60 protein-coding genes are annotated in these 54,426 nt (G+C 61.6%); 33 read left to right on the forward strand and 27 right to left on the reverse strand.

All coding sequences use genetic code 11. The features are described from left to right. Positions 1 to 163: 163 nt before the first annotated feature. From C5J26_RS26215 to C5J26_RS26255, 9 genes are all read right to left on the reverse strand, one after another. On the reverse strand, positions 164 to 1,222 hold the full coding sequence (locus C5J26_RS26215) for a dienelactone hydrolase family protein (RefSeq protein WP_105404441.1): 1,059 nt from the start codon (positions 1,220 to 1,222) through the stop codon (positions 164 to 166). After that, a complete protein-coding gene (locus C5J26_RS26220; protein WP_105404442.1) occupies positions 1,219 to 1,953 on the reverse strand; it encodes a FadR/GntR family transcriptional regulator in 735 nt (244 codons plus the stop codon). Before C5J26_RS26220 ends, C5J26_RS26215 begins: the two co-directional genes overlap by 4 nt. 31 nt (positions 1,954 to 1,984) lie before the next feature. Further along, positions 1,985 to 2,743 carry an ABC transporter ATP-binding protein gene (locus tag C5J26_RS26225; RefSeq protein ID WP_105404443.1) on the reverse strand — a complete coding sequence of 253 codons (759 nt, stop codon included), beginning with the start codon at positions 2,741 to 2,743 and terminating at the stop codon, positions 1,985 to 1,987. Next, positions 2,740 to 3,597, reverse strand: coding sequence for an ABC transporter ATP-binding protein (locus C5J26_RS26230; protein WP_105404444.1), 858 nt, complete (start codon positions 3,595 to 3,597; stop codon positions 2,740 to 2,742). Before C5J26_RS26230 ends, C5J26_RS26225 begins: the two co-directional genes overlap by 4 nt. A gap of 9 nt (positions 3,598 to 3,606) precedes the next feature. Beyond that, positions 3,607 to 4,491 (reverse strand): ABC transporter permease, encoded by an 885-nt coding sequence (locus tag C5J26_RS26235; RefSeq protein WP_371674862.1) that lies wholly within the window; start codon positions 4,489 to 4,491, stop codon positions 3,607 to 3,609. 22 nt (positions 4,492 to 4,513) lie between these two features. After that, entirely contained in the window at positions 4,514 to 5,530 is a 1,017-nt protein-coding gene (locus C5J26_RS26240; RefSeq protein WP_046634007.1) for an ABC transporter permease, read from the reverse strand. Positions 5,531 to 5,603: 73 nt separating this feature from the next. Further along, positions 5,604 to 7,208 carry an ABC transporter substrate-binding protein gene (locus C5J26_RS26245; RefSeq protein WP_172746083.1) on the reverse strand — a complete coding sequence of 535 codons (1,605 nt, stop codon included), beginning with the start codon at positions 7,206 to 7,208 and terminating at the stop codon, positions 5,604 to 5,606. 286 nt (positions 7,209 to 7,494) lie between these two features. Further along, positions 7,495 to 8,178, reverse strand: coding sequence for a GntR family transcriptional regulator (locus tag C5J26_RS26250; protein ID WP_105404446.1), 684 nt, complete (start codon positions 8,176 to 8,178; stop codon positions 7,495 to 7,497). A gap of 31 nt (positions 8,179 to 8,209) precedes the next feature. Beyond that, a complete protein-coding gene (locus C5J26_RS26255) occupies positions 8,210 to 9,109 on the reverse strand; it encodes a dihydrodipicolinate synthase family protein (protein WP_172746086.1) in 900 nt (299 codons plus the stop codon). Between the two features lie 252 nt (positions 9,110 to 9,361). On the opposite strand from C5J26_RS26255, the gene C5J26_RS26260 reads away from it, so the two are divergent. The 13 genes from C5J26_RS26260 (at position 9,362) to C5J26_RS26320 (ending at position 21,274) form a co-directional block, all read left to right on the forward strand. Further along, complete coding sequence (locus C5J26_RS26260; RefSeq protein WP_105404448.1) at positions 9,362 to 10,111, forward strand: hypothetical protein; 750 nt, start codon at positions 9,362 to 9,364, stop codon at positions 10,109 to 10,111. 160 nt (positions 10,112 to 10,271) lie between these two features. Further along, complete coding sequence (locus C5J26_RS26265; RefSeq protein ID WP_105404449.1) at positions 10,272 to 11,150, forward strand: dihydrodipicolinate synthase family protein; 879 nt, start codon at positions 10,272 to 10,274, stop codon at positions 11,148 to 11,150. 5 nt (positions 11,151 to 11,155) lie between these two features. Beyond that, entirely contained in the window at positions 11,156 to 11,836 is a 681-nt protein-coding gene (locus C5J26_RS26270; protein WP_105404450.1) for a GntR family transcriptional regulator, read from the forward strand. A gap of 51 nt (positions 11,837 to 11,887) precedes the next feature. Continuing rightward, positions 11,888 to 13,219, forward strand: a complete 1,332-nt coding sequence (locus C5J26_RS26275; protein ID WP_046666286.1) for an ABC transporter substrate-binding protein — start codon at positions 11,888 to 11,890, stop codon at positions 13,217 to 13,219. Then, on the forward strand, positions 13,219 to 14,154 hold the full coding sequence (locus C5J26_RS26280; protein WP_105404451.1) for a carbohydrate ABC transporter permease: 936 nt from the start codon (positions 13,219 to 13,221) through the stop codon (positions 14,152 to 14,154). The genes C5J26_RS26275 and C5J26_RS26280 overlap by 1 nt, the downstream gene beginning before the upstream one ends. 29 nt (positions 14,155 to 14,183) lie before the next feature. Further along, the gene (locus C5J26_RS26285; RefSeq protein ID WP_172746103.1) at positions 14,184 to 15,005 is read left to right on the forward strand and encodes a carbohydrate ABC transporter permease; all 822 of its coding nucleotides are present in this window, start codon (positions 14,184 to 14,186) and stop codon (positions 15,003 to 15,005) included. Positions 15,006 to 15,032: 27 nt separating this feature from the next. Beyond that, positions 15,033 to 16,091: an ABC transporter ATP-binding protein gene (locus C5J26_RS26290; RefSeq protein WP_105404453.1), complete on the forward strand. Its 1,059-nt coding sequence runs from the start codon at positions 15,033 to 15,035 to the stop codon at positions 16,089 to 16,091. 72 nt (positions 16,092 to 16,163) lie between these two features. Then, the gene (locus C5J26_RS26295) at positions 16,164 to 17,675 is read left to right on the forward strand and encodes a UbiD family decarboxylase (protein ID WP_105404454.1); all 1,512 of its coding nucleotides are present in this window, start codon (positions 16,164 to 16,166) and stop codon (positions 17,673 to 17,675) included. Positions 17,676 to 17,756: 81 nt separating this feature from the next. Next, the gene (gene ric / locus C5J26_RS26300) at positions 17,757 to 18,419 is read left to right on the forward strand and encodes an iron-sulfur cluster repair di-iron protein (RefSeq protein WP_105404455.1); all 663 of its coding nucleotides are present in this window, start codon (positions 17,757 to 17,759) and stop codon (positions 18,417 to 18,419) included. Positions 18,420 to 18,473: 54 nt separating this feature from the next. Then, a complete protein-coding gene (locus C5J26_RS26305; RefSeq protein WP_038546230.1) occupies positions 18,474 to 18,749 on the forward strand; it encodes a DUF6522 family protein in 276 nt (91 codons plus the stop codon). Positions 18,750 to 18,858: 109 nt separating this feature from the next. Then, the gene (locus C5J26_RS26310) at positions 18,859 to 19,368 is read left to right on the forward strand and encodes an SCP2 domain-containing protein (protein WP_105404527.1); all 510 of its coding nucleotides are present in this window, start codon (positions 18,859 to 18,861) and stop codon (positions 19,366 to 19,368) included. Next, on the forward strand, positions 19,359 to 20,336 hold the full coding sequence (locus tag C5J26_RS26315; RefSeq protein ID WP_105404456.1) for a peptidase U32 family protein: 978 nt from the start codon (positions 19,359 to 19,361) through the stop codon (positions 20,334 to 20,336). Before C5J26_RS26310 ends, C5J26_RS26315 begins: the two co-directional genes overlap by 10 nt. Before the next feature lie 2 nt (positions 20,337 to 20,338). Next, complete coding sequence (locus tag C5J26_RS26320) at positions 20,339 to 21,274, forward strand: U32 family peptidase (RefSeq protein WP_371681953.1); 936 nt, start codon at positions 20,339 to 20,341, stop codon at positions 21,272 to 21,274. A 20-nt stretch (positions 21,275 to 21,294) separates the two neighbouring features. Here C5J26_RS26320 and C5J26_RS26325 read toward each other — a convergent pair whose 3' ends face one another. Together C5J26_RS26325 and C5J26_RS26330 are read right to left on the reverse strand one after the other, a co-directional pair. Next, positions 21,295 to 21,978: an NnrU family protein gene (locus C5J26_RS26325; RefSeq protein ID WP_105404458.1), complete on the reverse strand. Its 684-nt coding sequence runs from the start codon at positions 21,976 to 21,978 to the stop codon at positions 21,295 to 21,297. 10 nt (positions 21,979 to 21,988) lie between these two features. After that, on the reverse strand, positions 21,989 to 22,144 hold the full coding sequence (locus C5J26_RS26330; protein ID WP_167551678.1) for a hypothetical protein: 156 nt from the start codon (positions 22,142 to 22,144) through the stop codon (positions 21,989 to 21,991). Between the two features lie 121 nt (positions 22,145 to 22,265). Between C5J26_RS26330 and C5J26_RS26335 the strand changes: the two genes are divergently transcribed. The 6 genes from C5J26_RS26335 (at position 22,266) to C5J26_RS26360 (ending at position 27,958) form a co-directional block, all read left to right on the forward strand. Continuing rightward, the gene (locus C5J26_RS26335) at positions 22,266 to 22,811 is read left to right on the forward strand and encodes a cytochrome c oxidase subunit 3 (protein ID WP_105404459.1); all 546 of its coding nucleotides are present in this window, start codon (positions 22,266 to 22,268) and stop codon (positions 22,809 to 22,811) included. Positions 22,812 to 22,820: 9 nt separating this feature from the next. Then, positions 22,821 to 23,093 carry a cytochrome C oxidase subunit IV family protein gene (locus C5J26_RS26340; RefSeq protein ID WP_105404460.1) on the forward strand — a complete coding sequence of 91 codons (273 nt, stop codon included), beginning with the start codon at positions 22,821 to 22,823 and terminating at the stop codon, positions 23,091 to 23,093. Positions 23,094 to 23,346: 253 nt separating this feature from the next. Beyond that, entirely contained in the window at positions 23,347 to 23,799 is a 453-nt protein-coding gene (locus C5J26_RS26345; protein ID WP_105404461.1) for a c-type cytochrome, read from the forward strand. A 22-nt stretch (positions 23,800 to 23,821) separates the two neighbouring features. Beyond that, positions 23,822 to 25,168, forward strand: coding sequence for a cbb3-type cytochrome c oxidase subunit I (locus tag C5J26_RS26350; RefSeq protein WP_105404462.1), 1,347 nt, complete (start codon positions 23,822 to 23,824; stop codon positions 25,166 to 25,168). A gap of 75 nt (positions 25,169 to 25,243) precedes the next feature. Continuing rightward, complete coding sequence (locus tag C5J26_RS26355; RefSeq protein WP_105404528.1) at positions 25,244 to 26,050, forward strand: CbbQ/NirQ/NorQ/GpvN family protein; 807 nt, start codon at positions 25,244 to 25,246, stop codon at positions 26,048 to 26,050. Positions 26,051 to 26,059: 9 nt separating this feature from the next. Then, entirely contained in the window at positions 26,060 to 27,958 is a 1,899-nt protein-coding gene (locus C5J26_RS26360) for a nitric oxide reductase activation protein NorD (RefSeq protein WP_105404529.1), read from the forward strand. Positions 27,959 to 28,023: 65 nt separating this feature from the next. Here C5J26_RS26360 and hemN read toward each other — a convergent pair whose 3' ends face one another. Next, positions 28,024 to 29,376, reverse strand: coding sequence for an oxygen-independent coproporphyrinogen III oxidase (gene hemN, locus C5J26_RS26365; protein ID WP_105404530.1), 1,353 nt, complete (start codon positions 29,374 to 29,376; stop codon positions 28,024 to 28,026). Positions 29,377 to 29,576: 200 nt separating this feature from the next. Here hemN and C5J26_RS26370 point away from each other — a divergent pair, with 200 nt between their 5' ends. Genes C5J26_RS26370 through C5J26_RS26390 form a run of 5 tightly spaced genes read left to right on the forward strand, consistent with a single transcriptional unit; the run spans position 29,577 to position 32,221 of the window. Next, complete coding sequence (locus tag C5J26_RS26370) at positions 29,577 to 29,846, forward strand: DUF2249 domain-containing protein (RefSeq protein WP_038546255.1); 270 nt, start codon at positions 29,577 to 29,579, stop codon at positions 29,844 to 29,846. Between the two features lie 12 nt (positions 29,847 to 29,858). Continuing rightward, entirely contained in the window at positions 29,859 to 31,217 is a 1,359-nt protein-coding gene (locus C5J26_RS26375) for a hypothetical protein (RefSeq protein ID WP_105404463.1), read from the forward strand. Beyond that, complete coding sequence (locus C5J26_RS26380) at positions 31,214 to 31,735, forward strand: DUF2249 domain-containing protein (protein ID WP_105404464.1); 522 nt, start codon at positions 31,214 to 31,216, stop codon at positions 31,733 to 31,735. Before C5J26_RS26375 ends, C5J26_RS26380 begins: the two co-directional genes overlap by 4 nt. After that, entirely contained in the window at positions 31,728 to 32,024 is a 297-nt protein-coding gene (locus tag C5J26_RS26385) for a metal-sulfur cluster assembly factor (protein ID WP_105404465.1), read from the forward strand. The genes C5J26_RS26380 and C5J26_RS26385 overlap by 8 nt, the downstream gene beginning before the upstream one ends. Beyond that, positions 32,021 to 32,221: a hypothetical protein gene (locus C5J26_RS26390; RefSeq protein ID WP_105404466.1), complete on the forward strand. Its 201-nt coding sequence runs from the start codon at positions 32,021 to 32,023 to the stop codon at positions 32,219 to 32,221. Before C5J26_RS26385 ends, C5J26_RS26390 begins: the two co-directional genes overlap by 4 nt. 54 nt (positions 32,222 to 32,275) lie before the next feature. Here the strand turns inward: C5J26_RS26390 and C5J26_RS26395 are convergent, their stop codons facing one another. Then, on the reverse strand, positions 32,276 to 32,971 hold the full coding sequence (locus tag C5J26_RS26395; RefSeq protein WP_105404467.1) for a Crp/Fnr family transcriptional regulator: 696 nt from the start codon (positions 32,969 to 32,971) through the stop codon (positions 32,276 to 32,278). 166 nt (positions 32,972 to 33,137) lie between these two features. Here C5J26_RS26395 and C5J26_RS26400 point away from each other — a divergent pair, with 166 nt between their 5' ends. Next, positions 33,138 to 34,355, forward strand: coding sequence for an NnrS family protein (locus C5J26_RS26400; RefSeq protein ID WP_105404531.1), 1,218 nt, complete (start codon positions 33,138 to 33,140; stop codon positions 34,353 to 34,355). A gap of 55 nt (positions 34,356 to 34,410) precedes the next feature. Here C5J26_RS26400 and C5J26_RS26405 read toward each other — a convergent pair whose 3' ends face one another. The 7 genes from C5J26_RS26405 to C5J26_RS26435 form a co-directional block, all read right to left on the reverse strand. Then, positions 34,411 to 36,027, reverse strand: coding sequence for a copper resistance CopC/CopD family protein (locus tag C5J26_RS26405; RefSeq protein WP_105404468.1), 1,617 nt, complete (start codon positions 36,025 to 36,027; stop codon positions 34,411 to 34,413). A 31-nt stretch (positions 36,028 to 36,058) separates the two neighbouring features. Beyond that, positions 36,059 to 36,586, reverse strand: coding sequence for a YcnI family protein (locus tag C5J26_RS26410; RefSeq protein WP_105404532.1), 528 nt, complete (start codon positions 36,584 to 36,586; stop codon positions 36,059 to 36,061). Positions 36,587 to 36,813: 227 nt separating this feature from the next. Continuing rightward, the gene (locus C5J26_RS26415; protein ID WP_172746091.1) at positions 36,814 to 37,200 is read right to left on the reverse strand and encodes a hypothetical protein; all 387 of its coding nucleotides are present in this window, start codon (positions 37,198 to 37,200) and stop codon (positions 36,814 to 36,816) included. A 176-nt stretch (positions 37,201 to 37,376) separates the two neighbouring features. Next, positions 37,377 to 38,222 carry a metal ABC transporter permease gene (locus C5J26_RS26420; RefSeq protein ID WP_105404470.1) on the reverse strand — a complete coding sequence of 282 codons (846 nt, stop codon included), beginning with the start codon at positions 38,220 to 38,222 and terminating at the stop codon, positions 37,377 to 37,379. After that, a complete protein-coding gene (locus tag C5J26_RS26425; RefSeq protein WP_105404471.1) occupies positions 38,219 to 39,079 on the reverse strand; it encodes a metal ABC transporter permease in 861 nt (286 codons plus the stop codon). Before C5J26_RS26425 ends, C5J26_RS26420 begins: the two co-directional genes overlap by 4 nt. Beyond that, entirely contained in the window at positions 39,076 to 39,975 is a 900-nt protein-coding gene (locus tag C5J26_RS26430) for a manganese/iron ABC transporter ATP-binding protein (protein ID WP_105404472.1), read from the reverse strand. The genes C5J26_RS26425 and C5J26_RS26430 overlap by 4 nt, the downstream gene beginning before the upstream one ends. 71 nt (positions 39,976 to 40,046) lie before the next feature. Further along, positions 40,047 to 40,961, reverse strand: a complete 915-nt coding sequence (locus C5J26_RS26435; RefSeq protein WP_105404473.1) for a metal ABC transporter substrate-binding protein — start codon at positions 40,959 to 40,961, stop codon at positions 40,047 to 40,049. Between the two features lie 326 nt (positions 40,962 to 41,287). Here C5J26_RS26435 and C5J26_RS26440 point away from each other — a divergent pair, with 326 nt between their 5' ends. The 3 genes from C5J26_RS26440 (at position 41,288) to C5J26_RS26450 (ending at position 42,641) form a co-directional block, all read left to right on the forward strand. Next, positions 41,288 to 41,788, forward strand: a complete 501-nt coding sequence (locus tag C5J26_RS26440; RefSeq protein ID WP_105404474.1) for a sigma-70 family RNA polymerase sigma factor — start codon at positions 41,288 to 41,290, stop codon at positions 41,786 to 41,788. 91 nt (positions 41,789 to 41,879) lie between these two features. Next, positions 41,880 to 42,185, forward strand: a complete 306-nt coding sequence (locus tag C5J26_RS26445) for a DUF982 domain-containing protein (RefSeq protein WP_105404475.1) — start codon at positions 41,880 to 41,882, stop codon at positions 42,183 to 42,185. Positions 42,186 to 42,353: 168 nt separating this feature from the next. After that, positions 42,354 to 42,641: a hypothetical protein gene (locus C5J26_RS26450; RefSeq protein ID WP_105404476.1), complete on the forward strand. Its 288-nt coding sequence runs from the start codon at positions 42,354 to 42,356 to the stop codon at positions 42,639 to 42,641. Positions 42,642 to 42,714: 73 nt separating this feature from the next. Here the strand turns inward: C5J26_RS26450 and C5J26_RS26455 are convergent, their stop codons facing one another. Beyond that, positions 42,715 to 43,143: a response regulator gene (locus C5J26_RS26455; RefSeq protein ID WP_105404477.1), complete on the reverse strand. Its 429-nt coding sequence runs from the start codon at positions 43,141 to 43,143 to the stop codon at positions 42,715 to 42,717. 182 nt (positions 43,144 to 43,325) lie between these two features. On the opposite strand from C5J26_RS26455, the gene C5J26_RS26460 reads away from it, so the two are divergent. Further along, complete coding sequence (locus C5J26_RS26460; protein ID WP_105404478.1) at positions 43,326 to 44,039, forward strand: Crp/Fnr family transcriptional regulator; 714 nt, start codon at positions 43,326 to 43,328, stop codon at positions 44,037 to 44,039. A gap of 7 nt (positions 44,040 to 44,046) precedes the next feature. On the opposite strand, the gene C5J26_RS26465 is transcribed toward C5J26_RS26460, so the two are convergent. The 3 genes from C5J26_RS26465 to C5J26_RS26480 form a co-directional block, all read right to left on the reverse strand. Then, positions 44,047 to 44,292, reverse strand: a complete 246-nt coding sequence (locus tag C5J26_RS26465) for a hypothetical protein (RefSeq protein WP_105404479.1) — start codon at positions 44,290 to 44,292, stop codon at positions 44,047 to 44,049. Positions 44,293 to 44,367: 75 nt separating this feature from the next. Continuing rightward, positions 44,368 to 45,084, reverse strand: coding sequence for a Crp/Fnr family transcriptional regulator (locus tag C5J26_RS26470; RefSeq protein WP_105404480.1), 717 nt, complete (start codon positions 45,082 to 45,084; stop codon positions 44,368 to 44,370). 497 nt (positions 45,085 to 45,581) lie between these two features. After that, complete coding sequence (locus C5J26_RS26480) at positions 45,582 to 45,935, reverse strand: hypothetical protein (RefSeq protein WP_172746093.1); 354 nt, start codon at positions 45,933 to 45,935, stop codon at positions 45,582 to 45,584. Between the two features lie 339 nt (positions 45,936 to 46,274). On the opposite strand from C5J26_RS26480, the gene C5J26_RS26485 reads away from it, so the two are divergent. Continuing rightward, entirely contained in the window at positions 46,275 to 46,580 is a 306-nt protein-coding gene (locus C5J26_RS26485; RefSeq protein ID WP_046634960.1) for a hypothetical protein, read from the forward strand. Between the two features lie 118 nt (positions 46,581 to 46,698). On the opposite strand, the gene C5J26_RS26490 is transcribed toward C5J26_RS26485, so the two are convergent. Then, positions 46,699 to 48,207, reverse strand: a complete 1,509-nt coding sequence (locus tag C5J26_RS26490; RefSeq protein ID WP_105404483.1) for a PLP-dependent aminotransferase family protein — start codon at positions 48,205 to 48,207, stop codon at positions 46,699 to 46,701. 129 nt (positions 48,208 to 48,336) lie between these two features. Between C5J26_RS26490 and C5J26_RS26495 the strand changes: the two genes are divergently transcribed. From C5J26_RS26495 to C5J26_RS26505, 3 genes are all read left to right on the forward strand, one after another. After that, a complete protein-coding gene (locus tag C5J26_RS26495; RefSeq protein WP_105404484.1) occupies positions 48,337 to 48,975 on the forward strand; it encodes a LysE family translocator in 639 nt (212 codons plus the stop codon). Between the two features lie 17 nt (positions 48,976 to 48,992). Beyond that, the gene (locus C5J26_RS26500) at positions 48,993 to 49,901 is read left to right on the forward strand and encodes a dihydrodipicolinate synthase family protein (RefSeq protein ID WP_105404485.1); all 909 of its coding nucleotides are present in this window, start codon (positions 48,993 to 48,995) and stop codon (positions 49,899 to 49,901) included. 775 nt (positions 49,902 to 50,676) lie between these two features. Next, positions 50,677 to 52,080, forward strand: coding sequence for a hypothetical protein (locus C5J26_RS26505; protein WP_105404486.1), 1,404 nt, complete (start codon positions 50,677 to 50,679; stop codon positions 52,078 to 52,080). 22 nt (positions 52,081 to 52,102) lie between these two features. Here the strand turns inward: C5J26_RS26505 and C5J26_RS26510 are convergent, their stop codons facing one another. Continuing rightward, entirely contained in the window at positions 52,103 to 53,032 is a 930-nt protein-coding gene (locus C5J26_RS26510) for a family 16 glycosylhydrolase (protein ID WP_105404487.1), read from the reverse strand. A 42-nt stretch (positions 53,033 to 53,074) separates the two neighbouring features. Further along, positions 53,075 to 54,217 (reverse strand): glycosyltransferase, encoded by a 1,143-nt coding sequence (locus C5J26_RS26515; protein WP_105404488.1) that lies wholly within the window; start codon positions 54,215 to 54,217, stop codon positions 53,075 to 53,077. Positions 54,218 to 54,426: the final 209 nt, after the last annotated feature.

Below are 54,426 nucleotides of genomic sequence, written 5' to 3' on the forward strand. Positions count from 1 at the left end.
CCACAAGGGGGAGGGTTAAGACCGCCGCTCCGCCTCGCATCCCATCGGTGATCTCCCCTTGAGGGGGAGGTGTCCGGAGGGGCAGAGGGGGGTGCCTCACCGCATACTCGGCCTCGACCAGATCCAACCCCGCTTTCGCGAAGGACCTGCCTTCCAACCCACCTCACATCATCCGATCGAGCCAGTCCATCGCATGGTCCTGCTGGTCAACCGGAAATGCATGAGCAGCACCGGGCCAAAGCCTCGTTTCGAGGCAGCGCTCCGCATCGGCGGCCGCCCAGATCGCATGAAGTTGCTCCTGCGCCGCCAAGGCGGCAGGCTTCGGAAAATGCCGGTCCTCGGCACCGCTGAAGATCAGCGTGGGTTTCGGCGCGGCGAGGCCTGCAAAATGCGGATAATCGATCTTTCCCGCGATCGGCGGATGCAGCATGGAAAAGGCCGACTGGCCGCGAAGCTGGTTGTTGCCCGGCTGCATGAGGCCTTGCAGCGTCCCCATCCAGCCGCCGGCGACGCAGGCGCTGGCATCGTCCGAAAGTGCGGCCGCCTGCCAGGCGCGCGAGCCGCCCATCGAATAGCCGAAGCTCGCCACACGGCTTCCATCGACGCCGGCCAGCGCGCCAAGCCATGCCATGGCCTCGATGTCCTCGAGCAGGATGACGGAGGCGTAGGAAACCCCGAACTGCATGAGATTGGCGGCCAGCGCCTGCTGCGCTTCGTAACCGTTGCCTTTCCGGCTGCCCCAGCCGAGCGCGTCGGCGCAGAGCACGGTGTAACCGCGCCGGGCGAGTTCGTTGCCGACATGCCGGCCGCCGTAAAGTTTCGCCGCCCATCGATCCGTATCCGCTGCGATCTCGGAAGCCTCGCCGGAGCGGCGGATCATCTTCTCCTTGCCGATCGAGAAGAGCGAGCCGTGGTCGTGCAGGAGCAGCACGGCCGGCGTAACGTCATTTGTATCCGGGCGAAGGAGATAGGCTCTCGTCGTTTCGCCGTTCGAAAAGCCAAGTTCGAGCTCTTGGGCCCTGCATCCGTCTTCAGCCCACTCCGTGAGGACCGAGGCGCTTGCGGGCGCGATCCGCCCGACGCCGAGTGCCTGCCGCATCTTGTTCCGTGTACGGTCCTTCCAGTCGGAAAAGCCTTCCGCCGCCGGCCGGAAATGCCAGTCGAACGAGAGGTTGTCGCGCAGCCTCGCTGCGAGGCTGGACATGTTCTCGCTGTCGATCATTTCTCCTGCCGCAGCCGTTCGAGCATCCGGTCTCGGCTGTCGCCCAGGTGCTTGCGCATCGCCCCGCGCGCGCCTTCCACGTCACGGGCTTCGATTGCCTTGAGGATGGCACGGTGTTCTTCATTGACGCGCGCGAGATGCACGGAAAGGCTCGTGTCATCGACCGCATGGGTCGAAAGCCGCATGCGGGGCATCAGGGTCTCGCCGAGATAGTTGAAGATGCGGAAAAAATGCTCGTTATGGCTGGCGGTGGCAACGGCGCGGTGGAAATCGAAATCCGCCTGCGTATCCCGGCTTGCACGGCGGACGGCAGCATCCATCGCCTTGCAGGCCGCGGTCATGGCCTGGATATCCGCCTGGGTCCGCCGGTCGGCGGCAAGTGCTGCCGCTTCCGATTCGATGCCGATGCGCAGTTCGAGCCCCTTCACCAGGTTTTCGACCAGCATCAGGTTTTCGTCGCCAAGACGGAACGGCGCCACACCCGCATCCTGACGAACGAAGACGCCGATACCGTGATGGATCGAGACGAGTCCGCTTGCACGAAGATTGGCGATCGCCTCCCGGACGACCGTCCGGCTGACGCCCAGTTCGTCGATCAGCGCCTTTTCGGTCGGAAGCTTCGACCCGCGCGGATATTCCCCAAGCTTGATACGCTCGGCGATCGTGCGCACGACCTGCGAACTCAGGGTCTCCCTGCGGCGCCAGGTAGCGGATGGGGCTTCGGCTGTCATCGGGCACTCCATGGCGTCTCGGATGTGAAACTCAGACAGCTTGGTCGTATTCGAGGCTCGCCTGGATCAGTTCCCGGGCATAGGGATCCTTGGCCTGACCTGTCGCCAGCACGTCTCGGCTCATCACCTCGACCACGCGACCATGCTGCATTACCGCCAGCCGCTCGCACATATGATCGATCACCGCAAGATCATGGGAAACGAAGAGATAGGTCAAGTTGCGTTTTGCACGCAGATCGGCGAGCAGATTGAGCACTTCCGCCTGCACCGAGACGTCGAGCGCCGAGGTCGGCTCGTCGAGAAGCAGGATGCGCGGTTCGAGAATGAGCGCGCGTGCGATCGCCACGCGCTGGCGCTGGCCGCCGGAAAGCTCGTGCGGAAAACGCGACAGGAAGGCCGGATCGAGACCGACATCGATCAGGGCCCGCTCCATGCGTTCGACCTGGCGGTCCATGCGATGGATGCGGAGCGGCTCCTGAAGCGCCGTGCGGATCGACTGGCGCGGATGGAGCGAACCGTAGGGATCCTGGAACACCATCTGGACCGCACGGCAATATTCGACGAAGGGCATGTCGTTGACCGACCGCCCCTCGAGCTGGATATCGCCCTCCCAGACGTTCAGGAGGCGGGCGATGCAGCGCAGGATGGTCGATTTGCCGGAACCGGACTCGCCGACGAGCCCGAAGGATTCGCCGGCCTCGACCGAAAAGCAGACGTCGCCGAGAATGCGCTTCTTTGCCAGACCGTAGCCGAGATCGATCGAGAGATTGCGGACGTCGATGGCGGTCATGCGCGCACCTCTTTGGCCTCTGGGGAGATGGTTTGGCGGTTCAGGACCGGAAGCGGCTTACGGCTGCCGCCGATATGCGGCTGTGCGGCAAGCAACCCTTGGGTATAGGGATGCGTGCAGTTGCGCATGTCCCGGGCCGCCCGTTCCTCGACGACCTCGCCATGGCGCATGACCATAACCCGGTCGCAGAAATTGCGCACCAGGTTGAGGTCGTGGCTGATCATGATGAGGCCGATGCCCTTGTTGGTCACCAGCTCGTTCAGGATGTTGAGGACCTGCATGCGCACCGTGACGTCGAGCGCGGATGTGGGCTCGTCGGCGATGATGATCTGCGGCTCGGGGATCAGCATCATGGCGATCATGATGCGCTGGCCCATGCCGCCCGACACTTCATGCGGATAAAGGCCGAACACCCGTTCCGGATCGCGGATCTTCACCGCTTCCAGCATTTCCAGCGTCTTCTGCTTCGCCGCCTGGGCCGATGCCCTGCTGTGGACGCGGTAGGCCTCGGCGATCTGGTCGCCGACGCGATGCACCGGGTTGAGCGAGAATTTCGGATCCTGGAGGATCATCGAAATGCGTCGGCCGCGGATCGTCAGCATCTGCTTTTCGCTGGCGGAGATGAGGTCGGTACCGCTGAAATCCATGCGGTCGGCCTCGATCTTCGCGGTCGGCAGCAACTTCAGCAGCGCGCGGCCGATCGTCGACTTGCCGGAGCCGGATTCGCCGACGATGCCGAGCCGCTCGCGCCCGAGATCGAAGGAAACGCCCTTGACGACGGTATTGTAGACCTTGCCGCTGCGATAGCTGACGCGGAGATTTTCGACCTTCAGAAGTGCCTGGCTGTTGTCCATGGGGAAATCCTAACGCTGTTTCGGATCCAGCGCGTCGCGCAGGCCGTCGCCGAGAAGGTTGAAGGCAAGGCTGACGAGCAGGATGGCACCGCCCGGGAAGGCGACCAGCCACCAGTTGTCCAGCATGTAGCGCCGGCCGGTGGCGATCATCGCCCCCCATTCGGGCAGCGGAGGCTGGGCGCCGAGCCCCAGGAAGCCGAGGCCGGCGGCCGTCAGGATGACGGTCGCCATCGAAAGCGTGATGCGCACCAGGACCGAAGGCAGGCACATCGGCATGATCGACTTGACGATGATGCGCAGTGACGACGCGCCCTGCATGCGCGAGGCCGAGATATAATCGGCGCCGCGGAAGGTCAGCGTTTCGGCGCGGGCGAGGCGGGCGATCGGCGGCCAAGTGGTGAGGCCGATGGCGATGATCGCATTTTCGAGGCCGGCACCGAGGGCTGCGACGAAGGCGAGCGACAGGATGAGGCTCGGGAAGGACAGGAAGATATCGGTGATACGCATCATGATCGTGTCGTACCAGCCGCCGAAATAACCGGCCGTCGTGCCGACCAGCAGCCCGATCGGGCCGACGATCACCGACACGATGGTGATGATCGTCAGGCTGATGCGCGTGCCGTAGATGATGCGGCTCATGATGTCGCGGCCGAGCTCGTCGGTCCCGAACCAGTGCTCGGCACTCGGCGGCTTCAGCGTATTGCCGAGATCGATGACATTCGGGTCATAGGGAGCGATCAGCGGCGCGACGATCGCCGTCAGGACCAGAATGGTGATGACGACGAGGCCGAAGCCCGAAGACGGGTTGCCGAGAAGCTCGCGGATGACGGCCAGCAGCCGGCGGAAGGCCGAATTTGGGTTTGAGCGAGTACCGTTCATGGCCACGTCCTGCATGTCGAGAGATTGAGCTGCCATGTCACCGCGTCCTCGGATCGAAGATCTTGTAAAGTGCGTCGGAAAGCAGGTTGAGCGCAATGAAGATGATACCGACCAGCAGCACGCAGGTCATCACCGCGTTCATGTCGCCGATCAGCATGTTGTTGGTGATGTATTGGCCGAAGCCCGGCCAGGAGAACACGGTCTCGATGAGGACCGCTCCTTCCAGCAGGCTGCCATAGGCGAGCGCCACGATCGTCACCAGTTGCACCCGGATATTCGCGAATGCGTGGTGCCAGATGGTGCGGCCCTTCGAGAGCCCCTTCACCCGCGCCGTGGTCACGTATTCCTGGTTCAGCTGGTCCAGCATGAAACTGCGGGTCATGCGGGTGATATAGGCCATCGACGAATAGCCGAGGATGCTCGCCGGCAGCAGCAGATGGTTGACCGCATCCCGCAAGACCTCCCAGTCGCCGGCGATGATCGAGTCGATCAGCAGGAAGCCGGTCGTTTCCGGAACGAGGCCGATGTAATAATCCGACAGGCGGCCACCGCCGCCGACCAGATCCAGCGCCGCGTAAAAGATGATCAGGCCGATCATGCCGGTCCAGAAGATCGGCATGGAATGGCCGATCAGGGTGAGGAACCGGATGATGTGGTCGACCGGCCGGTTGCGGCGCACGGCTGCCAGAATGCCGAGCGGAATGCCCAGGCCCGCCCCGACGATGATCGCGAATGTCGCAAGCTCGATCGTTGCCGGCATGACATGCAGGATGTCGTTGATGACCGGCTGTCCTGTCCGGATCGACGTCCCGAAATCGCCGTGAGCCAAATCGCTCACATAGCGAAAGAACTGCTGGTAGAGAGGAAGGTTCGCGCCGATCCGTTCCGCGACCGTGTCGTATGTGGCCTGGTCGGCCTCTTCGCCGACAATGGCGCGGACCGGATCGACGGGCATCAGCCGTCCGATGCAGAAGGTCAGGATCAGCAACCCGAGAAGGGTTGCCAATATGGTGCCGGCCTGCCGCGTGAAAGCGGTGAGACGCTCGTTGTTCATGGGACTTCCTCAGAACCGTACCGGATGCCGCGGCGCTGCCAGACCAGGAGGCCGACGCCGCGGCAGCCGACGATTATCGTTCTTTCTTGACGGTGCGAAGCTGTGTGGACCAGGACGGGTTCAGCTCAAGACCCTTGATGTCGGCCCGGAAGCCGACACTGTCGACCACTTCGGAGAAGGGCTGGATCGCCGGCACCATATCCGCGTAATAGGTCTGGATCTCCTGATACTGCTTGGTCTGCTTGTCCTTGTTGCCTTCGACGAGAGCATCATCGACCATCTTGTTGATCTTCTCATCATAGAAGGACGTGCGCCAGCCCTGGAAATTCGTCAGCTTCGCCTCATCCGCATTGTTGGGATTGTAGACGATGGCGCGGAAGTTCGAGTCCGGATGCGGCAACTGGCCGCCACCGCCGCGGCCGACGAGAAGCTCATATTTGCGTTCGCGCATCGCGCCGTAGATCTGGTCGCCGGAGCCGGTGACGATCTCGGCCTTGATGCCGGCCTGTGCCAGCGTCGCCTGGATGGCGGTCGCAAGGCTCATGAACGGCACGTCGGAAATGGCGCGCAACGTGGTCGGGAAGCCGTTCGGATAACCGGCCTCGGCAAGCAGCGCCTTGGCCTTCGCGACGTCGAGCTTGTAGCCCGCATTCGGCAAGGCGCCGAAAATGCCCGCCGGAACCGGACGATCGCGCAGCTTGCCGAAATAGGGCAGCACGCTGTCGTTCAGGCCCTGGTAGTCGATGAGATAACGCAGCGCCTCGCGAACCTTCGGCTTCTGGAACTTCTCGTCCTTCATGGAGACTGCCAGATAATAGAAGCCGCTGCCGCCATTCGTCTGGATCTTGACGTCCTTGCTGCTCTCGAGCGCCTTGAGGTCGGCCGCCGACATGGAGAAGGCGATATCGATATCGCCCTTTTCGAGCATCAGCCGCTGGCTCTGCGATTCGGCCAGATGACGCATCATGATCCGGCGCATGGCCGGCTTCTCGCCCCAGTATTTCGGGTTCTGCTCGAGCGTGACGCGCTCGTTCGACTGCCACTGGCCAAGCGTGAACGGACCGGAGCCGGCAGAGTTGTTGGTGAGCCAGGCGGCGCCCATATCGCCGTTCTTGTCGTGCTCTATGACCGTCTTCGTGTCGAGGATGGAGCCTGGGCCGACGATGCCGAGCGTCTGCACGATGACCTGCGGATCGACCTTCTTCGGCAGCTTGATGACGACCGTGCCGTCGTCCGGAGCGGTGAAGCTTGCATCGGCATTGGCGGCAGAGAAGCCATGGGTCTTCAGGAATGACGCCTGCGCCAGGTTGAGCTTCATCAACCGCTTGAAGGACCAGACCACGTCCGCCGAAGTGACCGGGTTTCCGGAAGCGAAGGTCGCCCCCTTGCGCAGCTTGAAGGTGATCGAGCCGTTGTCGTCGGCGATCGTCCAGCTTTCCGCCAGCTGCGGATTGACCTGGGCGCGATTGACGGCATCGAGCGCCACAAGGTTGTCATATATGTTTGTAAGAACCTGTACGGTCTCCTTGCCGGTGATGGCAGCGGGATCGAGCGTCAGGATATTGGTCATCGAGAAACCGACGACCAGCATATTGGGTGGGGTTTCGGCATAGGCAGGCTGGAAAAACAGAGCGGAACCCAGCAATACCGGTCCCATTATTCTCGATAGCGGCGTCATGGCCGTCCTCCCTTGGATTGCCGGTCTCCTCCCGGCAGATAGATAATCGCGATCCAAGAGATATGATGTCTTACGACACCTGTCAATCCAAAATGCCGCCCTCTCCCATGCCCCATCCCCCGCGGCCAGGAGGATCGCGTAATGAGCCTAGGGGCGTGGAGCCCCTCTACCTGTAAGGAGGGGTTGGAGAGGGCTTCGCTGCGTCTCCGGCCGGACCACCGTACGCGGACAACCGAGATCGGACTGGGAAACGACCTATAGGATTTAAATGCCGGGCCGCCGCCCGTCAGAGCTCGATCGCCCGCTCGCGGGCATGCATGATGTGGCGGTCGATGGCGTCGCCCGCCGCATGCGGATCGCGGGATTTGATGGCGTCGATGATTGCCAGATGATCGGCGAAGGCCGGCGGCAGGACCTGCTCGGAAAGACTGATCCTGTCGAGCTTGATGAGCCGCATGCGGATCGCGTTGACCGCATAGGCCTGGATCAGCAGGTCGTTCTGGGTCGAGTCGACGAGAAGGTTGTGAAACCCGTCGTCGACCTTCTGGCCGCGCTCGAAGACATCCCGCGAGGGGGCATTGCGGACCTCGTCGAGGATCGACTGGTGAAGCCTGGCCTGCTCGTCGAGGATAGCGTCGGGCATCCGCCTGACGGCCGTCAGCACGGCCTCGCGCTCCAGCGCCATACGCACCTGGAAAGCCTGGCGGATGATCGAGAGGTCGATCTGCGTGATCTGGATGCCTCGCTGCGGCATGACCACCAGGAGGCCTTCATATTGCAGACGCGGCAGGAGTTCGCGCAGAGCGCCGATCGAAAGGCCGAGAAGAGCGACGAGTTCCCGCTGGGACACGAACTGACCCGGCCGCAGCCAGCCATCGAACAGCGCCTCGCGAAACCGCTCGTAGGCGATCTGTTTGACCGAGCGAAGGTCTGGCTGTCCAGTGCCGGGCGGTGCAGTACGTACGCTCATCTGTCTCCTATCGCCGGCAGTACCGGGCGGGTCAAGCAGCGGCGCGATAACCCGTCCGCTCAAACAATTCAATGAGCATAGCACGATCGCGCTGATTGAGAGCAACCAGAGGCGGCACCGCATATGCCAGACTTTCGTCGTTGCGATAATGGGCAAGAGCCGCCTTGAGGGCAACGAGCGATCCGTAGGCATCCACTGCCTCGATGCGCCGCGACTGCTTCTCCAGAAGGCCCGCATCGTCGGGATCGTCGTAAAGCGCCGTCAGATCATTGGCAAAGACGTTCGGCATGCCGCCGATCATGCCGGCGCCTCCAGCTTTGAGGAGCGTCGGCAGAACCCGGTCGTCGCCCGTAAAGACGGCAAGCCCCGGGAACGACTTCACCAGCATCAGTCCGTTGTCGAGATCCCCGGTCGAATCCTTGATCCCGACGATGCGGCTGCCATGCTTGCGCATCAGGGCCGCGACCAGCGGCTGCGTGAAGCGGACACGGCTGAGCTGCGGGATGTTGTAGAGCACGAGGTCGATTTCCGTATGCGTCCTGGTCCGTTCGATCAGCGCATCGAAGAAAGCTACGATACCATCCTCGCTCGCTCCGTAATAGAAGGGCGGCAGGACGAGCGCGGCGCGACAGCCGAGTTTTCCATAGGCGATCAGCGAGGTTACCGCGTCGTCGAAACTCGCCGTCATGATCGCCGGGATCTGACGGCCCATATCCACCCCGCCTGCCTTCAGCGTTTCGAGAGCTTCGAGCTTCTGGACAGTCGAAAAGGATGCGCCTTCGCCCGTCGTGCCGAACGTGGAAATGAAGCTGCAGCCGTTTGCCAGGAGATGATCGATATGCGTCTTCAGCCGGAGGGTATCGATACGGAATTCGGCCGTCACCGGCGTGACGGAGGCGGCAACAATGCCCTTCAGCGCTGCATTCAACATGAACAGGTTCCTCGTTATAGAACTGATATAATCAGTGTAGGTATCAGTCGTCAAATATATATTTACATCAGCCGCCGGGTGCGGCATGTTGCGCTTGAGGATTGGCGATGGAGGAAGGGATGCGCGACTGCCGTCGGCATATTTTGAAGCGTGCAAAATCCATTGATTTTATTGGGATGCTTGAAAGCTCGGCTATTGGTACTAATTGCGGATGCCCCTGGGCTTCCACCTCAAACCAAGGAAACTGAACCTATGCCGGACATGCCTGCGGACACCCTCCCCGCCCGCCTCGCGAGTGCCATCCGAAACTCCATCCTGTCGAGGACCGTGCTGGACCCGGAGCCCTTTCTCGGGCTGCCGCTGGCGGATGCCTATGCCGTGCAGACGGACGTGTTTCGCGCGCTCGGCCAGCCGTTCAAGGGCACCAAGCTCACCCTGAAGGGGGATTTCTGCCAGAGCGCACCGCTTCTGTCCGTCGACGAAGAAACCAGCCATGCCCATCAGCCGGGCATCTCGCTGGAAGTCGAACTGGCCTTCGTGCTCGACAAGGATGTCGTGGCCCGCGACGGCGAAGTGACACGCAAGGATATCGTCGACGCGATCGGTTCGGTGCGGATCGGCGTGGAACTTCTTCGCAGCCGTTACCAGGGCGGTTCCCGGGGTGATCCGGCCCTCGCCGCCGCCGACATGATGAGCAATGTCGGTTATGTCCTCGGCCCGCCGCTGGACCGGAGCCTGCTCGACGAAGGCGCATCGATCGGTCAGCTGTCGGTTTTCATCGACGGACAGTCCGGCTTCGACAAGCCGGCGGCGCACTCCGACGGCGACCCGCTGAAGACCATGGTCGTGCTGGCGAACCAGAAACAGCTCACTTCCTTCTCCATGCTCAAGGCGGGACAGGTGATGACGACGGGCACGTTGTGCGGACTGATCCCGGTCGCCGAGCCGGGCAGGATCGAAGTGAACATGGGCGGACAACGGTTCGTCCTCGACCTGAGCTGACGCGACCTCGAGGGATGTGGCGATGACCGAACGTCCCTCGAAACCCACCAACGAACAGTAGCCAAGGCCCGCCCCTCAACTCCTATCAAATTACTTACTTGATTTCTAACATGTCAGTATGCAAATGTTGGAAGGACACTGGGAGGATAAATAAACCAATATGCGTTTCGGGCTCTCCGTCGCACTCGCGACCCCTTTTGACAAAGACGGCAAGATCGTGCTCGACGCGATGGTCACCCAAGCTCGCCGCAGCCTCGATGCCGGCTGCGACAGCGTCACGGTTTTCGGCACGACCGGTGAAGGCGCCTCGATCGGCAATAGCGAACGGGAAAAGGTGCTCGCTGCCATGATTTCGGGCGGCATCGCGCCGCGCGAGATCGTTGCGGGTGTTCTCGTCGATGCGGCTGAGGATGCCGCAGAACAGGCGGCACACGCCCTATCGGCGGGTGCGCGCAACATTCTTCTGGCCCCGCCCTCCTATTTCAAGAATGTCAGCGACGAAGGCCTGTTCGGCTGGTTCTCCACGGTCTTCGCCCTTTTGGGCGACAAGGCCCGCGACATCATCGTCTACCACATCCCGTCGGTCACGATGGTGCCGCTGAGCCACGCGCTGATTGGCCGGCTTCGCCAAGCATTTCCCGGCATTGTCACAGGGGTGAAGGATTCCGGGGGCGAGTGGGCCTTTACCGAAAAGCTCCTCAAGGAACATGGCGACCTCATCATCCTGATCGGCGATGAGCGGCATCTGGCCCAGGGCGTGCGTCTCGGTGGACAGGGTGCGATCTCCGGCGTCGCAAACTTCGCCCCGCGCGAAGTTCGGCGTATGGCCGTGGATGGCGAGGACGATCAGCGGGTCGTCGATCTTGTCGTGGAATTGCTGAAATATCCCGTCATTCCGGCCGTGAAGGTGATGATCGCCCATCTTTCGAACGATCCGTCCTGGCTGACGGTGCGGCCGCCGCTTCTTTCGATCACCGACGAGGGTCAGCGCCTGTTGGTGTCGGCCTTCGACACCCTGTTCCGTTCGAAGGCGGCCTGAAGACCATGGATCAGGCGCGCCCCACGGAAAGTCCGGTCGAGGAGCAGCCAACGCTGAGGGAGAAGGCTTACGAGAGCTTTACGCGCCATCTTCTGGCGCGTGACGTTCGCCCGGGCCAGTTCGTCTCCCAACGTCGGCTGGTGGAATTGACGGGCCTGACGCTGGGCGCAATCCGCGAACTCGTGCCGCGGCTGGAGGCGGAGGGACTGATCAAGACCGTACCACAGCGCGGCCTGCAGATCGCCCATATCGACCTCAACCTCATCCGTGAAGCCTTCCAGCTTCGCCTCTTCCTGGAAAAGGAAGCCGTTGCACTGTTCACCCAATCGGCCCCGGACCAGGCGATCGCCAGGCTTTTGAAAGAGCATCGCGAGATCGTTCAGGCGATCCAGGGCGGCAACGACAGCCGCGAGCTGGAACTCCATGCGCAGGCGGTCGACTGGGGCATGCACGACGCCTTTATCGACGCGCTCGGCAACACCATCATTTCGAACGTCTACCGGGTGAATTCCATCAAGATGCGGCTGATCAGGCAGGAGCGATTCCGCATCGACGGCCGGGTCGGCCCCGTTATGAACGAGCATCTGAAAGTGCTCGAGGCGATCGAGCGACGCTCCGTGGAGGAAGCGGTCGCAGCACTCGTCGCCCATATCAATCACGCGAGGGATCGCGCGATCAGACTTTAGAAAAAGCAGCCGGAGACAAGGGTATCCGGCGCATTAGGAGGAGGAAATAGCATGTCATCTTCGTTCTGGAAGCCCACCCGCCGCAGTTTCCTGGCCGGTTCGGCCGCGCTCGGCGCCGCCGGTTTGGTCGGTTCGCGTCCGGCCTCGGCCGCCGTCGACTGGAAGCGCTTCGCCGGCACCACGCTGGAAGTGAACCTCGTCAAAAGCCCGCGCGGCGATACGATCATCAAGTACCTGGCCGAGTTCGAGGCCCTGACCGGCATCAAGGTCAATGCCGAAGCGACCCCGGAACAGCAGCAGCGCCAGAAGGCGACGATCGAGCTCTCGTCCGGCAAGCCGAGCTTCGACGTCATCCACCTGAGCTACCACGTCCAGAAGCGCCAGTTCGAAAAGGGCGGCTGGCTTGCCGATATCAGCGGCTTCCTGAAGGATCCGACGCTCACCGACCCGTCGCTGAGCGAAAGCGATTTCGCCGAAGCCGGCCTCACCTTTGCCAAGGACAAGGACGGCAAGCTGCGCTCCCTGCCCTTCTCGGTCGACTACTGGATCGTCTACTGGAACAAGGAACTCTTCGAGAAGAAGGGCCTCGCCTATCCGAAGACCTTCGATGAAATGGCAGCGGCAGCGGAAGCGCTGACCGACAAGACCACCAATACCTACGGCTTCGTCGCCCGCGGCCTGAAGAACGCCAACGTTCCGGTGTGGACGGCGCTGATGCTCGGCTACGGCGCGACGGCTCTTGGGCCTGACGGCAAACTGCGCACGACCTCCGACGAGGCCGTCGAAGCCGCCAAGCTTTACCAGCGCCTGATGACCAAGTCGGCCCCGGCCGGCATCTCCGGCTTCAACTGGGCGGAAGCCCAGTCTGCCTTCCTGCAGGGCAAGGTCGGCATGTGGCTGGATGGCGTCGGATTTGCTCCGCCGCTCGAAGACCCGCAGAAGTCCCGTGTCGTCGGCAAGGTCGGCTACGGCGTCATGCCGAAGGGACCGAAGGCGCAGGCGGCCGCCACCTTCGGCGACGGCATCGGCGTCACCGCCGGCAGCCAGAAGAAGGAAGCGGCCTATCTGTTCTGCCAGTGGGTCATCTCGAAGGAGATGGGCGCACGCCTGCTGCAGGCCGGCGCCGGCGTTCCCTTCCGCCAGTCGATCCTAGCCGATGCGGAAGTCCGCAAGGGCGTCACCATGCCCAGCGCATGGGTGGATGCGGTCGCCGCTTCCGGCAAGGTCTCGCAGCTTGCACTGCCGGTCATCATCCCGGTCACGGAATTCCGCGACATCTACGGTGTCGGCCTGACCAACATGATCGGCGGCGCCGACCCGGCAACCGAACTCAAGACGGCAACGGCGCAGTTCGAACCGGTCCTTGCCAAGAGCGAGGGATAATGGCCTCCGTGAGCATCGAAACAGCACGGACGGAAACCGGTAACAAGAGGAGCAAGCCGAGCAGGCTTGCTCCCAACTACTGGCCTTTCGTCGTTCCCGCCCTCATCGTCATCGGCGCGGTCATCGTCTTCCCGTGGGTTTTCACCCTGTGGATGAGCGTGAACAGCTGGACGCTGGGACAGGAGCAGACCTTCGCCGGGCTGGACAACTACATCCGGCTGGCGACCGATTTCCGCTTCTGGGAATCGCTCTGGCACACGCTGATCTTCACGGTGCTGGCGGTCGTGGCACCGCTGTTTCTCGGCACGCTCGCAGCACTTATCTTCGATGCTCAGTTTCCGGGGAGAGGTTTCCTGCGCGGCGTCTTCGTCATGCCGATGATGGCGACGCCGGTCGCCATCGCACTCGTCTGGACCATGATGTACCATCCGCAGCTCGGCGTCCTCAACTATCTGCTGTCGCTGATGGGCATCGGTCCGCAGGAATGGATTTACAACCGCTACAGCGTCATTCCCTCGCTGGTCCTCGTCGAGACCTGGCAATGGACGCCGCTGATCATGCTGATCGTGCTCGGCGGCCTCGCCGCACTTCCCCGCGAACCCTATGAGAGCGCCGAGATCGACGGCGCCAACGCCTGGCAGAAATTCCGCTATCTGACACTTCCGATGATCGCGCCCTTCCTGATGATCGGCGTCATCATCCGCTCGATCGACGCGATCAAGAGCTTCGACATCATCTACGCGATGACGCAAGGGGGACCGGGCACGGCATCCGAGACGATCAACATCTACCTCTACAACACCGCCTTCGCCTATTACGACATCGGCTACGGCTCGGCGATGGCGGTCGTCTTCTTCGTGATCATCGTCGCGCTCTCTTTCCTGCTGATGATGGTCCGCGCGCGGACGAACTGGTCGGACATGGAGACGCGCTGATGGAACACGCCCTCACCAAACGCCCCCTCATCAGACGCAAGACGCTCGATCGCATCGGCCTCCTGTTCGCGGCCCTCGTCATGGTGTCGCCGGTCGTGCTGTTCTTCCTCTGGATGATCTCGCTGTCGCTCAAATACGAGATCGACAACGGCGCCTATCCGCCGATCCTCATCCCGGAAAACTTCGCCTGGTCGAATTATGTGCATGTGTTCCGCGAGAACAATTTCTTCCTGTATTTCTGGAATTCCGTGCTGGTGACGGGGGCCGCGACGCTGCTGGCGCTCATCATCGGCGTGCCGGCGGGATACGGCATCGCACGGTTGAAGGCGGAAAAGGCCGCGATGGTCATCATGATCGCCCGCATGACGCCCGGCCTTTCCTTCCTCATTCCGCTCTTCCTGCTGTTCCAGTGGCTGAACCTGCTCGGCACGCTCTGGCCGCAGATCATCATCCACCTGGTCGTCACCGTGCCGATCGTCGTGTGGATCATGATCGGTTATTTCGAGACGACACCGATGGAACTCGAGGAGGCTGCCAGCATCGACGGCGCGACGCCCTGGCAGGTGTTCCGCCTCGTGGCTCTGCCGATCGCCAAGCCCGGCATCGTCGTCGCCTTCATCCTGGCGCTCATCTTCTCCTGGAACAACTTCGTCTTCGGCATCGTGCTTGCAAGCCGCACCACGCGAACGCTGCCCGTGGCCGTCTACAACATGCTCTCCTTCGAACAGGTCAGCTGGGGACCGCTCGCCGCGGCCGCGCTGATCGTCACCCTCCCCGTGCTGGTACTCACCCTGTTCGCCCAGAAGCAGATCGTCGCAGGCCTGACGGCCGGCGCGGTCAAGGGCGGCTGAGCAGGCTCACAAACAGGATCGAATTTCATGGCAACCGTCACCCTTCACAACATCCAGAAGCGCTTCGGCGCGGTCAACGTCATCCAGGACCTCAGCGTCGATATCGCCGACGGGGAATTCGTGGTTCTCGTCGGCCCGTCGGGCTGCGGCAAGTCCACGCTGCTGCGCATGGTCGCTGGCCTCGAAGAGGTCAGCGGCGGCGAGATCCGCATCGGCGCCCGCGAGGTCAGTAACCTGCCGGCCCGCGACCGCGACATTGCGATGGTGTTCCAGAACTACGCGCTCTATCCGCATATGACGGTGGAGGACAACATGGGCTTCGCGCTGAAGCTCAAGCGGGCGAATCCAGCCGATACCGCGGAGCGGGTAAAGAAGGCGGCCGCGATCCTCGGCCTGGAAAACCTGCTTCAACGCTACCCCCGCCAGCTTTCCGGCGGCCAGCGCCAACGCGTCGCCATGGGCCGGGCGATCGTCCGCAATCCTCAGGTGTTTCTCTTCGACGAGCCCCTCTCGAACCTCGACGCAAAACTGCGCGTGGTGATGCGCAGCGAGATCAAGGCCATGCACCAGCGCATCGGCACGACGACGATCTACGTGACGCATGACCAGATCGAGGCCATGACCATGGCCGACAAGATCGTCGTCCTGCATGACGGCAATATCGAGCAGGTCGGCGCGCCGCTGGAACTCTACGACCGGCCTGCCAACCTCTTCGTTGCCGGCTTCATCGGCTCGCCGGCCATGAACTTTCTGGACGGCAAGATCGAGGAAGGCGTTTTCCGCACCGAAAAGGGAATGATCCTGCCGCTTCCGGCCGACGCCTCGCCGGCCAAGGCGGGCGGCCGCCCGCTCGTCTACGGCATCAGGCCCGAGCACATCCGCGCCAGCGATCAGGGCATCCAGGGCCGCGCGGCGATTGTCGAAGGCACCGGCTCGGAAATCTTTGCCAAGCTCGATTGCGGCGGCGAGCAGCTCTCCTGCCTTTTCCGCGAGCGCATCGATGTCAGGTTCGGCGACACCGTCGGTATCTCGATCGACGCGAAGCAGGTTCACCTCTTCGACAAGGCGACGGGCCACAGGCTCTAAGCAAGGCTGGCGGCTTCTTATCCATTTGCGCAAGCGCAAAGACAGCCGCTTCTTTCTTCTCAATCTGGGGACATGAAAGCAGATGCCACAATTCCCCGCCACTACGGCAATCTCCAGGATTTCGTAGTCCTTCTGGAAAGCAGGGGGCGGCTGAAGCGGATTTCGCAGCCCGTTTCGCTGGTCCATGAGATCACCGAGATCCACCGCAGGGTCCTTGTGGAAGAAGGGCCGGCGCTGCTCTTCGAAAAGCCGGTCGATGCCCGCGGCAATACCCTGGCAATCCCGCTCGTCGCCAACCTGTTCGGAACCCGCGAGAGAATAGAGTGGGGCCTTGGGCTCGGAGCCGGCGGCATAACGGGGCTTGCCGATTTCCTGAGCGAGTTGCGCGAGCCGCGACCACCGAGATCGATGCTCGACGCATGGCGAAAACTTCCGCAGCTAAGGGCGGCGCTCTCGCTGAACCCTCGCTCGGTCTCGCACCCGTCGTGCCAGGAGATCGTCTGGCAAGGCGCCGATATCGATCTCGACCGGCTGCCGATCCAGTCCTGCTGGCCCGGCGAGCCCGCCCCCCTCGTGACCTGGCCGCTGGTGATCACCCAGGCGCCGGACGATCCGGCGGATGTCAATGTCGGCGTCTACCGGATGCAGAAGCTCGGTAAGGACCGGCTGATCATGCGCTGGCTCGCTCATCGTGGCGGTGCAAGGCACCACAGGATGTGGCAGGCGCTCGGCCGCGACATGCCGGTGGCGGTCGTTGTCGGCGCCGACCCGGCGACAATCCTCGCCGCCGTCATGCCGCTGCCGGACAAAATGAGCGAACTGAATTTTGCCGGCGTCCTGAAAGGCAGGCGTCAGGCGGTTGCGCCCGCCATTTCCGTACCGCTCCCCGTTCCCGCGGAGGCCGAGATCGTCCTCGAGGGCACGATTTCCGCTACGGAGATGGCGGACGAGGGACCTTATGGCGATCACACCGGCTATTACAACGCCGTCGAGAGCTTCCCGGTGCTTTCCCTTTCGGCGATCACGATGCGCCGCAATCCGGTTTATCTCTCCACCTATACCGGACGACCGCCGGACGAGCCGTCGAGGCTCGGCGAAGCCATGAACGAGATTTTCATCCCGCTGGTCAGGCGCCAGTTCCCGGAGATCCAGGATCTTTGGCTGCCACCGGAAGCCTGTTCCTATCGAACCATGGTGGTGTCGATCGACAAGCGTTATCCGGGCCATGCCCGACGGATCATGATGGGCCTCTGGTCCATGCTGCCGCAGTTCAGCTACACCAAGCTGATCATCGTGGTCGATCCCGACATCGATGTCCGCAGCTGGCCGGACATCATGTGGGCGATTTCCACCCGTTTCGATGCCGGCCGCGACCTCATGGTCGCAGACAACACGCCGATCGACTACCTCGACTTCGCCTCTCCGCGGCCAGGCCTCGGCGGCAAGCTTGGGCTGGATGCCACGACCAAGATCGGTTCCGAGACGGCTCGGGAATGGGGCCGGGTTCTCGAAATGTCCCCCGAAATCATCGCGAAGGTCGACCGGATATGGGCATCGCTCGGTCTCGACGAGGCCTTGCCATGACAAGTCATTTGCAGAGCGCCGAGCCGCAAAAGCTATCGCCGGCAATACAATCCTGAAATTATCATCGACGAGGAGTACATCATGACCGAAATTGCCCCAGACACGACAGTCGCAGCGATCGCCACGGAACTGCCGGGAGCCGCTGAGCTCTTCCGCCGTCACGGCATCAGCTTCTGCTGCGGCGGCGACATACCGCTCTCCATGGCCGCCGAACAGGCGGGTCTCGCGCCGGCCGCGCTGATCGCCGATCTCAAGGCCCTCCAACAGGCATCGGGACGGGATGCGCCGCAGGAAACGCTGGCATTGATCTCGCACATTCTCACGAGATATCACGCCGCCCATCGCGAGGAACTGGGTTGGCTCATTCCACTCGCTCAGAAAGTCGAGCGGGTGCACGGCAACCATCCTTCCGCCCCGATCGGCCTTTCCGGGACATTGGCACAGCTCCGCGATGAACTGGAAAGCCATATGATCAAGGAGGAGCAGGTGCTCTTTCCGATGATGCAGCACGGCGGCAGCCGAATGATTGCCCACCCGATCGCCGAAATGCGAAACGAACACGAAGACGAAGCGCAGCATCTGCAGACGATCGAGCACGTGACGCGCGGCCTCGCCCTGCCCGAAGGTGCCTGCAGATCCTGGACGGCGCTCTATACAGGGCTGCGCAAATTCACCGACGATCTCGTCGTCCATATGCATCTCGAAAACGAAGTGCTGTTTCCAAGATTTCAATCGGTGTCGTAGAAGGTGGAGAAAGCGGCAAACCTTGCCGCAACATTATCGGCCTGAGGAAGAGCGATGCATATCGAACGCGACCCGAACGGCGACTTCATCCTGGAATCCGGTGAGATTGCCGGTCGGTTCGGGCTGTCTCGCGACGATTTCCGGCAGAGAATCCGCCAGGGTCTCGTGACAAGCACGGTCGAGCGTGGCGAAGCCGAGGATATCGGAACGTCCCGCCTGAGCGTTCGTCTCGGAAACCGGGTCTGGCGCGCCGTCCTCAACAACGAAGGCGAGGTTCAGAACGAGGCCGTGACATTCGTTCGTGGGAGAGGCCGATCCGGCGGATCCTGACGCCGATCGCGGGCCTTTCAAAGAACCATCGTTCCTCTTTGCGCTGGCTCAAGCACGGCCGCTCCCACAATCGATAGCCTGTGCCTGCATTTCAGCAGGACGCATGAACATGGAATTTCCCCGCGCACTCGCCATCCCCTTGGCCTACATGCCGCTTGCCGCGATCGAGCGAGCGGCAGGGCTGCTGTTTCAGCGCGTCCTGAAAGAACATCCCGACCTGTTCGAACGGCTGGGCGAGTACAAGTCGAAACGTTTTGCTTTTCTTCCGAGCGACCTGCCTCTCGCCTTCATCGTGGAGCCGGCCGGGCCATCCATCCGCGTCACGCGGAAACAGGCGATGCAGGACCTCGCCGATGCCTCCGTCGAAGGGCCGCTCTTCCTGCTGCTTGCCCTGCTCGAAGGCCGCTGCGATGCCGACGCGCTGTTCTTCTCTCGCGATCTCTCCGTCACCGGCGACATGGAAGCCATGCTTGCGATGCGCAATGCGCTCGATGGCGCCGACATCGATCTGCCGCGCGACCTGTCGAGGCTTGCCGGTCCTCTCGCACCCCTCTTCGGAAAGATGGGCCGGGATATCCGCCGCCGCGCACTGAGCGACGAGACCTCCCAATGGAACTGATCTGCCCCGCCGGGACGCCGGCGGCCTTTCGCGAAGCCGTCGACGCAGGAGCCGACGCCGTTTATTGCGGCTTCCGCGACGAAACCAATGCCCGCAATTTTCCCGGCCTCAACTTCAGCCGCCAGGAATTGCGCGAGGCGATCGCCTATGCCCGCCGGCATGGCACCCAGACCTTCGTCGCCCTCAACACCTTCATGCGCGCCGGAGACGAGGAGATCTGGTACCGCGCCGCCGCCGATGCCGTTGCTCTTAAAGCTGACGCGCTGATCCTTGCCGATTTCGGGCTTATGGCACATGTGGCCGAACGTTATCCCGAGCAGCGGCTGCATGTCTCGGTGCAGGCCTCCGCCTCGAACGTCGATGCGATCAACTTCCTCGTCGATGCCTTCCATGCTAAGCGGATCGTCCTGCCGCGAACGCTCACCATCGCCGACATCGCCCGCATCGCGCCGCAGATCCGCTGCGAGATCGAGGTCTTCGTCTTCGGCGGGCTCTGCGTCATGGCCGAGGGCCGCTGTTCGCTCTCCTCCTATGCGACGGGGAAGTCGCCCAACATGAACGGAGTCTGCTCGCCGGCGAGCCATGTGCGCTATCGCCAGGAGGGCACGGAACTGGTGTCCGAACTCGGCGACTACACGATCAACCGCTTCCCAGCCGGCGAAGCGGCCGGTTACCCCACCCTGTGCAAGGGTCGTTTCGATATCGCCGACAGCCCCGCCTACGCATTCGAAGACCCGGTTTCCCTGGATGTCATGGGCGAGATCGACGCGCTTTCGGCAGCGGGCGTCAGCGCCCTGAAGATCGAAGGCCGCCAGCGCGGCAAGGCCTATGTCGCCGAAGTGGTCTCGATCCTGAAAAAGGCCCTGTCGGCCGGACCGGAGCAACGAACGGCGCTGCTGATGCGCCTGCGTGGCCTCAGCGAAGGCCAGAAGACCACATCGGGCGCCTATGAGAAGCGCTGGAGATGAACATGCACCGCACCACCTCGCCCTCCCTGACGATGGGGCCCGTCTATTATCTCTGGGACGGCCCCAAATGGCGCGATTTTCATTTTCGTATCGCCGACGAGGCGCCGGTAGAACGCGTGGTGATCGGCGAAACCGTCTGTTCCAAGCGGCAGCATTTCATCGAACCGCATATCGCCGAGGTGATCGAGAGACTGGAAGCCGCGGGCAAGACCGTAGTCCTCTCGACGCTGTCGCTCGTCACCCTGGAGCGCGAAAGCCGGCAGATCCGGGATCTCGTCGCCGACAGCGAACATGCAATCGAGGCCAACGACCTCTCCGCTCTCGGATTGCTGAACGGCAAGCCCCACAGCATCGGCCCATTGGTCAACGTCTACAACGCGCCGACGGCCAGGCTGCTCGCCGGCCGGGGGGCGACCAGCATCTGCCTGCCGCCGGAATTGCCCTTCACATCGGTCGAGAAGATCGTCGCCGACGCGCCCGCAATCGCATTCGAGGTCTTCGCCTTCGGCCGCATGCCGCTCGCCATCTCGGCGCGATGCGCTCATGCGAGATCCAAGGGCAAGATCAAGGACAATTGCCAGTTCGTCTGCGGCGAAGATCCGGACGGCCTGCCGGTGAACACCCTTGACCGGCAATCCTTCCTCGCGCTCAACGGCGTGCAGACCGTGTCCCTCACCTGCCAGGCCCTGCTGGGCGAGCTCGCCGGCCTGGCCGCATGCGGCATCTCGGCGGTCCGCCTGTCGCCGCAGGACTGCGACATGGTGGCGGTCGCAAAGCTCTACCGCGCCGTGCTCGATAACGCATTGGACGCGGACGAGGCGATCATGCTGCTGCGCGAAATCTATCCCACCGCCGCTTTGTCGAACGGTTTTCATCATGCCCGCGAAGGTGCCGCATGGGTCGCGCGTGCCCGCGACACGGCTCATGGTCGAACGTGAGCACTTGCCTCGCGAGGCGATCAGGCACCAAAAAACAGGAGCGGATCCGCGCCCACCAAAACCGCATGTCCCCCGCCGAGAAGCCAGACGAGCAACGCTGCCGCGCAAAGCGCAGCGGCGGCGATCGGCATATCTACTGTAATTTCAGCCTTACCATTGATCGCCGCGGCGAACGGAATGACGGAAGTCTGCGACGAGGCCACCGGCCAGGCGGGGCCTAGCGATCGACGTGCCCTCTTTTCGAGCATGAACAAGCCGCCGGCGGAAAAGGCGGCGAAGCCGCCGAACAGAAGCAGCGAACGCAGATCGCCGTTCGCAGGAATGTGCCCGACCGACCAGCAGAGAAAACCCCAGAGAACCGGATGGCGCGTGACGGACACGATCGCATCCGGCTCGCCTCCCTTACGGAAGGAAATCGAGAAGGGATTGCGGCTGAACAGGCCGGCAAGAACCAGGAAGAGCCCGATCGGCGATAGCACGAAGGCAGGCCAGGCCTGCCACGGCCTCGGTTGCCAGATTTCCACGTAGTCGAGGCGCAGAGCGGACAGGAAGAGCCAGGCCAGGGCCGCGGTGGAAACGACGGAATAGGCGGCGATATAGCCTCCATACCCCATCCACCCGATCAGCGCGCCGCGGATCTTCGGGACTGCCGGGATGGAATGCAGGGCGATGAAGGCCGCAAAAGCCAGCAGGAACTGCGTCATCACACGGCCGCTACTGTTGCCAGAAAAGAACGCCCGCAATGGCCACGGAAAAGACGACCGCCGCCAGCGAGCTGTAGCCCTGCAGGACACCCATCCGCTTCAGGGCGATGGCGAATATGACAATGATCGGGGCGGCCATCAGAAGGCCGACTTGTGCATCAGACATGGCAAATCCTTGGTTTGCCGTCATCCTACCCCCTCTATCTGCCGTTTCTTTGCGATATGACAAAGAGCCGGATCTGTATTGCCTCCATTTTCCGGGACGGAAGAATACCGGAGGTTTCGGAATGGCGGCAATCTCGACCAGCGAAGAGAGGGATGAAGGCGGCGACCTTCTTCTCTGGGTGCTCGTCTGGGGCGAACTCGCGGCGTTCGGCATCCTGCTGACCGGCTATGTCGTCATGTCCATGCTGCACCCGGAAAGTTTTACGCTCGCAAAGCTCCATCTCGCGCCGCGGCTGGCGGGGCTCAACACGGTCGTGCTGCTGGCGAGCAGCTGGCAGGCGGCGCTTGCCGCCAACTCCCAGGGAAAACCTCGCCGGCAGCGCCTGTTCCTGCTCGGCGCGGCATTGTTGGGATTCCTCTTCGTCGCCCTCAAATTCGCCGAGTACAGTTCCGAATGGACGGCGGCAGGGGACGAGAACCTGCAGACTTTTTTCGAACTCTACTTCCTCATCACCGGCTTCCACCTCGCCCATGTCGCGTTCGTTGCCGTCCTCTTCGTATTGGCGGCGATCAGGCTGGAGCGGTCGACGATCGTCACGCTGACGACCATCTGGCACGTCATCGACATCGTCTGGCTGGTGATGTTCCCCCTGATCTATCTGGGCTAGGAGGCCGGAATGGACGATTCGAAACTCTTCGGCAGCGCCAACTGGATCATGGTGCTCGGCATCGTCGGCGCATTGATCGCCGCGCAATGGAAGCATGAGGTGATACCGGCGGCAGCACTTGTCGTCATCCTCGTCATGACCATCGCCAAGATACGGCTCATCGTGCTCGACTTCATGGACCTGCGGGGGATGCGGCCCAACCTGGCTCGCGCGCTGATGATCTGGCCGATCTTCTTCTCTGCCCTGTCGCTGGGCAAGGTCGTACTGGCCACCCTTCTCTAGGGCCACGCCCTTTCCTTCGACGCGGCAATCGCCTGACCTCGGGCAAATACGTCGTTGTCCCTTGCCGGCACAAGGAAAGCAGATGCTTACCCTTAGAAAAACAGCGGACTTCGCGGGCAACGCTTTTTTGTTTGGTAAATCGCAAAGAACGCTTCCGGAAAGCCGCTCATAGGAGCTTCACGGGTCATCGTCCGCGTTCGCGGATGTGGCCCCGCAGCAACCCGCAAGGCATCCGCACAAAGGGGACATGAGGATGGCAGAACGCCTCACAAAGACCGGGGCACGTAACGTCTTTTACGGCGGCTCCGCGTTCTTCTTCGCAATCTTTCTCGGGCTTACCGCCCACAGTCACTACTACATGCGAACCACGTCCACGGACGAAGCCACGCTCTCGGATTCCGTCGGGCGAGGCAAACACGTCTGGGAAAAGAACGCCTGTATCAACTGCCATACGATACTCGGGGAAGGCGCCTATTTCGCTCCCGAGGTCGGCAATGTGTGGAAGCGCTGGGGCGGCGATACCGATCCGGACACAGCCCGCGCGACGCTGAAGGCCTGGATGGCCGCGCAACCGAGCGGCATCGAAGGCAGGCGGCAGATGCCGCAGTTCAACCTGACGGAACGGGAACTCGAAGATCTGGCCAACTTCCTCGAATGGACGAGCAGGATCAAGACCCAGAACTGGCCGCCGAACGATGCCGGCTGATCTCACGGGAAGGGAAAAACACATGAAATATCAAACCCAGAAGGTCGCGATGCTGTATTTTTACGGCGCGCTCGGCCTGTTCATCGCCCAGGTCCTGTTCGGCGTTCTGGCGGGGACGATCTACGTCCTGCCGAACACGCTTTCGGAACTGCTGCCCTTCAACATCGTGCGGATGGTCCACACCAATGCGCTCATCGTCTGGCTGCTGATGGGCTTCATGGGCTCGACCTACTACCTGCTGCCCGAGGAGGCCGAAACGGAGCTGTTCAGCACCAGGATCGCGGTTGCCCAGTTCTGGCTTTTCCTCGTCGCGGCGGCGATCGCCGTGGTCGGTTATCTGTTCCACTATCATGAAGGCCGCGAGTTTCTGGAACAGCCGTTCCTCATCAAGGTCGGCATCGTCATCGTCGCCCTGATGTTCCTGTTCAACATCACGCTCACGGTGCTCAAGGGCCGCAAGACGGTCGTCACCAACATCCTGATCTTCGGCCTCTGGGGTGTTGCGATCTTCTTCCTGTTCGCCTTCTACAACCCGGTCAACCTGGCGCTCGACAAGATGTACTGGTGGTATGTCGTCCATCTCTGGGTCGAGGGCGTCTGGGAACTGATCATGGCCTCGGTGCTGGCTTTCCTGATGATCAAGCTGAACGGCATCGACCGCGAAGTGGTCGAAAAATGGCTCTACGTGATCGTTGGCCTTGCCCTCTTCTCCGGCATTCTCGGCACCGGCCACCATTTCTACTGGATCGGCGCCCCCGGCTACTGGCAGTGGATCGGCTCGCTCTTCTCCACCCTGGAAGTGGCGCCCTTCTTCACCATGGTCGTCTTCACTTTCGTGATGACCTGGAAGGCCGGGCGCAAGCATGCGAACCGCGCCGCACTTCTCTGGTCGATCGGCTGCTCGGTCATGGCCTTTTTCGGCGCGGGCGTCTGGGGCTTCCTGCACACGCTGTCTTCGGTCAACTATTATACCCACGGCACCCAGCTCACCGCCGCCCACGGCCACCTCGCCTTCTTCGGCGCTTACGTCATGCTGAACCTTGCCGTCATGGCATACGCCGTGCCGGAACTTCGGGGCCGCAGCCCTTATAACCAGTGGCTTTCGATGGTCAGCTTCTGGATCATGTGCACGGCGATGTCGGTCATGACCTTCGCGCTGACCTTCGCCGGCGTCCTTCAGGTGCACCTGCAGCGCGTCCTCGGCGAAAGCTTCATGGATGTCCAGGATCAGCTGGCGATCTTCTATTGGGTCCGGCTCGGATCGGGCGTCTTCGTGCTCATCTCGGCGCTGATGTTCCTCTGGGCCCTGTTCGTCCCGGGCCGCGAACGGCGACCCGCCGGGACGCCAAGCATCCAGCCGGCCGAATGATGCAGCGCGGCTCCGTCTTCTCCCGACGGAGCCGCGTTCCTCCATCCCTCCAAAGGTCAGGACATTCCGATGACCATGATTTCCACGATAAAGCCGGTCGAGGCCGGACCAATCCCGCACTACATTCCCGCAGGCAACGAATGCGAGTTGTTCGAAACGGCCTGGAAGCGGCAGCTTCCGCTTCTCCTGAAAGGTCCGACCGGTTGCGGAAAGACCCGCTTCGTTTGCCACATGGCCGAGCGTCTCGGACTGCCGCTTGCGACCGTTTCCTGCCATGACGATCTGGCTGCCGCCGATCTGACCGGCCGGTTCCTCCTGAAAGGCGGCGAAACCATCTGGGTGGACGGCCCCCTGACGAAGGCGGTGCGCGGCGGCGGCATCTGCTATCTCGACGAAATCGTCGAAGCGCGGAAGGATGTCGCCGTCGTCATCCACCCCTTGACCGACGATCGCCGTATCCTGCCGCTCGAAAGAACGGGTGAGGTGTTGGAGGCGCCGCCGGAGTTCATGCTGGTCGTCTCCTACAACCCCGGCTACCAGAACATCCTCAAGGCATTGAAGCCTTCGACCAAGCAGCGTTTCGTCGCCATCGAATTCGACTTCCTTCCCCGGGGACAGGAAGTGGCGATCGTCGCCGCCGAAAGCGGCCTTTCCGAGCGCCATGTCGTGCCGCTGGTAAATCTCGCCCATCGCCTGCGCGCCTTGAAGGGACACGACCTGGAGGAGGGCGTTTCGACGCGCCTGCTCGTTTACTGCGCCACGCTGATCGAAAGCGGGCTCGATCCGCGCCATGCTATTCGGGCTGCCATGATCGAGCCGTTGACCGACGATCCGGATGTACGTGCGGCGCTGATCGAGGTGGCGAATGCCGTGGTTGCCTGAGGTGCTATGATGCTGGATTTTCTCGAGTTGGAAGAAACCGTCGGCAAGGCCTGGCATCGCCTGGTCGGCCAGACACGAAGCCTGCCGCGTTATCCCGAGCATGCAGTGACGCTGGACGAGATAAAACCCGTCCTCGCATCCTGCTTCCGCGGCTTCGGAGGCGATCACGCAATCCAGCTCGTGGCAGCCCATCAGCGCACGTCGAAACATCGCCTGAAGCTTCGCCAGCTTGTGGGGCTCGGCGAGGAGCGGATTGCCCGCTCCGGCCGGGATTTCGCCCGCGCAATGCTGCCTGATGTCATCGACTTCTTTCCGGACCGCAGCCTGAACCGGGCATTGTACGTCTGGTTGACGGCGGCAATCGCTACATTGCCCGAAGCCCGGCCAGCCTCGCCGGATCCCCTCGCACGGGATCTCGAGCGGCTGCATATGGCAATCTCCAATGTGGACGACACGCTTGCCGCATTTCCCGGCCTGCGTCCGGTCTATCGAAATTTATGTCAGGTAACGCTTACCGAGCGTCGCCGCGGCAGGCTTCCCTCGGTGGAACGGTTGCTGGAAAGCAGGATCATCAGCCTGCTGCGGGCAGGCGCCTGCCTGCCGGACGATACCCCGAGCGCGATCTTCCCGCGTCATGCCCCACCCGGCTACCAGCCTATGATGGACGTGCCGCTCTGGCCGGAATTCTTGTCCCATGAGAAAAGCCGTTCTTCGGCGGAGGATTCAGAACCCCCGCTCGGCGATCCGCAGGGACCGACTGGCAAGAGAAGATCCAGCGCGCAGCGCGAGCGGGAAGACGAGAAGCGCTCCGAACGGAGCCCGTTCATCCTCAACCGCTTCGAGAAAATCCTGGCGATGACGGAAATGGTCAATGTCGACCGGCCGACCGACGACAAGCCCGAGGAAGATGGCAAGGCCGCCGAGGATCTCGACGAGATGGTCCTCGGGCGTCGCAAGGAACGCCCCTCCTCGCGTTTCCACTTCGATCTCGACCTTCCGCCCGAAATGGTCGACCTGAAGGAAATCGCCGCCGAGCTGACCTATCCCGAATGGGATTACCGAAAGGCCACCTATCTGAAGAACCATTGCCGGGTCCTCGCCGTCCCGACCTCGGCAAGCGGCGACCGCCTCGAGATATCGGAGGATACGAAGGCTCTGACGAGGAAGGTGCGCAAGCAGTTCGAGATCCTGCGGCCGCGCCAGGAAATGCTCAAATCGCAGCTCGACGGCGTGGAGCTCGATCTCGATGCCGTCGTCCGGCGCCGGACCGATCTCCTGGCCGGGGGGCAGGCGACCGACCGTATCCACGTGGCAAGCCGGCAGCGCGCGCCCGATCTTGCCGTCACCATTCTCGTCGACGTCTCCCTCTCGACCGACGCCTGGATCGACAACCGGCGGGTTCTGGATGTCGAGAAGGAGGCGCTTCTCGTCCTCGCGCAGGGCCTGGCCGCCTGCGGCACGGATCACTCGATCCTCACCTTCACCTCCCGGCGCCGCTCCTGGGTAAGGGTCGAGACCGTGAAAGGCTTCGACCAGCGGCTTTCTCCGGTTGTCGAGGATCGGATCGCCGGCCTGAAACCCGGATATTACACCCGCCTCGGAGCAGCGCTGCGGCACGCCACGGCGGACCTCGCAAAACGCCCTAACCGGACCCGGCTGCTTCTCGTGCTGACCGACGGCAAGCCCAACGACATCGACCACTACGAGGGGCGTTTCGCGATGGAAGACAGCCGCCGCGCCGTGCAGGAAGCAAGGCGCCTTGGCGTCAACGTCTTCGCCGTGACGGTGGACAAGGATGCGAAATCCTATCTGCCGACGATGTTCGGACGCAACGGTTATGCGGTTGTCGGAGATATTTCAAAGCTTCCGGCGGCTCTGCCCGCCATCTATCGCGGCCTGACGGGATAGGGGAGCCCGGCCGCATGGAGGTCCGGCTCGGCGGATTGCCGGACCTCTATTTCCCGTTCTGGACCCTATGCCGCCTTGCTGAACGACCTGCCGCTTCTGTTCAGATAGGCATCGAATGCAGAGGCCGCGGCCCTGACGATGAACCGGTGATCCTCCGAGACGCGGATGATGCCGCCCCGGCGTTCGATCAGGCCGTCTCGTTCCAGCTCATCGAGCCGATCGTTGTCCCGCAGCAGAAGCTCGGCATCGAAGCCGTGCGCCGCCGCAAGGGACGCAACATCCACCGCAAAGTCGCACATCAGCCTTTCGATCACCTCGCCGCGCAGACGGTCTTCCGGTGTGAGGCGGTAACCCTTGGCGACCGGCAGTTCGCCTTTCGACACCCGGGTCGCATAGAGGCCCGGCGGAACCTCGTTCTGGATATACCCTTGCGGCAACCGGCCGATCGACGACGCCCCGAGGCCGATCAGGGCGTCGCAGGCGTCCGTCGTGTATCCTTGGAAATTCCGGTGCAGCCGGCCTTCGGCCTGCGCCAGCGAGAGTTCGTCGCCCGGCAGCGCGAAATGGTCGAGACCGATCCTGACATATCCTGCCGCCACCAGGGCATCTGATATCGCGGATGCCTGAAGCGCGCGCTCCCGTGCATCCGGAAGCGCCGCCTCGTCGATGAGCCGCTGGTGCTTCTTGAAGCTCGGGATATGCGCATAACCGAAGACGGCAAGGCGATCCGGCCGCATGCTGACAGCCGCTTCGACCGTCTCAACGCAGGATTCGACCGTCTGAAACGGCAGCCCATAGATAAGGTCGAAGTTGATCGCGTCGATATCGTTGTGGCGAAGATGCTCGACCGCATCCATCGTCGTCTCGACGCTCTGAACACGGTTGATCGCCTTCTGGACCTTCGGATCGAAGCTCTGGACCCCAAGGCTTGCGCGGGTGACGCCCGACTGGCCGAGCGCAACCGCCATCTCCCCGGTCAAGGTTCGCGGATCGATCTCAACCGCGGCATTGACGGCGCCCGCAAAACCGAGACGATCGCGAAATGCATCCATCAGCGCGATGAACTCCTCCGGCCTGATGATGGTCGGCGTGCCGCCGCCGAAGTGGATTTCCCCGACGCTGAAGCCATCGTCCCTGGCGGACGCCAGAAGCTCGATTTCCCGGTGAAGTATCTCGATATAGTCGAGAATGGGCCTGTCGCGCTCGGTGATCGTCGTGTGACAGCCGCAATACCAGCACATCGACCGACAGAAGGGGATGTGGATGTAGAGCGAGGTTGGCTGTCCTTCGGGCAACGCCTTCAGCCAGGCCGGATAGTCGAGGGCATCGAAATCCGGGCTGAAGTTCGGAGCCGTCGGATAGCTCGTGTAGCGCGGCAGCCGTGCATCGCCATATTTCTCGATTATCGCTGCTGACATGTCGGGCTCCTTTCGGTTTTCTTCAAAGAGCATTTAGCTGCCCGCCGCCGGCCTCTCTTTGTGCAAAATCAACGACAGCGTCGTCTTTCTGTAAAATATTTGTCCCGACGCAAATTCCGTCGATCGCGCCGCTGCTAACTCATCAAGGCGGCCGGGATCGGCCAGGCCGCTGCACCAGCTTGAAAGGCCCAGAACAAACCATGTCGGATATTGAGATCCCCTCCATCGACGTCAGGACGCTCGCTCCCGCCGAACGTCACCCGAAGATTTTTGGCGTGCTGACGTCCCTCATCCCCGGTGGCGTCATGCATGTCACCAGCGACCATGATCCGCGGCCGCTGCACTACCAGATCGAGAGCCGGTATCCGGAAGAATTCGACTGGCAATATCTCGAACAGGGGCCGGATGTCTGGCGCGTCGAAATCCAGCGGGCGCAAAGCTCCGGCTGCGACTGCTGCTGCGGTCATTGAAAGACGAAAGCCATGCCCGGCGCCACTCTCTCCCCCTGGACGATGTCCTATTTCGCGACGTCGCTGGTCTGCCTGGTCGCCGGGCTGGCCTTGACTATATCGGGGTTCGGATATCCATCCGCTCCCATCGACGATCCGGTCTCGCTGGTGGTCGTCCACCTGATTGCGATCGGCTGGCTCGGTCTTCTGTTTGCCGGATCGCTGCTTCAGTTCGTGCCGGTAATCGCCTCGCGACAGTTGCAATCCCCCCATCTCGCCCGGCCCGCCTTGCTGCTGACCATGATCGGGCTCCTCCTGCTGCTCGGCGGGTTCCTGGGGCTGGCCGATCTCGTGCCCCTGTGGACATGGGCGCTGCCGGCCGGAGGCCTTCTCCTGACCGTGGCATTCGCGGGCCTCTGCTGGATGGTCGCGGGGACGCTTGCGGCAGCCCGGCCGTACTCGCTGCCGGCAAAGTTCGTCGCGCTCGGCTGCGTGCCACTGATCATTACGGCGCTGGTCGGGCTGCTGTTTGCCCTTTCCCTCTCCGGCCTCACCGATGATCCGCGTCTCGTCGGGCTGCTGCTCTCGGCCGGACCGGCGCACGCCTATCTCGGATTGTTCGGGTGGATGACCATCACCGCGATCGGCGTCAGCTATCGCCTCCTGACAATGTTCCTGCTGTCGCCCGAAAGGACGCGCGGGACAAGCCGGGCGATCGGCTGGCTATCGGCCGCCGCTCTCGTGGCCGCCGGCTGTGGCATTTTCTCCGACGGAACCGCCTTGCCCACCGACTGGCTGCTTCACCTGGCGATAGCGCTCTCGGGACTTGCCGCTCTTTTCTACGCCATCGATATCCACTCGATCTTCCGCGACCGGAAACGCAAGTCCGTGGAACTGAATGTGATGGCGAGCCTGGTGGCGATCGGCATGCTGCTCTTCTGCTTCGTTCTTTTCGCCACCTCGATCGTGATCGGCAACCCGGCCAGGATGGTGATGCCCGTTGCCTATCTCTTCACGTTCGGCTGGCTGACCGGGCTCGGCCTCGGGCAGCTTTACAAGATCGTGGCATTCATGACGTGGCTGGAGTTTTACGGCCCCGTTCTTGGCCGCACAGCCGTCCCGCGCGTCCAGGACCTCGTCAACGAGCGGCGGGCATCCCTGTGGTTCGCGCTCTATTTCACCGCGACGGCAACGGCGACCGCGGTCCTGATCCTCGACATGCCGGACATGTTCAGGGCGGCTACATCCGCTCAGCTCACGGCTGTCTGCGCTCTCGCCTTCGAGTTCATCCAGGCCCGCCGCCTTGCCATGGTCCCGGCCGCGACCCGGCTGCCATCGGTCGTCGCCGCACGGCGGCTCATCTTACCAAGCTTCAACGGGAGGTCACGATGACCCAGGAATTCAAGGAACTCGATGTCAGGCCGATCCTGAGGAACGGCGGCGAGCCTTTCGAAGCGATCATGACGGCGGTCGGAGCGCTGCAGCCCGGTCAGGGACTGAGGCTGCTTGCGCCCTTCAAGCCGCAACCGCTCTATCGCGTCATGGATGCCAGGGGCTTCGATCACGCCGTTATCGAACTCGACGGCGGGGATTTCGAGGTCCGTTTCACGCCGCGCCAGCAAGAAGCGGTCGCGCTCTCGGAAAACGCGGTCTCGCCCGAACTCTGGGCGGAGCCGTCGGTGCAGCTCGACCTTTCCGACCTTGATCCGCCGGAACCGATGCAGCGAATTCTCGGCGCGGCCGAAGCACTCGACGCGGGCGAAGTGATCTTCGCGGTGCTGGCACGCGAACCGGTCTTCCTGTTTCCGGAACTGACGCGCCGGGGCCATCAATGGGTGGGCAATTTCGATCGGGACGGCAGCGCCTACCGCATCATGATCCGTATCGGCAAAGGGGTTGCCGATGCCTGACACGTCCGAGCAGGCCAACCTGATCGAACAGGTCAGGCAACAGCTCTCCATGGTCATCGATCCGGAGATGGGACGCAGCGTCGTGGACATGGGCCTGATCTACCGCATCGAGGTGGATCAGGCCGGCGACATGCACATATCGATGACGACCACGACGAAAGGCTGCCCCGCCTCGACCTTTCTGAAGGAAGCCATCCAGGCCTGTGCCGCATCGGTTGCCGGCGTGAAGAGCGTCGAGGTGGAACTGACCTACGACCCGCCGTGGAACGCTTCGATGATGACATCATGAAGCTTCTAACGCTGATCAGGCGCTGGGGAGAGACACGGCACCACGAAAGGGCGCCGCTCGTTTCGCATGCGGGAAATGTCCGGGACAAGCGCCATGCGGTCTACGAGATGGTAGCATCCGGCGCTGCAGACGATCCGGCCTTGTTCATCATCGAGGAAATCGAGCGCCTGAGCGAGTCGATCACCCGGGAGATCTGAGGCATCTCGCCGGGTTGTCCGGCGGTTGTTTCAGGAACGCCTATCTCGCTCCCGTTATCCCTTCGTGCTTTCAGCCAGCGCCAGCAGGCCTTCGGCATCCTTCACCAGCAGCTTCTGGCGCCCGCCTTCGACCAGGCCTTTCGCCTCCCATGCGCTCATGATCCTCGAGACGGTATGCAGCGTCGTGCCGGTCATCTCGGCTATGTCCTGCCGGGAGATCGGGAAGTCGATCCGTACCGCATCGCCCTCCTTGCGACCCGCATGCTTGGCCAGCCTCAGAACCGCGTGGGCAACCCGCTGCTCGACCTCCTGCGTCGACATTTCGCGGATGCGGGCATGGGCTTCTTCCAGGCGCTGCCCGATCGTCTGCATGGCGGTGACCGCGAGGCGGGGATTTCGATCGACGAACTGGGGCCAGAGTTCCGTCGGCCAGCAAAGCGCGATGCTTTCCGCGACGGCCATCGCCGTGCCGGGATAGTCCGTCCGTTGAAGCGCCTTGGCAAAACCGAAGAGATCACCCGGGTGGACGACGCGCACGATGATCTGCTGACCGTCTTCGGTGACCTGCGTGACTTTCAGCCTGCCGTGCAGAAGCAGATGGAAATGCGTCGCGGCCGCCCCCTGTTCGAAGACGGCTTCGCCGACCGGCACCCGACGGGAAGTTGCGTGAGCAAGAAGCGCTTCCGTATCGGCATCCTCCATCCTTTCGAACAGGGGAAAACTTCTCACGAGGCTCTTATCGATCTTCAACGGCCTATGCTCCGCTACGGTCAGCGCGAACCTAGCACAGCCCGCGGCGAGATCGAAGATGCGCTATTGCCGCGCCGGCAGCAAACATTCCCGCGTCTGCTTGCGACGCCGCAATGAAGGGCGCCGTCGCCGCCGTTACAAGGGTGCCGAACAAGGAGTTCCGAAGATGACGACAATTCCGGCCGGGCGGCGACCTGGGAGCATCCCGAGGGGACTTTCCACAACCGCCCCGATCATATTCTCCTACGGCTTCCGGCCATTCTTTCTCTCGTCGGCCCTCTGGGCGGCTGTCGCGATGCTGTTATGGATGTCAAGCCTGGCCGGACTGATCGACGTGGCGGTTTCCTACGGCACCGTCCATTGGCATGCACACGAGATGCTGTTCGGTTATGCAAGCGCCGTGCTTGCCGGTTTCCTGCTGACCGCGGTTCCCAACTGGACCGGCAGGCTGCCGGTGTCCGGTTGGCCGCTGGTCTTCCTGTTCCTCGTCTGGGTCTCCGGCCGGCTGGCGCTGCTTCTGTCCGACCTTATCGGCACCATGGCCGCCATCCTGGCCGACAGCGCCTTTCTGCCCCTCCTCCTCTTCATCTGCGTGCGCGAAGTGGTCGCGGGACGGAAGTGGAAGGATCTGAAGGTCATCACCGGCTTGATCGCCCTCTCCGCCGCAAACATCCTGTATCATCTGGCGGTGGCCGGCGGGCAGCACCCATCCATCGGGATCAAGCTTGCCCTCTCGGCCTATACCGCAATGATCCTCGTTGTGGGCGGGCGAATCATCCCGAGCTTCACCCGCAACTGGATCAACAAGACCGGTCGGACGGATTTCCCCGCCGCCTATGACCGGTTTGATACGGCGGCCATCCTGTGCGGGGTCGCCGCCCTGGCCGCCTGGATCGTTCTGGACGACGGAAAGCTTGTTGCGGGGGCGGCAGGGCTGGCGGCGGCCATGCAGGCTATCCGGCTTGCGCGCTGGCGGGGCTGGACCACGACCGCGGAAATGCTGGTGACGATCCTGCATATCGCCTACCTGTTCGTCCCGCTGGGGTTCCTTGCGATCGGCCTTGCAGCCGTGGACCTCTTCGACCAGACTTCCGCTATCCATGTCCTGAGCGTCGGAACCGTGACCACGATGATGCTCGCCGTCATGACAAGGGCAAGCCGGGGCCATACCGGACGGGTCCTGACCGCATCGCGAACAACCGTCGCTTGCTATGCGGCAATCGTGCTCTGCGCCCTTCTAAGGCCAAGCGCCGGCCTCTTTCCGGAATTTACCAACCTGATCTATTCGCTTTCCGGCGCCGCGTGGCTTGCCGCTTTCGGCCTGTTTGTCCTCGAATACGGACCGATGCTGACCCGCGTGCGGCGGCGGGTGGCGGAAGGATAAAAGGAATGGCTTTACGGGACGCTCCGCCCTTAAGGAGCGTCCGGCTGGCGTCGGGTCAAGGCGCGATTTCGATCTCGCCTTCCATCCTGGTGATCTCGAAATCGCTGATGATCACGTCAAGGCGAAGCCGCCACCGCCCGGGTACGGGAAGCACGATATCGGGCGCCGACCAGCCGTCCTTGCCTTTCTCTGCTCGGCGCCTTATCGGCTCGATCCCCGCCCCCGGGTTGGACAGCACGACCGTTACTTCCTGGGGATCGAGCGGCGACCGGTCGCTTTTGGCGATGACCGCGGATATCGCGACTTTTCCTACCCTGTCCGGCGTGATCCTGACATTAGCCACGGCCTTGCTGGTCTCCAGGTGAACCACGGCAGTCCTCTGGACTTCGGCGATCAAGGTGCGTGGGGGCGGCGTGAACCGCCACGTCGCAGCCACCGCGAAGATGAGGAGCAGGATGACGGTCTCCGCAGCGACCGAACGAACGAGCTGGCGGATCGCCGCAGGCTCCCCCTTTTTCGAACTGGAGGTGAGTTTCCACCGGTTGACGGCTGCCAGGGCAAACAGCAGGGCGAGCAGCCCGAGCTTGACGAGGAATACGATCCCATACGCCGTCGTGACCAGCCCAGCCGGAGTGCGGACCTGGACGACGGCGAGCACGCCTCCGGCTACGGCAAGAACCAGGACGGCCCATGGTATGAAGACCGAGAAGCGGTGCAATGCCGCGCCGGCCGCTTCTTTGTCTTTTCCGAACTCGGCCAGGAGCGGCAGCAGCGCGCCGGCCCAGACAGCTATGCTCGCGACATGCAGGAAAACGGCCGGGCGCATCAGCCATTGCGGGTCTGCCGCACTCGCGTGCCCGCTGAGGCAGAGAGCAAACGCCGCGGTTATGACGGCGGATATCGATATCCAGCGGGCATCCCTGCCCCGACCGCTGGCCAGAGCAAGCCCCGCAAGCGCCAGGGCCGCGATCGCAAAAATGACCGTCGGCCCGAAGCTCGTGGCCATTCCCGCCTTCCAGACGGCCGGCACGAAAAGCCACGAAACAGGCTCGCCCACCGTATCGAGGCCCTGGAAGCCTGCAGAAAGCAGGGCGCCCACAAAGCCGGCGCCGAGGGCGGCAAGCACCTGCCTCAACGCATTCCCGGAACCGTCCGCGAACCAGTGGATGGCAAAAGCGCCGCCGACCCCGAAGAAGAGACCGACATAGAGCGCCACCTTGCCGATCCAGAGGCCGGTGCGGACCGGCCAGTCGATATCGACCACCGCGCCCCGGGCGTCGGCGTTCGGCCGCCCGATCGAGAAGACGACCGAACCGCCGATCGGGTGGCCATCCTCTGAAACGACCCGCCAGGAGAGAAGATAGCTCCCGTCCGAAAGGTCGTCCGGCGGGGTAATCTCGACTGTCCTGTCTTTCAGGACGAAGCTTTTGAGAGTGACTGAACTGCGGTCCGGCCGCGTGAGCTTGAGGCTGGTCGGCGAGACAGGCTCGCTGAAGGTCAGAGCGATCACGCGCGGGGCCGTGGACATGACCGAGCCATCGCGCGGCTCGGTCGTGTTGAGGGATGCATGGGCGGATGCCGCCGCCGTCATGACCGACCACAACAGGATCGCATAGGCAAACCGCTGCAGAGCGCCGGTCAGTGAAAGTGCCTTGTAGCAAAGCGGCGTCATCGGCCTTCATGCTCCCGGGTGGATCGATCGCTTAGTTGCCGGTCTTCTGAAGGAGCTTGACGCCCGGGGCCGGGAGTTCGAGGTCCGACGCCTTCTGGCCTGCGGCAGGCACTTCGATCCAGCGTTCCTTGAGGCCTTCCGGGCACTCCTGGATCACCGGGAAATAGAGCATGTCGCCGGCTTTCAGATCCACGGCAATCGTGCCCCGCAGCACGAACTCCTCATACTCGTCGTCGCCGAGGTTGCCGCCGCTCCAGACCACTTCCTTGACCCCTTCGGTGACGGGAGAGCCGTGATTGTCATAGGCCTTGGCATAGGCGCCCTTGACCTTGCCGAGCGTCCAGCCGGCCTTCGGCTGCGGCTTCACTCCGTAGAAGCCTTCCGGGATCTGGACGCGCACGGTGTTCGTCGGCTTGCCCTCGCAACCGTGCGGCACGCGCAGCACCGCCTTGTAGGTGGCGCCCAGGGGAGCCTCCTTTCCCTCCAGGGTGACATGCGCCAGAGCGGCGGTGCTGCCGACCATGAGGATGGCGGCGGTTGTGGTGATTTTCTTCAACATGTGAATCTCCATGCTTGGCCGCGCGTTGGACGGCCTGATTTTCAGGCGACGGGCAGCCGGGAAGGCGCCGGTCCGGGGTGGATTGATGGTTTGAAAAGGCGATCCTGCCCGTGCTCCGATACGGCCGGCGGCCCAGAGCGCTCTGCACGGCTTTTGCCGCGTCATTGCCGTTTTGGCCGAAACGAGTTCACGGAACAGAGAGCGGCACGACTTGGAGCGCTTTGCGATCAAGCTGCCGGCGGTGGCGCGCGGGGATTTCCGGGAGAGGTCTCGGGCCGTTCGAAGGGACCTATATCCGTTTCGGCCGGAACCGGCCTGGAGGTGGCCTCCAGCCGGTTGCTCAGAAAATTGTCAGAAAACTGCGGTGCGAGCGCCGGAGCGAGAACGCTGCATGCCTGGGTACAGCACTCGGGCAGTTTTGGACCGTCCTTGTGACCGGATTGGCCGCTACCGCCGGCATGGGTAATGCAAAGCGGGTTTCCAAAATCATCGATGACAGGAGCTGCGACTGCTGAGCCGAGAAGGACGGAGCCAAGCACCATCTGCACGACGAGCGCGTAGGCCGCGATAGACGCGAACACAACACTCCAGCCAGGCGCTCTGCGGTTCTTCACGGTCCCCTCATCAGTTGCGGCCAGCCGCCGATGTCCGATCTGGACATCCGTTATTGGCACGGCACAGTCAGCTCTGTCTATGCGCCCTTCCGCCACAGCGTTCTTTGATGCGCGTCAACTCGCCAGCCTGTCGCGATCAAGGGTAACGCCAAGACCAGGCGCTCCCCTCCCTCTTGCTAGATCGTCTCGGTCGTCTCGACCCGGGCAGCCTTGCGGGTAGCGTAGATGAAGGCGAGCACGAAACCGATCGCCAGCAGGAGCACGATGGTCGGCGCCGGAGCGCTGTCGATGAAGAAGGACAGGTAGACGCCGGCGAACGAACCGGTCACGGCAATGGCAATCGACAGGATCAGCATGGTGCTGAACTTGCGGGTTAGCAGAAAGGCGATGGCTCCCGGCGCGATCAGCATGGCGATCGAAAGGATGATGCCGACTGCCTGCAGGGCACCGACGATGGTCAGCGAAATGAGAGCGAGAAGACCGTAGTGCAGAAAATTGACCCTCAGTCCCACGGCCCGTGCCTGCACCGGATCGAAGGCGTGCAGCAGGAAATCCTTCCATTTCACGCCGAGAATGCCGGCCGTGATCGCCGCGATGACGGCCGCCTCGCCGATGTCACGCCAGGAGATGCCGAGCATGTCGCCGAACAGGATATGATCGAGATGCACGTCGGACTGGATCTTCACATAAAGGACGAGGCCGAGCCCGAACATGCCGGCGAACACGATGCCCATCACCGTGTCCTGCTTGATGCGGCTGTTTTCCTTCAGGAAACCGGTGGCGATGGCGCAGAACATGCCGGCTGCGAAAGCCCCGACCGCAAGAGGCATGCCGACGATATAGGCGATCACCACGCCGGGAAACACCGCATGGCTGATCGCATCGCCCATCAGCGACCACCCCTTCAAGACAAGGAAGCAGGACAGGAGCGCCATCGGCACGGCCATCAGCACCGAGATCAGCAGCGCGTTGACCATGAAGCCGAACTGGAAGGGTGAAAGAAGCGTATCGACGATGGTCATGGGGCCTCCTCCAGCGCCTGGGCTGCCCGTCTGCGCGCCGCCAGCATCCCATGCTTCGGCGCCAGGAAGAATGCGATCAGGAAGATAGCCGTCTGCAGCACCACGATGATGCCGCCGGTCGCCCCGTCGAGGAAATAACTCGCATAGGCGCCGACAAAGCTGGTGATCGACCCGATGATCACCGCCAGAACAAGGAGGCGCGGGAAACGGTCGGTCAGGAGGTAGGCGGTCGCGCCGGGCGTGACCACCATACAGACGACCAGGAAGGCCCCCACCGTCTGGAGCGCAGCAACCGTCGAAGCCGACAGGAGAGTGAAGAAGACGATCTTGAGCGCGGTCGGATTGAGGCCGATCGACCGGGCGTGGCTCTCATCGAAGAAGGTTACCATCAGGTCCTTCCATTTGACGAGCAGAACAGCCAGCGACACGAAGCCGATGATGGCGAGTTGCAGCGTGTCCTCCGGCGTGATGGCGAGGATGTTGCCGAGCACGATCGTCTGGATGTTCACCGCCATGGGCCTCAGCGAGATCATGAACAGCCCCAGCCCGAAGAAGGAGGAGAAGATCAGGCCGATGATGGCATCTTCCTTCAGCTTGGTGCGCTGGTTGAGGAAAAGCATCGTGGCCGCAGCGAGCCCTCCGGAGAAAAAGGCGCCTATCGAAAAGGGAAGCCCGAGCATATAGGCGCCTGCCACGCCGGGAACGATCGAATGCGAGAGCGCATCGCCGATCAGCGACCAGCCTTTCAGCATCAGATAACAGGAAAGGAAGGCGCAGACGCCGCCGACAAGGGCCGAGACCCACATGGCATTCAGCATGTAGTTGTAGGTGAAGGGTTCGATCAGAACGGCGATCATTCGCGGCCTCCGCCTTCCTCGTCCGATGCACGGTTGGTCGCCTTCCCGCCCCGAAGCACCAGGGGCCGCTCATCGTCACTGATCAGGCCGATCGACGTCGATCTTCCGTTCTGCGCGTCGCTGAGCACAAAATGACGCAGCACGCCGCCGAAGGTCTTTTCCAGGTTTTCCTGCGTGAAGGTCTCGACCGTCGGCCCATAGGCGAGCACCGTCCCCTTGATCAGGATGGTCCGGTCGCAGAATTCCGGCACCGAGCCGAGATTGTGCGTCGAGACCAGCATGACGCGGCCCTCGTCGCGCAGCTCGCGAAGCAAGCTGATGATCTGGTCCTCCGTCTTGACGTCGACGCCGGTGAAGGGTTCGTCGAGCATGATGACGCGGCCGTCCTGCGCCAGTGCGCGCGCCAGAAAAATCCGCTTCTTCTGCCCGCCCGACAGTTCTCCGATCTGGCGCTGGCGGAATTCGCTCATGCTGACGCGGGCGAGCGCCGTCGCCACGGCCTCGTGATCGGCGGCTTTTGGAATGCGCATCATGCCCATATGGCCATAGCGGCCCATCATGACGACATCCTCGACCAGCACCGGAAAGTTCCAGTCGACCTCTTCCGACTGCGGCACATAGGCAACGAGGTTCTTGCGCAGCGCCTCCTTGACCGACATGCCGAGCACCCGGATGTCGCCTTTCGCCAGGCGCACAAAACCCATGATCGCCTTGAACAGCGTGGACTTGCCGGAACCGTTGACCCCTACCAGCGCGGTAATCGTTCCCTGAGGAATACTGAAGCTCGCATCCCGTATGGCCGTATGGCCATTGCGGTAGGTCACGGTCGCGCCGTCGACCATGATTCCGTCAGAGCCGGAAGGAGCATGGTTCGGCCAACGGGGTTGAGCATTCATGGGCAACATCCTCTTTAAAGCGGCAAATGTACGCGCCCCCCGCCGGATCGCGAATGGGCGCACGACAGATATCAGGGCGAAGCGGACAGGCCCTTGGCGATAGTATCCGAAGTCACCTTCAGCAGATCGAGATATGTCGGAACCGGACCATCGGCCTCGCTCAGCGAGTCCACATAAAGAACGCCGCCGTATTTGGCGCCGGTTTCCCGCGCCACCTGTTCGGCTGGCTTCGGCGAGATCGTACTTTCCGAGAAAACGACACCAATCCGGTTCTTGCGAACGGCGTCGATCACCTTGCGAACCTGCTGCGGCGTGCCCTGCTGGTCGGCATTGATCGGCCACAGATAAAACTCCTTCAAGCCGAAATCGCGGGCGAGATAGGAAAAGGCGCCTTCGCTCGTCACAAGCCACCGCTTGTCTTCCGGCACCCTGGCGAGTTCTGCCTTGATGGGATCTATGGCCGCCTTGATCTTCTCCTTGTAGGCTTCGGCATTGGCCTTGTAGATCGCGGCATTCTTCGGATCGTACTTCACGAAGGCATCGCGGATGTTGTCGACATAGATCAGCGCCGCTGTGGGAGACATCCAGGCATGCGGGTTGGGCTTGCCCACATACGGGCCTTCGACGATGCCCATCGGCTCGACGCCTGTCGAGACCACGACGCCCGGCACGGCCTTCAGGTTCTGAAAGAACTTCTCGAACCAGAGCTCGAGATTGAGCCCGTTCCAGAAGACGAGCTTGGCGCCCTGCGCCCGCTGGATGTCGCCGGGTGTCGGCTGGTAGTTGTGGATTTCCGCACCGGGCTTGGTGATGGATTCGACGACCGCGGCGTCGCCGGCGACGTTTTTCGCGATGTCGGCGATCACCGTGAAAGTCGTCACCGCCTTGAATTTGTCCTGAGCCGATGCCGGCATGACCGCCAGAACGGCGGCGAACGCCGTTCCCACCATTCCGGTCAGGACCAGCCGTCGTATCTTGTCAAGCATGCACGCCTCCTTTTGCGAATAGGACTTAATTGCAGTCAGTGGTCGAAATGGCCTCGTCGCAGCTCGGAGATCGTCTGCAACAACGATGGACACTCTCGTTACATTCATATTCTGCAATTGCGAATGAATTGCAATAAGGATTCGCAGCGGAGGACAAAATGATTGCAGCCTTGCCTGACGGGATGACGTGGCGGTATCACGAGAGACGTCGACAACCTGGACCACTCCGATGCAATCGTGCCACCGACGCGCCCGGGGGTTCCGATAAAACATCGGAACAAATGGCTCCCGTCGCAGTTCCGTCGATTATCGTGTCAGGAGGCCCCATGGCAGTCGATAATTCCAGCTCTCATGTTCGCTCCGAGGTCGTGGATTTGATACCTGCGCTCAGATCCTTCGCGCGCCGGTTTCACCGGACGCCGAGCGACGTGGATGATCTCGTGCAGGAGACCCTTCTCAGAGCGCTGGCTAACCTCGACAAGTTCCAGCCTGGTACCAGCCTGAAATCCTGGCTCTTCACGATCATGCGCAACACGTTCTGCACCAAATTCGGCCTTGCCAAGCGAGAGGTGATCGGTCTCGGAGAAGGCATTTCGGCACAGCCGTCGGTCCAGGCACCCCAGGAATGGTCGGTTCGCGTCCGGGAACTGGAAAAGGCATTTTCGGAACTGCCCGCTCACTATCGCCAGGCCCTGGATATCGTCCTGATCCAGGGAGAGAGCTACGAGGTTGCGGCACGACGTTGCGACTGCCCGCTCGGTACCATCAAGAGCCGGGTCAACCGTGCCCGAATTCACCTTGCGGCTCAGCTCGGCGATAACAACTAATCACAGCGGCCGCACGACCTCTTGAATCCCAGCGGCCAATAACCAAATCGATTCTGCTTCTTTTTCATCCGGCATGTGAAAGGAGGAGATCATGAACATCCCGGAAATGCCGTTCCGCGCGCCGGTAAACATCCGGCTGCCGAACGGTCTCAACCATACTTTCCACAACGTCCACGACGCGTTGGACTTTCTTGAGAACGAATGGCCCCTCAAGCGTGGGGAGCGTTATGACCGCGCCGTCCAGAGATGCCGGGCGGCGCTGAAGAGGATAGCGCCAGTCGAGATCGCCCGCGAAGCCTTCATTGCGGCATGCCTGGAAGCCGGCATGCCGATGGTGGCAGTTGCAACGGGAAAATCCTCATCGACCAGAGCGCTCCTGTTGGCTGTTCCCGCCTGACCAGTCCCCTTGGGTGGGGAGGCTGAATTTCAACAGCCTCCCTGCCTCGAGCCTGAACGACTATCCGGTACCCTCAATCATGCCCGGTTCGGTAACCGCTCTCGATGTCGGGCGGCCGAAGGAACGATCCTCCGGTCCGCAGGTTCGAGCATGAAAGGAGAACCGAAAATGGTCAATCGAACCGTTGCCGCTACCCTTGCCATTTTCACGCTCACCCTGCCTGCATCTGCTCAACAGGGCGGCACATTCACGCCCGATACAACGCCGGCGCAAGGCACAAACGCGGGCGGACCCTTGGGCACCCAGGCGATCGAGCGACCCAAGAATGCAATGCCGAACGACGTGGGCAAGTCCGGCCGGGACTGCGAGAAGATGTCCGGCACCGTCTCAGGCGAACGGCCCGCAACAGCAGGAGCGACCAAACCTCAGCCGCAGGCCAAGTGCGCGCAACAATGAGAATCGCCAACTTGGCCGCTAGGCCCTGATAAAAGCGTCACGGCACCGGCCACTTCTCAGGGGAAGGTGTTGTCTACCGCTGGTGGCACTGCTCCTGGTATTGGGTGCCCGAGGCGGCGGGCGCTGGTTTCCTGCGGCTGGGCACACACTCTTTCACGGCCTTCACGAATTCGTCCGGATCGCACGGTTTGTCGATCCATTTGCATTTGGTGCCCATGTAGGGGTGATTTCCACTGCCGTCCCGCTCTACCGAGTGGACGATATAGGGAACGCCCCGCTGGTTGAGAACGGCGGCGATGGCGTCGCATGGCTCGTCCCTGAGCCGGGTTTCTATCACGGCAAGCTCGGGCGTGTTCTTCTGAAGCCACTCCGCCGCAGCAGCGCAGGATGAGAGTGTGCTGATATTGCCAAACCCGGCCTCGTGAAGCAATTCCTCCATGTAAATGGCAATAAGAGCCTGATCCTCCAGCAGCAAGACGGGTTCGTGTTCCCGGTTCTCCATTTTACGCCCTCCTGAAATGAAGAACCATGAGATTACTCTTCGTGGAAAAAAAGGGGCGGAGCGTCTGCCAGCGTACGCAAAAACACCTGGAACAACAGGATGCTATACAATCGACAACCGTCCGTCAGTTCAGGGCATGGCGGCCGGAAGCCGTGGGCTCCCGCCCGACCTCAGCGAGAACCATGTCCGCCGCAGAACCCCCTGAAAAGCGAAACCGACTGATAGCTTTGTTGCCGGACGACGAGTTCCATAGCGTCGCCGCCGCGCTTGAGCCCGTCGATCTCGACAGAGGTTTCATCATTGTCAAGGCAGACAGGCCGATCGACTATGTCTACTTTCTCAGCAACGGGATCGGGTCGGTCATCACCATCTCGTCGGACGGTCAGCGGGCTGAAGCTGGAATGTTCGGCCGCGAAGGTTTTTCGCCGACTTCCGCCGGCGTCGGCGGCACGATCAGCGTCCATGAAGTGCTGATGCAGGTCGAGGGACATGGGTTTCGCATGCCGCTCGACGCCGTCATTCGGGCACTCTCGCAGCATCCGGTTTTTGCCAATCTCCTCGCCAGATTTATCCAGACCTTTGCTTCGCAGATATCCTATACGGCGCTTTGCAACGTCACCTATCAGGTCGATGAACGTCTCGCGCGTTGGCTGCTGATGTGCCACGACCGTGTGGACGGCGATGAGATTACCCTGACGCATGACTTCATCTCGTTGATGCTGGGTGTTCGCAGACCCAGCGTCACCACCGCCTTGCATGTCCTTGAAGGCAAGAAGCTCATCCGTGCGGAACGCGGCCGCATCACCATCCGGGACAGGAAGGGAATGGAGGAATTCGCGGGCAATGCCTACGGCAAGCCGGAAGAGGAATTCCGTCGCCTTATCGGCGAATTCTGAACCGGTCTCAGCGTTTGAGCTGGCCTTCGATCACCTCGTGGAACGAAATGACCAATTGGAGCGCGTCTGCTTCGTCGCGTACTTCCATATGCTCGTTCAGGATCATCAGTCCTCTCTTGATCTTTGCTGCCACCAATTCCCGGATGGCATTGACGGCGCTGACCCGCGCATCGTCGAGGCTGGCGAACTCGTCGCCCTCCTCATCGAGGACCGTCTCATCGTTACGCCGGATATGGAAGAAATAGCGTGTCATGTCGGTTCGCTCGGTGAGTGACTGCCTGCCCTGCCTGGAAGCTCGATCGACGGCAAATCTAACGCATCTGATGCGTCAGAAAAGGTCTCTCATCAGACGCCGGTATTCCTCTTCCGGCCTTCCATACGCATCATGCGCAAACTCTTCGAGAGCGGCCCGGTTGCGAATGGTAATGTGACCTCTCTCGGACTTGATGAATCCATTGCCTTCAAGCACGTGCAGAGCCGTCGTCACGCTCGGCCGGCGGACGGCCAGCATCAACGAAATGAATTCGTGAGTGAGGTTGATTTCATTGCCGGGAACCCGGTCATGACACATCAGCAGCCAGCGAGCCAATCGTTCCGTGACGTCATGAAGAGCGTTCGATGTGGCCGTATAGGCCAGCTGAATCGAAAACGCCTCCAGCGAGCGGATCATCACCTTGGAAAGGCTCCTGTTCCGCTCCATCCAGCCGCGGAACGCATCGTAGTCCATCCTGTAGCCATCGCCCTCCAGCTGCATGCCGACGTCGTGCGCGTTGATCTCCGCGCCCGCGACAGCCGAGGTGGGGACATACCCATCAAGGCCAAACAGGCCTGCTTCGGCGCGATGACCCTCGGGCGTCGTCGCGACGACGGAACCTATCCCGGACGTGAGAAAATAGACGTATTTGATGGGCTTCCCCATTTCGCCGAGCAAGCTTCCTCTCGGAAGGACGACATGGGCCAGGTCCGGCGCGATCTGGTCGTAGTCGGCTGGAGGAAGCAGTGCCAGAAGCTTGTTCGGCATATTGAATTGCAGAGGCGCGGCCATGTGTGCTTCCCACGATTGGGGGCAAGAGCACACTGTAACCCTCAGCCGTTCGCGCCCTGTTTAGTCTGCGAACGATAAAATGAAGTCTACTCCTTTGGATCTTCACCAGCAAGTTTTGCAGGCAGGCGCATCAGGCACCGGATGCACCGAGCGGCCAGCACTTCGACTGTCCGCTAGCGTACCGGAACGACACGACAGCCTGCTGGATTATCTGGCGTAAGGAGGGAGCTACAAATGACTGTCGTCCCAGGTACGCCAGGTCCCGATAGCCAGGAAGACGTGAACCCTCGGGTGGACGATCTCATTCCCTGGGTTCACCGTATGGCGCGTCGTTTCGTCCGCTCCGACAGGGAAGCCGGTGCACTTGCCGATCGAACGATCATAGAGGCGAAACTTCAACTTCCCCTGGGGCAAACGAGCCAGGCTATTCGCCTCCAGCTGTTCAGGCTGATGCTAAAGAATTTCGCGGCACATTCGTCGACCGAACGAAACCGATCCTAGTGCCGGACACCGCTGTCGTATTGCTGAAGCAGCTCTTCGACAATGTCTTTGATGTCTTCGGGCCGAACTCCGAGCACGTAAGGGCCCTTATGTCCGAGAAGTCGCTCTTCGCGGACCACGAAGACAAAGGGAACCGAAGCCGCTTCAAGCTGCTCGGATATCCGAAACATGAAATTGGCATCCTCCGTGGCATCGATCAGCACGCCATGGGCGGCCCGCACGAGACCCATTTCGAAAGCCGACGGCAAGACGGGGCCTCGCAACCCGATCCCTGCTTGTTTCCAGGCATCGCGAATTTCGGAAGAAACGATGTTCTTGTTCCCGATGACGATCATTCGGTACGGCTTCACCTGAGATCCTGCTAGACGCGCGGTTTCTACTCATCCATCACTTACCTATCGCAAACTGTGGTGGAAGTCGGAAGTTCGCTGACAGGTCCACAATTTTCGCAAGCGCCGCAATGGTCGCGGACCACCGCACCTTCGTCAACGGCAATCACACCGTCGTCTTCCCGGCAAGTCCGGGTTCCTATGCCTCCGAGCGCATGGGATAGACATGACCATTGTCATCGAGGGAAAGCCCACCGCCGCCGTGATCAGACCAACGGAGGGTGGTTTTGCAAAGTTTGAGTTGACCGTTTTCGATAGCGAGGCGACAGTTCAACCTGCAGCAAGGCAGGAGGAAAAACGATGGACGAGAAAGATCGCTGGCGCCATATGGCAAGCGCGCCGAAGGACGGTAGCCGGATTTTGGTCACCATCCGGCCGTCCGAACAGGGGCCGGCAGAAGTTGACCTCGCGTACTGGTCGAATGGCGATCAGTTCGGTGGAGAAGGCTGGCGCGCCTCTGATTCCTCGCCCGGCCACATCATCGAATACGCCGAGCCGGAACTGAAGTGTTGGATGCCGATGCCTTCGGCCAGCCTCAATCGCCTTTCGCTGCCCTCACCCTGGGAAGGCCGCGACACACAACAGTTCGACGGGTCAGGGATTTAGGAAATAGCGCCGACGTCCGCTGTCATCTGCGCAGATCCGGAACTCGACCCTCTACCGGAAGACGTTCCTTCTCGAAGTCACAGAAACAGCGGATGCATCACGTAACCGCCAGTGAAAACTATTTGGCGCTCGAAGACTTGCCGTTTTGGCTCCCGCTCCCGCCTGGAGGGACCTCTTCGCCGATGAAGCCGAGGTATGCGCGATGCAACTTTTCCACTCCTTTGGCGAGTTGATCGACGGACATGGAGGCATAGCCAAAGATATATCCGGCCCGCTCATCGGTCGGCGATGAGAACAGGCGAGCGATGGGATAGATACCAATGTCGTGGCTTCGAGCAATATCCGCGAAACGCGCCTCTTGTCGGCCGGAAATGGTGTTGAACCACACGACGACGTGAAGCCCCGCAGTCGTGCCGACAATCTCGATGTCGTCCACAAAAGCGCTGGTCATCGACGCCAAGAATACGGCGCGTCGCTCTGCGTTAAGCCTGCGCATTTTGCGGACATGCCGCTCGTAGGCACCGGTCTCGATCAGCGCGGCGAGAGCCTCCTGCTCGAACGTGGATGTGTGCCGATCGGCAATCCGCTTGCATTCGATGAAGGCCTCGACGAGTGGATACGGAAGTATGACGTAGCCGAGCCTGAGCGTCGGCGACAGGGTTTTTGAGACCGTTCCGACATAGATGACGCGCCCTTGCCCAGAGAGATAGAGAGGCGGAATGGGGCTGACATCGTACCGATACTCGCTGTCGTAGTCGTCCTCGATGACATAAGCCCTCGCCGACATGGACCACTCCATCAAGGCTTGGCGATGCGCAGCGGGTAAGACTCCTCCCAGCGGAAACTGGTGGCTCGGCGTCACATAGGCGACTGCGATGTCGCCAACCTCGGGAAGCTTCGTGGTATCTATGCCCTGAGCGCCACAAGGTACGGCAACGATGTTTGCTCCGACGGCATGCATCACGTTCTTGGCCATGGCGTAGCACGGGTCTTCGACCACGATACGGTCGCCGGGATTGACAAGAACCCGAGCGCAGAGGTCCAGCGCCTGCTGCGATCCGTTGACAACGATGATCTGGGTGAGATCGCAGCTGATGCCCCTCGAGCGCCAGACATAGCCCTGCAATGCCTCCCGTAAGGATCGGCTTCCTGCTGGATCATCGTATCCCAATCTGTCGCGATGCCTGAGGAAGGCGGTATTCAGCGCTTTTCGCCAGGGGGCCTTGGGAAAGTCCTCTGCCGCGATATCGCCGTAGCGGAAATCGAATTTGAGCGGCAGCCTCCCGGCGATGCTGTTCGGCGGCAGAGCCATCGCACGAGTTGCATAGGCGGAAAGCCGGCGAGCGGGGATCGCCGAACAGTCGGGCGGATCAACCTGGCTCAGCCGACCTGCTGAGGCAACCAAAGCTTTCCGTCCCTGCTGCACCCGGACATACCCCTCCGAAACAAGCTGGTCGAATGCGGCGGTCACCGTCGTCCTCGAAACACCCAGTTCTTCCGCAAGCGACCGGCTTGAAGGTAGAGCGTCACCGACACCATAGACGCCAGCCTCGATCTGCTTGAGCAGGGATTGATAGATACGGCGGGTCGCTCCGGTCCTGCGAGATCCTTGTCTGTACTGGACCAATGAAAATCTCCAAAACTGGCAGTTTAGTTTGTGCCAATGAACTGCAATAGGTCGCTTGCAGTCAAGACAATCGTCACCGGTAGGAATTGCATCTTTCGATGCTGGATAAGGTTTAAAGGGCTTCAAGGAATGGATTCCGACCTGCATCAGTTGTTCGTAGTCTATGCAGCATATGTCATCGCCGCTGGTAGCCCCGGCCCGAGCAACATGCGCATCATGGGCGTGGCGATGGCGCGCGGCAGAGGCGCTGCGCTCATGCTTGCTTCCGGCGTTGTCAGCGGCTCGATCTTCTGGGGCCTGATGGCCTCGACGGGCATCTCCGCCTTGTTGGCCAGGTACGCTCACGCCCTGATCGTTCTCCAGATTTTCGGGGGTTTGTATCTGCTGTTCCTCGCCATCAAGGCCGGACGTTCGGCGCTGATGTCGAACGAGAAGCTGGCGGCGCGCGTGTCGGCGGATGAAGTTGCTCTTTCTCGAGCCGCGCTCTACCGGCGGGGCCTCTTGATGCATCTGGCGAACCCGAAATCCGTGCTTGCATGGATCGCGCTGGTCACGTTGGGCATCGGCCCGAGTTCTTCGTGGGAAAGCATCGCCGCTATATTGGGTGGCTGCGCCGTCTTGAGCGTCGCGATCTTCTGTGGCTACGCCATTGTCTTCTCCACAGCGCCGATGGTGGCTCTGTACCGCCGCTGCCGCCGCTGGATCGAAAGCCTGCTGTCGCTGTTCTTTGCGTTCGCGGGGCTGCGCATGCTGCTCTCTCGTATTTAGTTTAAAAAGGTTGGATCATGACTTTGTTCAATGGCCTGTCTGCGTTCCCCCTGACCCCGACCGATGCTGAAGGGCGCGTCGACGCCGAGGCGCTGGCCCGTTTTCTCGAGCGTATCCATCACGCGGGTGCAGATTCCATAGGGCTGCTCGGCAGCACGGGTGGCTATGCATACCTCACGAAGGAAGAGCGCAGGCGTACAGTCGCGGTTGCCGTTGAATGTATTGGCGGCAAGACGCCTCTTGTGGTGGGTGTAGGAGCATTGCGCACCGACGAAGCTCAGGCTTTGGCGCGCGACGCCAAAGCCGCCGGCGCCGACGGCCTGCTCCTGGCGCCCATGTCATACGTTCCCCTGAACGAGGACGAAGTCTTTCAGCACTTCGTCGCTGTGGCCGAGGCCGGGGAATTGCCTTTATGCATCTACAACAATCCCAGCACCACGCGCTTCACGTTCAGCGATGCGTTGATCGCCCGGCTGTCGGCGGTGTCCAACGTGGTCGCCGTGAAAATGCCTCTGGCAGCAGGTGGCGATTACGCCGGTGAACTCGCCCGCCTGCGACAGGTCATCCCTGACAGGTTCACGATCGGGTACAGTGGCGATTGGGGGGCGGCCGATGCCTTGCTTGCCGGATGTGACACCTGGTACAGCGTTGCGGCAGGTCTGCTGCCGGGCCCAGCGCTTGCCCTGACGCGTGCTGCGCGGGCCGGCGACATTGTCGAGACCGCGCGGTTGAACAAGGCTTTCGAGCCGCTCTGGACCTTGTTCAAGCGCTACGGCAGCTTCCGCGTTATGTTCGCCATTGCCGACCTCCTGGGTCTGGCGCACGTCCAGCCGCCGCGTCCGATCTTGCCGTTGCCGAAGGACGCCGAAGATGACGTCAGGCTGGCATTGGAGATGATCGAGGGCGCGGCCCCGCAGAGGTTTTGATCTGCCGGACGCGGGTTCGGGGACATCTTCCATATCTGCCTTTGCTCAGCCGCGGTTCCGAACTAGGTCAGCGCGACGGACCAAACTGCACGTTTAACCACTGCGGCATCGGCTTCAGAAAGTTAAGCAGGTAGCCGGCCAGGGATCGTAGATCGTCTCGCCCCGGCCAAAGCAGTCCTCACTCTCGGAGGACTCTTAACGATTTGGGTGCGACGAACGTCGATTCTTCCTAAACCTTTTGATGCTGTTGCCACAACGGCTCAAAGCGATACGATCCACTTGCGATACGGAGATAACCTAGGGCTCGGCTCGGAAAACGACCGACCTTGGGTTTTGTCGTAACTTGCGAAGCACGGCGAAGGCTCGAGCCTTGGGACGGATGGAGCGCGTGCCTTCGAACAGGTCGTTCGGCTCGCGTTCCATGTCTTGCGGCCCATAGCGACCATACACAGTCCCCAATGCGTCCTGATGTGAAGCACGTTCGGCTCCACGGAACGAGTGAAAAGGATCAAGATGGAAGATCTACAGGGCGCCTATCTCGATCCGGTCCTGAGGAGGTGGAAGGCGATCTTCACGCAAGTGCGCCCCGATGCCCGTACCAAGCCTGGGGCCAAGCGGAACCCGCCGACTTTCATTGCCGAAACACGGGGGAGGACGGAGCAAGGCGCCGAAACGGCCGGTTCGGCTCCCGCTGCCATCGGCCCGCGATCTCCTTTGCCGGCATCAAATACCGGACCAATTGGCTGATGGGCGCCGGCAACGACAGGTATCGCGCATGAGTTTGGAGCCTATCGGAATATTTACGCTCGTTCTGGGGCTCTACTGTCTGTTCGCGGGATACCATGCGAGCATCGTCGTGTTCATCGGCCTTTCCGTTTTCGGTGCTGCAGCCGCGATCCTGGCGGGTTCCGCAAACATCCAGCCGGCACACCTCTTTCTCGCATTCCTTGCCCTTAGCGTCCTGACCTATCGAGACAAGTTCAGCATCGCGCTGAAGGCACTGTCCTTCCCTAATCCCGGGTTCTGGCTGGCCTGTCTGCTGATCTACGGAACTGCGTTGGGTTTTTTCGCGCCGCGCCTGCTTGCCCGCATGACGGACATCATCCCGCTCGGCGCTTCCGAATATCCATCCACCGGCAGCACCGTGCCTTTGGGGCCGGTCTCCAGCAATTTTACCCAGGCGGTCTACGTTTCCGCAGATCTTCTCACCTATGTCCTGATCCTGGCGATCGGATCCACCATGGCCGGCTTCAGGGCGATCATCGTCGGGGTGCTGGTGTTCGCCGGCGCGAATGCCTTCTTTGCTCTGCTCGACATCGCGACCTATGGCACTGGGGCTCAAGACCTCTTTCTCTACATCCGCAATGCCCAATACACATTTCACGATGATGACGTCGTAGCCGGTGTCAAGCGTATCGTCGGCTCATGGCCGGAGGCGTCGGCATTCGCCGGCATCAGCCTCGCCGCCGTCGGGTTTACCGGCACGCTGTGGCTCTGCGGGCGCAACCTGAGATGCAGCGGCGCACTTTTTCTTGTCACGACCCTTCTGGTGATACGGTCTACGTCGTCGGCAGGCCTATTGGCTTTGCCGCTTTGCTTCGTGATCTTGTATATCACAGCCGTCTTCCGCTGTGGCGGACAGTCCGGAGCCCGGAACAGTTCAGCGATCCTGCTGTTTGCGCCGCCGCTGATTTGCCTCATCGCATTGGTGATTGCCATCAACGATGCACTTTTCCGGCAGCTCTACGACTATTTTGACCTGCTCATCTTTAGCAAGTCCACGTCGCATTCCGCGGTCGAACGCAGTTCCTGGAACACCTATGGATACCAGAACTTTCTCGATTCCTACGGTCTCGGAGTTGGCCTTGGCACCTCCCGCACATCAAGCTTCCTGTTCGCCCTGCTCTCCAATGTGGGGATACCCGGAACGATCATGTTTTCGCTCTTTGCGATCTCGGCATTCTCGAAACGGCGCGGGATGCGACGCACCTTCACCTCGGATGTCCGGCTTGCCGCGCGCAACGGCTGCGCCTGCCTGATGATCGGCGCCATGGTTGCGGGGCCGACCGTCGATCTCGGCCTTGTGTTCTTTATCCTGGCCGGCCTTTCGAGCGCCGAGCCGGAGCACGAACCGGTGACTGTTTCGCCGACCCGCTACGTGACCGTGAAGGTGAGTTGATTGGCCGCCTCAAGCTTGTCCGTCAGGCATACACCCGGAAATAATCGACCCGCATACGTGTGAGCGTGTCCGCGGGCAAGAGTGGCTGCGGATAAGGGACATCCGAACGCAGGGCAAGCGTGAGGACCGGCCAGAATACATCCTGCTCGGCATCGAGTTGTGCGGAGCGGTTGATCGTCCAGACCGCCGGCATTCCGGTCCTGGTATCAATGATGGGCTGCCGTTCGAAATAGATCGTGCATTCGGTGTCGGTGACCAGCACCCCGTATCGGCAATAACCGGCGGTCATATCGATCGGCGTGGGCACGCCGGTTCCTTCACTGTGCTCGCCGGGTTGCCCCCATTCGTGCAGATAGGCCCCGTAGAGCGTGGGTTCCCAGCCCTTGTGCTCGACGACGTCGATCTCGATGCTCGTTTGAGGACGCAGGATGCTGCGTCCATTCATCATCCAGAAAGCCGGCCAGCTCAACGGGTGTCTTGGAAACAGCATCCGCGCCTCGAAATAACCGCGCCGCCAACCTTTCAGGATCGTGCCATCGCGCTTGGCCGTCTGAATATTGCCCGATATCCATTGAAACTCGGCGAGGTTATTGCCGTAATAATGGGGGACCTTCATCGGCTGTCCAATGTGCTTTGCAGCCACTTCCAACGCCTTGCCATCGCTCGCGTTCGGGTCGTCGACAATCGCATAGGGATTGAAACCCTCTTCGCCGCTGTCTCTCGCGAAGGCCGAACGGCCGTAAAAGCCCGGCTCGGAGGTCGTCGGCTTCGGACCGGCGTTCCAGGTCGACCAATCGAGCCTAGTGAAATTGTCCTCGAATATCAGGGCTCGCCCGCTGGTCGGGTCCTCCAGGCGCTCGGATGCCTTCGATCTCCAAACGAGACCGCCGGCGAGGCCTGCCGAGGCCAAGGCGCCGACCGCGAATGAGCGGCGGGACAATAAAGTCGTCATGATCCACCTCACGTCGTTTCATTCAGGCTGACCCGCAGAGATCTATGCCGCTGCCGCACTCCGCAACGCCTTGGCATGCACCTCAAGCACCCGCTCCGGGCTGTAACAGTCAATGAACTCCTGCCGGAAGCTGGCATGGGCCTGCTCGGCGCGCAGATTGTCGCAATAATAAATCATCGCGTTCACGAGCTCTTCGCTTCGATCTACCGGCACGAGCAGGCCGAGCCTGCTGTCGACGAGGATATCGCTTGGGCCGAATTCGCAATCGGTCGCAATGACGGGCAGACCAAACCGCAACGCTTCACAGATCGCCAGCGACCACCCCTCCCATCGGGACGTGGAGACATAGACGTCACTTGCCACCAGCGCGGGCTGAGGATTATCGGGATGGTGCTCCAGGCTTACTACGTCCGTGAGGCCCCGGCGGTCGATCTCTGCCCGCAAGGCCGCCTCCCCGTCGCCATAACCGACGATTTTCAGCAGGACATTGCTGCGTTTTTTCCGCAGCTCGGAAAATGCGGCCAAAAGAATGTCCTGGCCCTTTTGGAAGGAAAAGCGACCGACATTGATGAAGGTGACATTATCGTCGACGCGCGCCCGGTCGGCATCGGAAAGGTCAAACTTTCGCACGGGGTTCGGCACCCAGTAATGCGGGCGCTTGCTCTTGAACATCGCGTTGAATGCAGTGAGCTGCCGCGGAGAAGTTCCGAAAACCGAAGCGATCTTCGGAAGAAAAAACGTCTTCATCAACAGGAAGAGTATCTTGGCCTTGATATGGCTGCGCTCCCGCTTGGGGTTGCCATGAAGATGGACGGCAAACCGGCGCCGGATGCCGATGCAGGAGGCCATGCAGATCACCGTCGGCTCGATCTGCGGCACGACGATCAGGTCGTAATCCTTGCTCGCAATGACTTCCCGGAAGTTGCGCATCAGTTCGATCCGGCTCGAAGCCACGCGGTCGATAATGGTGTAATTCCTGCCCTCCGTCGGGCGATTTTTGTGAACCGATGTGTAGAGAACGTCCACCTCGAAGTCGCTTCCATACCGATCCATCAGACCGGAGCAGATCGTATCCACGACCCTCTCGATACCGGCGAAAGCGCTCGTACCCGGTTGGACATAGAGGATCTTCAAAGGTGTAGGGGGGCTAAGTCTTTCGGAGTAGGGCATGGTTGCTATTTGCATATACCTAACCTCTTTGAATTTTCCCGAAGACCTGGTATAGTAAGATTGATCTTACGTAGAAGACCTACATCATCATCGCAATATCTTTAAGTAAAAACTGGAAGAGCGCAAGAATTATTTGACATATATAGCAATAACATTGCGACAATGTCGATGCAACCGCAACGGTTTTCTGGGCGCCCGTCATCGAGTTAACTGTGGCCTTTGGA

This window comes from Neorhizobium sp. T7_12, assembly GCF_002968535.1.
GTDB lineage: Bacteria > Pseudomonadota > Alphaproteobacteria > Rhizobiales > Rhizobiaceae > Neorhizobium > Neorhizobium tomejilense.

What these genes read in the sequence shown, in the direction of transcription:
- C5J26_RS26235 (WP_371674862.1), bottom strand. Translation starts at nt 4,491, where the DNA reads ATGCAGGACGTGGCCATGAACGGTACTCGCTCAAACCCAAATTCGGCC.
- C5J26_RS26420 (WP_105404470.1), bottom strand. Translation starts at nt 38,222, where the DNA reads ATGACCATCGTCGATACGCTTCTTTCACCCTTCCAGTTCGGCTTCATG.
- C5J26_RS26435 (WP_105404473.1), bottom strand. Translation starts at nt 40,961, where the DNA reads ATGCTTGACAAGATACGACGGCTGGTCCTGACCGGAATGGTGGGAACG.
- C5J26_RS26245 (WP_172746083.1), bottom strand. Translation starts at nt 7,208, where the DNA reads ATGACGCCGCTATCGAGAATAATGGGACCGGTATTGCTGGGTTCCGCT.
- C5J26_RS26255 (WP_172746086.1), bottom strand. Translation starts at nt 9,109, where the DNA reads ATGTTGAATGCAGCGCTGAAGGGCATTGTTGCCGCCTCCGTCACGCCG.
- C5J26_RS26400 (WP_105404531.1), top strand. Translation starts at nt 33,138, where the DNA reads ATGACGACAATTCCGGCCGGGCGGCGACCTGGGAGCATCCCGAGGGGA.
- hemN (WP_105404530.1), bottom strand. Translation starts at nt 29,376, where the DNA reads ATGTCAGCAGCGATAATCGAGAAATATGGCGATGCACGGCTGCCGCGC.
- C5J26_RS26390 (WP_105404466.1), top strand. Translation starts at nt 32,021, where the DNA reads ATGAAGCTTCTAACGCTGATCAGGCGCTGGGGAGAGACACGGCACCAC.
- C5J26_RS26310 (WP_105404527.1), top strand. Translation starts at nt 18,859, where the DNA reads ATGGAATTTCCCCGCGCACTCGCCATCCCCTTGGCCTACATGCCGCTT.
- C5J26_RS26450 (WP_105404476.1), top strand. Translation starts at nt 42,354, where the DNA reads ATGGTCAATCGAACCGTTGCCGCTACCCTTGCCATTTTCACGCTCACC.
- C5J26_RS26380 (WP_105404464.1), top strand. Translation starts at nt 31,214, where the DNA reads ATGACCCAGGAATTCAAGGAACTCGATGTCAGGCCGATCCTGAGGAAC.
- C5J26_RS26355 (WP_105404528.1), top strand. Translation starts at nt 25,244, where the DNA reads ATGATTTCCACGATAAAGCCGGTCGAGGCCGGACCAATCCCGCACTAC.
- C5J26_RS26335 (WP_105404459.1), top strand. Translation starts at nt 22,266, where the DNA reads ATGGCGGCAATCTCGACCAGCGAAGAGAGGGATGAAGGCGGCGACCTT.
- C5J26_RS26470 (WP_105404480.1), bottom strand. Translation starts at nt 45,084, where the DNA reads ATGGCCGCGCCTCTGCAATTCAATATGCCGAACAAGCTTCTGGCACTG.
- ric (WP_105404455.1), top strand. Translation starts at nt 17,757, where the DNA reads ATGACCGAAATTGCCCCAGACACGACAGTCGCAGCGATCGCCACGGAA.
- C5J26_RS26410 (WP_105404532.1), bottom strand. Translation starts at nt 36,586, where the DNA reads ATGTTGAAGAAAATCACCACAACCGCCGCCATCCTCATGGTCGGCAGC.
- C5J26_RS26220 (WP_105404442.1), bottom strand. Translation starts at nt 1,953, where the DNA reads ATGACAGCCGAAGCCCCATCCGCTACCTGGCGCCGCAGGGAGACCCTG.
- C5J26_RS26295 (WP_105404454.1), top strand. Translation starts at nt 16,164, where the DNA reads ATGAAAGCAGATGCCACAATTCCCCGCCACTACGGCAATCTCCAGGAT.
- C5J26_RS26305 (WP_038546230.1), top strand. Translation starts at nt 18,474, where the DNA reads ATGCATATCGAACGCGACCCGAACGGCGACTTCATCCTGGAATCCGGT.
- C5J26_RS26225 (WP_105404443.1), bottom strand. Translation starts at nt 2,743, where the DNA reads ATGACCGCCATCGACGTCCGCAATCTCTCGATCGATCTCGGCTACGGT.
- C5J26_RS26260 (WP_105404448.1), top strand. Translation starts at nt 9,362, where the DNA reads ATGCCGGACATGCCTGCGGACACCCTCCCCGCCCGCCTCGCGAGTGCC.
- C5J26_RS26350 (WP_105404462.1), top strand. Translation starts at nt 23,822, where the DNA reads ATGAAATATCAAACCCAGAAGGTCGCGATGCTGTATTTTTACGGCGCG.
- C5J26_RS26485 (WP_046634960.1), top strand. Translation starts at nt 46,275, where the DNA reads ATGGACGAGAAAGATCGCTGGCGCCATATGGCAAGCGCGCCGAAGGAC.
- C5J26_RS26265 (WP_105404449.1), top strand. Translation starts at nt 10,272, where the DNA reads ATGCGTTTCGGGCTCTCCGTCGCACTCGCGACCCCTTTTGACAAAGAC.
- C5J26_RS26345 (WP_105404461.1), top strand. Translation starts at nt 23,347, where the DNA reads ATGGCAGAACGCCTCACAAAGACCGGGGCACGTAACGTCTTTTACGGC.
- C5J26_RS26425 (WP_105404471.1), bottom strand. Translation starts at nt 39,079, where the DNA reads ATGATCGCCGTTCTGATCGAACCCTTCACCTACAACTACATGCTGAAT.
- C5J26_RS26340 (WP_105404460.1), top strand. Translation starts at nt 22,821, where the DNA reads ATGGACGATTCGAAACTCTTCGGCAGCGCCAACTGGATCATGGTGCTC.
- C5J26_RS26515 (WP_105404488.1), bottom strand. Translation starts at nt 54,217, where the DNA reads ATGCAAATAGCAACCATGCCCTACTCCGAAAGACTTAGCCCCCCTACA.
- C5J26_RS26460 (WP_105404478.1), top strand. Translation starts at nt 43,326, where the DNA reads ATGTCCGCCGCAGAACCCCCTGAAAAGCGAAACCGACTGATAGCTTTG.
- C5J26_RS26385 (WP_105404465.1), top strand. Translation starts at nt 31,728, where the DNA reads ATGCCTGACACGTCCGAGCAGGCCAACCTGATCGAACAGGTCAGGCAA.
- C5J26_RS26510 (WP_105404487.1), bottom strand. Translation starts at nt 53,032, where the DNA reads ATGACGACTTTATTGTCCCGCCGCTCATTCGCGGTCGGCGCCTTGGCC.
- C5J26_RS26320 (WP_371681953.1), top strand. Translation starts at nt 20,339, where the DNA reads ATGCACCGCACCACCTCGCCCTCCCTGACGATGGGGCCCGTCTATTAT.
- C5J26_RS26275 (WP_046666286.1), top strand. Translation starts at nt 11,888, where the DNA reads ATGTCATCTTCGTTCTGGAAGCCCACCCGCCGCAGTTTCCTGGCCGGT.
- C5J26_RS26250 (WP_105404446.1), bottom strand. Translation starts at nt 8,178, where the DNA reads ATGAGCGTACGTACTGCACCGCCCGGCACTGGACAGCCAGACCTTCGC.
- C5J26_RS26270 (WP_105404450.1), top strand. Translation starts at nt 11,156, where the DNA reads ATGGATCAGGCGCGCCCCACGGAAAGTCCGGTCGAGGAGCAGCCAACG.
- C5J26_RS26405 (WP_105404468.1), bottom strand. Translation starts at nt 36,027, where the DNA reads ATGACGCCGCTTTGCTACAAGGCACTTTCACTGACCGGCGCTCTGCAG.
- C5J26_RS26495 (WP_105404484.1), top strand. Translation starts at nt 48,337, where the DNA reads ATGGATTCCGACCTGCATCAGTTGTTCGTAGTCTATGCAGCATATGTC.
- C5J26_RS26440 (WP_105404474.1), top strand. Translation starts at nt 41,288, where the DNA reads ATGGCAGTCGATAATTCCAGCTCTCATGTTCGCTCCGAGGTCGTGGAT.
- C5J26_RS26370 (WP_038546255.1), top strand. Translation starts at nt 29,577, where the DNA reads ATGTCGGATATTGAGATCCCCTCCATCGACGTCAGGACGCTCGCTCCC.
- C5J26_RS26290 (WP_105404453.1), top strand. Translation starts at nt 15,033, where the DNA reads ATGGCAACCGTCACCCTTCACAACATCCAGAAGCGCTTCGGCGCGGTC.
- C5J26_RS26360 (WP_105404529.1), top strand. Translation starts at nt 26,060, where the DNA reads ATGCTGGATTTTCTCGAGTTGGAAGAAACCGTCGGCAAGGCCTGGCAT.
- C5J26_RS26280 (WP_105404451.1), top strand. Translation starts at nt 13,219, where the DNA reads ATGGCCTCCGTGAGCATCGAAACAGCACGGACGGAAACCGGTAACAAG.
- C5J26_RS26455 (WP_105404477.1), bottom strand. Translation starts at nt 43,143, where the DNA reads ATGGAGAACCGGGAACACGAACCCGTCTTGCTGCTGGAGGATCAGGCT.
- C5J26_RS26325 (WP_105404458.1), bottom strand. Translation starts at nt 21,978, where the DNA reads ATGACGCAGTTCCTGCTGGCTTTTGCGGCCTTCATCGCCCTGCATTCC.
- C5J26_RS26330 (WP_167551678.1), bottom strand. Translation starts at nt 22,144, where the DNA reads ATGTCTGATGCACAAGTCGGCCTTCTGATGGCCGCCCCGATCATTGTC.
- C5J26_RS26215 (WP_105404441.1), bottom strand. Translation starts at nt 1,222, where the DNA reads ATGATCGACAGCGAGAACATGTCCAGCCTCGCAGCGAGGCTGCGCGAC.
- C5J26_RS26430 (WP_105404472.1), bottom strand. Translation starts at nt 39,975, where the DNA reads ATGAATGCTCAACCCCGTTGGCCGAACCATGCTCCTTCCGGCTCTGAC.
- C5J26_RS26230 (WP_105404444.1), bottom strand. Translation starts at nt 3,597, where the DNA reads ATGGACAACAGCCAGGCACTTCTGAAGGTCGAAAATCTCCGCGTCAGC.
- C5J26_RS26445 (WP_105404475.1), top strand. Translation starts at nt 41,880, where the DNA reads ATGAACATCCCGGAAATGCCGTTCCGCGCGCCGGTAAACATCCGGCTG.
- C5J26_RS26465 (WP_105404479.1), bottom strand. Translation starts at nt 44,292, where the DNA reads ATGACACGCTATTTCTTCCATATCCGGCGTAACGATGAGACGGTCCTC.
- C5J26_RS26375 (WP_105404463.1), top strand. Translation starts at nt 29,859, where the DNA reads ATGCCCGGCGCCACTCTCTCCCCCTGGACGATGTCCTATTTCGCGACG.
- C5J26_RS26500 (WP_105404485.1), top strand. Translation starts at nt 48,993, where the DNA reads ATGACTTTGTTCAATGGCCTGTCTGCGTTCCCCCTGACCCCGACCGAT.
- C5J26_RS26240 (WP_046634007.1), bottom strand. Translation starts at nt 5,530, where the DNA reads ATGAACAACGAGCGTCTCACCGCTTTCACGCGGCAGGCCGGCACCATA.
- C5J26_RS26315 (WP_105404456.1), top strand. Translation starts at nt 19,359, where the DNA reads ATGGAACTGATCTGCCCCGCCGGGACGCCGGCGGCCTTTCGCGAAGCC.
- C5J26_RS26505 (WP_105404486.1), top strand. Translation starts at nt 50,677, where the DNA reads ATGAGTTTGGAGCCTATCGGAATATTTACGCTCGTTCTGGGGCTCTAC.